56 protein-coding genes and 1 pseudogene (2 of these 57 cut by a window edge) are annotated in these 54,349 nt (G+C 73.5%); 27 read left to right on the forward strand and 30 right to left on the reverse strand.

Translation table 11 applies throughout. The annotated features are described in order from the left end of the window. Positions 1 to 966, reverse strand: the beginning of a protein-coding gene (locus ACFVZH_RS12650) for a hypothetical protein (RefSeq protein ID WP_384896107.1). It extends 1,452 nt beyond the left edge of the window; 966 of the gene's 2,418 nt are visible here — the first part of the coding sequence; the start codon lies at positions 964 to 966; the stop codon falls past the left edge of the window. Positions 967 to 1,100: 134 nt separating this feature from the next. Here ACFVZH_RS12650 and ACFVZH_RS12655 point away from each other — a divergent pair, with 134 nt between their 5' ends. From ACFVZH_RS12655 to ACFVZH_RS12665, 3 genes are all read left to right on the forward strand, one after another. Then, entirely contained in the window at positions 1,101 to 1,928 is an 828-nt protein-coding gene (locus ACFVZH_RS12655; RefSeq protein WP_384896109.1) for a DeoR/GlpR family DNA-binding transcription regulator, read from the forward strand. Then, positions 1,925 to 2,362: an SRPBCC family protein gene (locus ACFVZH_RS12660; RefSeq protein WP_384896111.1), complete on the forward strand. Its 438-nt coding sequence runs from the start codon at positions 1,925 to 1,927 to the stop codon at positions 2,360 to 2,362. Before ACFVZH_RS12655 ends, ACFVZH_RS12660 begins: the two co-directional genes overlap by 4 nt. A gap of 87 nt (positions 2,363 to 2,449) precedes the next feature. Continuing rightward, positions 2,450 to 2,950, forward strand: coding sequence for an SRPBCC family protein (locus tag ACFVZH_RS12665; protein WP_384896113.1), 501 nt, complete (start codon positions 2,450 to 2,452; stop codon positions 2,948 to 2,950). Here the strand turns inward: ACFVZH_RS12665 and ACFVZH_RS12670 are convergent. Next, entirely contained in the window at positions 2,910 to 4,046 is a 1,137-nt protein-coding gene (locus ACFVZH_RS12670; RefSeq protein ID WP_384896392.1) for a PLP-dependent cysteine synthase family protein, read from the reverse strand. The genes ACFVZH_RS12665 and ACFVZH_RS12670 overlap by 41 nt on opposite strands. Positions 4,047 to 4,263: 217 nt before the next feature. Here ACFVZH_RS12670 and ACFVZH_RS12675 point away from each other — a divergent pair, with 217 nt between their 5' ends. Continuing rightward, positions 4,264 to 4,578 (forward strand): hypothetical protein, encoded by a 315-nt coding sequence (locus ACFVZH_RS12675; protein ID WP_384896115.1) that lies wholly within the window; start codon positions 4,264 to 4,266, stop codon positions 4,576 to 4,578. Between the two features lie 186 nt (positions 4,579 to 4,764). Continuing rightward, positions 4,765 to 5,373, forward strand: coding sequence for an ATP-binding protein (locus ACFVZH_RS12680; protein WP_384896117.1), 609 nt, complete (start codon positions 4,765 to 4,767; stop codon positions 5,371 to 5,373). Positions 5,374 to 5,439: 66 nt separating this feature from the next. On the opposite strand, the gene ACFVZH_RS12685 is transcribed toward ACFVZH_RS12680, so the two are convergent. Further along, positions 5,440 to 5,727, reverse strand: a complete 288-nt coding sequence (locus tag ACFVZH_RS12685; protein WP_384896118.1) for an SHOCT domain-containing protein — start codon at positions 5,725 to 5,727, stop codon at positions 5,440 to 5,442. A gap of 271 nt (positions 5,728 to 5,998) precedes the next feature. Continuing rightward, a complete protein-coding gene (locus tag ACFVZH_RS12690) occupies positions 5,999 to 6,604 on the reverse strand; it encodes a bifunctional DNA primase/polymerase (RefSeq protein ID WP_384896120.1) in 606 nt (201 codons plus the stop codon). A 484-nt stretch (positions 6,605 to 7,088) separates the two neighbouring features. On the opposite strand from ACFVZH_RS12690, the gene ACFVZH_RS12695 reads away from it, so the two are divergent. After that, entirely contained in the window at positions 7,089 to 7,301 is a 213-nt protein-coding gene (locus tag ACFVZH_RS12695) for a hypothetical protein (RefSeq protein ID WP_384896122.1), read from the forward strand. Between the two features lie 54 nt (positions 7,302 to 7,355). Here ACFVZH_RS12695 and ACFVZH_RS12700 read toward each other — a convergent pair whose 3' ends face one another. Both ACFVZH_RS12700 and ACFVZH_RS12705 read right to left on the reverse strand, forming a co-directional pair. Continuing rightward, complete coding sequence (locus ACFVZH_RS12700) at positions 7,356 to 7,730, reverse strand: hypothetical protein (protein ID WP_384896124.1); 375 nt, start codon at positions 7,728 to 7,730, stop codon at positions 7,356 to 7,358. A 17-nt stretch (positions 7,731 to 7,747) separates the two neighbouring features. Then, entirely contained in the window at positions 7,748 to 8,500 is a 753-nt protein-coding gene (locus ACFVZH_RS12705; protein ID WP_384896126.1) for a hypothetical protein, read from the reverse strand. A gap of 431 nt (positions 8,501 to 8,931) precedes the next feature. On the opposite strand from ACFVZH_RS12705, the gene ACFVZH_RS12710 reads away from it, so the two are divergent. Then, the gene (locus tag ACFVZH_RS12710) at positions 8,932 to 9,543 is read left to right on the forward strand and encodes a DUF4865 family protein (RefSeq protein WP_384896127.1); all 612 of its coding nucleotides are present in this window, start codon (positions 8,932 to 8,934) and stop codon (positions 9,541 to 9,543) included. A gap of 181 nt (positions 9,544 to 9,724) precedes the next feature. Here the strand turns inward: ACFVZH_RS12710 and ACFVZH_RS12715 are convergent, their stop codons facing one another. Then, entirely contained in the window at positions 9,725 to 10,495 is a 771-nt protein-coding gene (locus tag ACFVZH_RS12715) for an SAM-dependent methyltransferase (protein ID WP_384896129.1), read from the reverse strand. Between the two features lie 339 nt (positions 10,496 to 10,834). Between ACFVZH_RS12715 and ACFVZH_RS12720 the strand changes: the two genes are divergently transcribed. Continuing rightward, positions 10,835 to 11,308: an SRPBCC domain-containing protein gene (locus ACFVZH_RS12720; RefSeq protein ID WP_384896131.1), complete on the forward strand. Its 474-nt coding sequence runs from the start codon at positions 10,835 to 10,837 to the stop codon at positions 11,306 to 11,308. 57 nt (positions 11,309 to 11,365) lie between these two features. Here the strand turns inward: ACFVZH_RS12720 and ACFVZH_RS12725 are convergent, their stop codons facing one another. Continuing rightward, positions 11,366 to 12,592: an ROK family protein gene (locus tag ACFVZH_RS12725; protein ID WP_384896133.1), complete on the reverse strand. Its 1,227-nt coding sequence runs from the start codon at positions 12,590 to 12,592 to the stop codon at positions 11,366 to 11,368. Positions 12,593 to 12,705: 113 nt separating this feature from the next. Between ACFVZH_RS12725 and ACFVZH_RS12730 the strand changes: the two are divergent. The 3 genes and pseudogenes from ACFVZH_RS12730 to ACFVZH_RS12740 all read left to right on the forward strand — a co-directional run bounded on the left by ACFVZH_RS12730 (position 12,706) and on the right by ACFVZH_RS12740 (position 15,802). Further along, positions 12,706 to 13,937: pseudogene (locus ACFVZH_RS12730) on the forward strand (MFS transporter). A gap of 97 nt (positions 13,938 to 14,034) precedes the next feature. After that, positions 14,035 to 14,922 (forward strand): maleylpyruvate isomerase family mycothiol-dependent enzyme, encoded by an 888-nt coding sequence (locus ACFVZH_RS12735; RefSeq protein ID WP_384896394.1) that lies wholly within the window; start codon positions 14,035 to 14,037, stop codon positions 14,920 to 14,922. A 124-nt stretch (positions 14,923 to 15,046) separates the two neighbouring features. Continuing rightward, positions 15,047 to 15,802: a hypothetical protein gene (locus ACFVZH_RS12740; RefSeq protein WP_384896135.1), complete on the forward strand. Its 756-nt coding sequence runs from the start codon at positions 15,047 to 15,049 to the stop codon at positions 15,800 to 15,802. A 47-nt stretch (positions 15,803 to 15,849) separates the two neighbouring features. Here the strand turns inward: ACFVZH_RS12740 and ACFVZH_RS12745 are convergent, their stop codons facing one another. From ACFVZH_RS12745 to ACFVZH_RS12755, 3 genes are all read right to left on the reverse strand, one after another. After that, a complete protein-coding gene (locus tag ACFVZH_RS12745) occupies positions 15,850 to 16,512 on the reverse strand; it encodes a response regulator (protein WP_384896396.1) in 663 nt (220 codons plus the stop codon). 185 nt (positions 16,513 to 16,697) lie between these two features. Next, positions 16,698 to 17,903, reverse strand: a complete 1,206-nt coding sequence (locus tag ACFVZH_RS12750) for a sensor histidine kinase (RefSeq protein WP_384896137.1) — start codon at positions 17,901 to 17,903, stop codon at positions 16,698 to 16,700. Positions 17,904 to 18,170: 267 nt separating this feature from the next. Next, positions 18,171 to 18,866: a TetR/AcrR family transcriptional regulator gene (locus ACFVZH_RS12755; RefSeq protein WP_384896139.1), complete on the reverse strand. Its 696-nt coding sequence runs from the start codon at positions 18,864 to 18,866 to the stop codon at positions 18,171 to 18,173. A gap of 130 nt (positions 18,867 to 18,996) precedes the next feature. On the opposite strand from ACFVZH_RS12755, the gene ACFVZH_RS12760 reads away from it, so the two are divergent. Further along, on the forward strand, positions 18,997 to 19,494 hold the full coding sequence (locus ACFVZH_RS12760; RefSeq protein ID WP_384896141.1) for a nitroreductase family deazaflavin-dependent oxidoreductase: 498 nt from the start codon (positions 18,997 to 18,999) through the stop codon (positions 19,492 to 19,494). Between the two features lie 158 nt (positions 19,495 to 19,652). On the opposite strand, the gene ACFVZH_RS12765 is transcribed toward ACFVZH_RS12760, so the two are convergent. Next, positions 19,653 to 21,275 (reverse strand): geranylgeranyl reductase family protein, encoded by a 1,623-nt coding sequence (locus ACFVZH_RS12765; protein ID WP_384896143.1) that lies wholly within the window; start codon positions 21,273 to 21,275, stop codon positions 19,653 to 19,655. 164 nt (positions 21,276 to 21,439) lie between these two features. Between ACFVZH_RS12765 and ACFVZH_RS12770 the strand changes: the two genes are divergently transcribed. From ACFVZH_RS12770 to ACFVZH_RS12780, 3 genes are all read left to right on the forward strand, one after another. Beyond that, positions 21,440 to 22,804, forward strand: a complete 1,365-nt coding sequence (locus tag ACFVZH_RS12770; protein WP_384896145.1) for a dipeptidase — start codon at positions 21,440 to 21,442, stop codon at positions 22,802 to 22,804. Positions 22,805 to 22,889: 85 nt separating this feature from the next. Continuing rightward, a complete protein-coding gene (locus tag ACFVZH_RS12775; RefSeq protein ID WP_384896146.1) occupies positions 22,890 to 23,579 on the forward strand; it encodes an MBL fold metallo-hydrolase in 690 nt (229 codons plus the stop codon). Continuing rightward, a complete protein-coding gene (locus ACFVZH_RS12780; protein WP_384896148.1) occupies positions 23,580 to 24,182 on the forward strand; it encodes a MarR family winged helix-turn-helix transcriptional regulator in 603 nt (200 codons plus the stop codon). It abuts the gene before it with no gap. Here the strand turns inward: ACFVZH_RS12780 and ACFVZH_RS12785 are convergent. Further along, positions 24,151 to 25,185: an NUDIX domain-containing protein gene (locus ACFVZH_RS12785; RefSeq protein WP_384896150.1), complete on the reverse strand. Its 1,035-nt coding sequence runs from the start codon at positions 25,183 to 25,185 to the stop codon at positions 24,151 to 24,153. The genes ACFVZH_RS12780 and ACFVZH_RS12785 overlap by 32 nt on opposite strands. A 138-nt stretch (positions 25,186 to 25,323) precedes the next feature. Here ACFVZH_RS12785 and ACFVZH_RS12790 point away from each other — a divergent pair, with 138 nt between their 5' ends. Beyond that, complete coding sequence (locus ACFVZH_RS12790) at positions 25,324 to 25,503, forward strand: hypothetical protein (RefSeq protein WP_384896151.1); 180 nt, start codon at positions 25,324 to 25,326, stop codon at positions 25,501 to 25,503. Positions 25,504 to 25,538: 35 nt separating this feature from the next. On the opposite strand, the gene ACFVZH_RS12795 is transcribed toward ACFVZH_RS12790, so the two are convergent. Continuing rightward, positions 25,539 to 26,654, reverse strand: a complete 1,116-nt coding sequence (locus ACFVZH_RS12795) for an ROK family protein (protein ID WP_384896153.1) — start codon at positions 26,652 to 26,654, stop codon at positions 25,539 to 25,541. Between the two features lie 148 nt (positions 26,655 to 26,802). On the opposite strand from ACFVZH_RS12795, the gene ACFVZH_RS12800 reads away from it, so the two are divergent. Beyond that, positions 26,803 to 27,837, forward strand: coding sequence for a LacI family DNA-binding transcriptional regulator (locus tag ACFVZH_RS12800; protein ID WP_384896155.1), 1,035 nt, complete (start codon positions 26,803 to 26,805; stop codon positions 27,835 to 27,837). 54 nt (positions 27,838 to 27,891) lie between these two features. On the opposite strand, the gene ACFVZH_RS12805 is transcribed toward ACFVZH_RS12800, so the two are convergent. The 6 genes from ACFVZH_RS12805 to ACFVZH_RS12830 form a co-directional block, all read right to left on the reverse strand. Further along, positions 27,892 to 29,910 (reverse strand): serine/threonine-protein kinase, encoded by a 2,019-nt coding sequence (locus tag ACFVZH_RS12805; protein ID WP_384896157.1) that lies wholly within the window; start codon positions 29,908 to 29,910, stop codon positions 27,892 to 27,894. Positions 29,911 to 30,012: 102 nt separating this feature from the next. Beyond that, positions 30,013 to 31,302, reverse strand: coding sequence for a DUF6986 family protein (locus ACFVZH_RS12810; protein ID WP_384896159.1), 1,290 nt, complete (start codon positions 31,300 to 31,302; stop codon positions 30,013 to 30,015). A 153-nt stretch (positions 31,303 to 31,455) separates the two neighbouring features. Then, entirely contained in the window at positions 31,456 to 32,418 is a 963-nt protein-coding gene (locus tag ACFVZH_RS12815) for an electron transfer flavoprotein subunit alpha/FixB family protein (protein WP_384896161.1), read from the reverse strand. A 54-nt stretch (positions 32,419 to 32,472) separates the two neighbouring features. Further along, positions 32,473 to 33,258, reverse strand: coding sequence for an electron transfer flavoprotein subunit beta/FixA family protein (locus ACFVZH_RS12820; protein ID WP_384896163.1), 786 nt, complete (start codon positions 33,256 to 33,258; stop codon positions 32,473 to 32,475). Between the two features lie 199 nt (positions 33,259 to 33,457). Further along, positions 33,458 to 33,982, reverse strand: coding sequence for a flavin reductase family protein (locus ACFVZH_RS12825; protein WP_384896165.1), 525 nt, complete (start codon positions 33,980 to 33,982; stop codon positions 33,458 to 33,460). A 282-nt stretch (positions 33,983 to 34,264) separates the two neighbouring features. Continuing rightward, positions 34,265 to 34,576: a TlpA family protein disulfide reductase gene (locus ACFVZH_RS12830; RefSeq protein ID WP_384896167.1), complete on the reverse strand. Its 312-nt coding sequence runs from the start codon at positions 34,574 to 34,576 to the stop codon at positions 34,265 to 34,267. A 221-nt stretch (positions 34,577 to 34,797) separates the two neighbouring features. Between ACFVZH_RS12830 and ACFVZH_RS12835 the strand changes: the two genes are divergently transcribed. Further along, positions 34,798 to 35,520 carry a lysophospholipid acyltransferase family protein gene (locus tag ACFVZH_RS12835; RefSeq protein WP_384896169.1) on the forward strand — a complete coding sequence of 241 codons (723 nt, stop codon included), beginning with the start codon at positions 34,798 to 34,800 and terminating at the stop codon, positions 35,518 to 35,520. A 43-nt stretch (positions 35,521 to 35,563) separates the two neighbouring features. On the opposite strand, the gene ACFVZH_RS12840 is transcribed toward ACFVZH_RS12835, so the two are convergent. The 5 genes from ACFVZH_RS12840 to ACFVZH_RS12860 form a co-directional block, all read right to left on the reverse strand. Continuing rightward, complete coding sequence (locus ACFVZH_RS12840) at positions 35,564 to 36,163, reverse strand: transglutaminase family protein (protein ID WP_384896171.1); 600 nt, start codon at positions 36,161 to 36,163, stop codon at positions 35,564 to 35,566. Between the two features lie 76 nt (positions 36,164 to 36,239). Continuing rightward, on the reverse strand, positions 36,240 to 37,319 hold the full coding sequence (locus ACFVZH_RS12845; protein WP_384896398.1) for a threonine aldolase family protein: 1,080 nt from the start codon (positions 37,317 to 37,319) through the stop codon (positions 36,240 to 36,242). Then, entirely contained in the window at positions 37,316 to 38,077 is a 762-nt protein-coding gene (locus tag ACFVZH_RS12850; protein ID WP_384896172.1) for an SDR family NAD(P)-dependent oxidoreductase, read from the reverse strand. Before ACFVZH_RS12850 ends, ACFVZH_RS12845 begins: the two co-directional genes overlap by 4 nt. 35 nt (positions 38,078 to 38,112) lie before the next feature. Further along, positions 38,113 to 39,519, reverse strand: a complete 1,407-nt coding sequence (locus tag ACFVZH_RS12855; protein WP_384896174.1) for a DUF6421 family protein — start codon at positions 39,517 to 39,519, stop codon at positions 38,113 to 38,115. 156 nt (positions 39,520 to 39,675) lie between these two features. Further along, positions 39,676 to 40,227, reverse strand: a complete 552-nt coding sequence (locus tag ACFVZH_RS12860; protein ID WP_384896176.1) for a GNAT family N-acetyltransferase — start codon at positions 40,225 to 40,227, stop codon at positions 39,676 to 39,678. Between the two features lie 188 nt (positions 40,228 to 40,415). Between ACFVZH_RS12860 and ACFVZH_RS12865 the strand changes: the two genes are divergently transcribed. The 4 genes from ACFVZH_RS12865 to ACFVZH_RS12880 all read left to right on the forward strand — a co-directional run bounded on the left by ACFVZH_RS12865 (position 40,416) and on the right by ACFVZH_RS12880 (position 43,650). Beyond that, a complete protein-coding gene (locus tag ACFVZH_RS12865) occupies positions 40,416 to 40,979 on the forward strand; it encodes a DUF5134 domain-containing protein (protein WP_384896178.1) in 564 nt (187 codons plus the stop codon). A gap of 100 nt (positions 40,980 to 41,079) precedes the next feature. Continuing rightward, positions 41,080 to 42,015: a M56 family metallopeptidase gene (locus tag ACFVZH_RS12870; protein ID WP_384896180.1), complete on the forward strand. Its 936-nt coding sequence runs from the start codon at positions 41,080 to 41,082 to the stop codon at positions 42,013 to 42,015. Between the two features lie 66 nt (positions 42,016 to 42,081). After that, positions 42,082 to 42,849, forward strand: a complete 768-nt coding sequence (locus tag ACFVZH_RS12875) for a phosphatase PAP2 family protein (protein ID WP_384896182.1) — start codon at positions 42,082 to 42,084, stop codon at positions 42,847 to 42,849. Between the two features lie 129 nt (positions 42,850 to 42,978). Next, positions 42,979 to 43,650: a TetR/AcrR family transcriptional regulator gene (locus ACFVZH_RS12880; RefSeq protein WP_384896184.1), complete on the forward strand. Its 672-nt coding sequence runs from the start codon at positions 42,979 to 42,981 to the stop codon at positions 43,648 to 43,650. Here the strand turns inward: ACFVZH_RS12880 and ACFVZH_RS12885 are convergent. Next, on the reverse strand, positions 43,629 to 45,068 hold the full coding sequence (locus tag ACFVZH_RS12885) for an LVIVD repeat-containing protein (RefSeq protein ID WP_384896400.1): 1,440 nt from the start codon (positions 45,066 to 45,068) through the stop codon (positions 43,629 to 43,631). The genes ACFVZH_RS12880 and ACFVZH_RS12885 overlap by 22 nt on opposite strands. Positions 45,069 to 45,340: 272 nt before the next feature. Between ACFVZH_RS12885 and ACFVZH_RS12890 the strand changes: the two genes are divergently transcribed. Beyond that, complete coding sequence (locus tag ACFVZH_RS12890) at positions 45,341 to 45,991, forward strand: DUF305 domain-containing protein (protein WP_384896186.1); 651 nt, start codon at positions 45,341 to 45,343, stop codon at positions 45,989 to 45,991. Positions 45,992 to 46,064: 73 nt separating this feature from the next. Here ACFVZH_RS12890 and ACFVZH_RS12895 read toward each other — a convergent pair whose 3' ends face one another. Then, positions 46,065 to 46,430 (reverse strand): ArsR/SmtB family transcription factor, encoded by a 366-nt coding sequence (locus tag ACFVZH_RS12895; RefSeq protein WP_384896188.1) that lies wholly within the window; start codon positions 46,428 to 46,430, stop codon positions 46,065 to 46,067. A gap of 123 nt (positions 46,431 to 46,553) precedes the next feature. Here ACFVZH_RS12895 and ACFVZH_RS12900 point away from each other — a divergent pair, with 123 nt between their 5' ends. Both ACFVZH_RS12900 and ACFVZH_RS12905 read left to right on the forward strand, forming a co-directional pair. Then, on the forward strand, positions 46,554 to 47,636 hold the full coding sequence (locus ACFVZH_RS12900; protein ID WP_384896190.1) for an NADH:flavin oxidoreductase/NADH oxidase: 1,083 nt from the start codon (positions 46,554 to 46,556) through the stop codon (positions 47,634 to 47,636). Between the two features lie 138 nt (positions 47,637 to 47,774). Continuing rightward, a complete protein-coding gene (locus ACFVZH_RS12905) occupies positions 47,775 to 48,857 on the forward strand; it encodes a WD40/YVTN/BNR-like repeat-containing protein (protein WP_384896192.1) in 1,083 nt (360 codons plus the stop codon). Positions 48,858 to 48,957: 100 nt separating this feature from the next. Here ACFVZH_RS12905 and ACFVZH_RS12910 read toward each other — a convergent pair whose 3' ends face one another. Then, entirely contained in the window at positions 48,958 to 49,635 is a 678-nt protein-coding gene (locus ACFVZH_RS12910; RefSeq protein WP_384896194.1) for a uracil-DNA glycosylase, read from the reverse strand. Between the two features lie 183 nt (positions 49,636 to 49,818). On the opposite strand from ACFVZH_RS12910, the gene ACFVZH_RS12915 reads away from it, so the two are divergent. Then, positions 49,819 to 50,814: an N-acetylglucosamine kinase gene (locus ACFVZH_RS12915; RefSeq protein ID WP_384896196.1), complete on the forward strand. Its 996-nt coding sequence runs from the start codon at positions 49,819 to 49,821 to the stop codon at positions 50,812 to 50,814. A gap of 179 nt (positions 50,815 to 50,993) precedes the next feature. After that, positions 50,994 to 51,911, forward strand: a complete 918-nt coding sequence (locus tag ACFVZH_RS12920) for a sirohydrochlorin chelatase (protein ID WP_384896198.1) — start codon at positions 50,994 to 50,996, stop codon at positions 51,909 to 51,911. 103 nt (positions 51,912 to 52,014) lie between these two features. On the opposite strand, the gene ACFVZH_RS12925 is transcribed toward ACFVZH_RS12920, so the two are convergent. After that, complete coding sequence (locus ACFVZH_RS12925) at positions 52,015 to 53,064, reverse strand: lactonase family protein (protein WP_384896200.1); 1,050 nt, start codon at positions 53,062 to 53,064, stop codon at positions 52,015 to 52,017. Between the two features lie 350 nt (positions 53,065 to 53,414). Beyond that, positions 53,415 to 54,349: the 3' portion of an FUSC family protein gene (locus ACFVZH_RS12930; protein WP_384896402.1), read on the reverse strand. 559 nt of this gene lie beyond the right edge of the window; 935 of the gene's 1,494 nt are visible here — the last part of the coding sequence; the start codon falls outside the window, past its right edge — the gene reads right to left on this strand; its stop codon occupies positions 53,415 to 53,417.

The raw sequence follows: 54,349 nt of genomic DNA on the forward strand, positions 1-54,349 counted from the left end.
GCGGCCGCGGCGGCAGACGACCCAGACGACCAGGACGCAGAGCACCGCGACGGCGGCCCGCAGGGCCCAGCCCAGGGCGGCGAGCGCTCCGGGCTCGCCGCTGTCGTGGCGGGCGGCGGCCGAGGCGAGGGCGGCGGTGACCGTGAGGAACCCGGCGGCGGTGTGGGCGGCCCTGAGCCGGGCGACGAGCCGGCGCCCGTACCAGAAGCCGGGGCGGCCGAGGGCGGGCCGCGGTTCGGCGGCGGACGGGCCGCCGGGCTCCCCCGCTCCGCCGCCGTCGCCGCTGTCGGCGGTCTCGGTGTCGGCCCGCGGCTCCGGGACGGGGGCGTCGTATCCGGTGGGGGGCCGCTGGGCCTCGTAGGCGCTCCAGGTCCGGTTGGAGAGGTACCAGAGGAGGCCGACCAGGACGACCGGCACCGCGGCGGCGAGGACGAGGCGGCGGCCCGGCAGGGACCACCAGCCGCCGCGCCCGGCGGAGAGGAAGCCGAGCCAGGAGTACGCGTCGGCGCAGCCGGCGGTGCCGGCGCACTGCCAGGCCGTCAGGTCGAGCGCGACCTCGCAGGCCGCGGCGGTGAGGAGCACGGTGAGGGTGAGGGCGACGAGCCGGACGAGGACGCCGTAGAGCCGGACGGCCCCGGGCCGGTTCCGGGCGGGCGGGCGCATCCAGTGGGCCAGGTTGGCGACCATGAAGGGCAGGAGCAGCAGCCAGAGGGCGCGGGCGCCGTCGCCGGAGGTGAGGTTGGACCAGCAGTACGCCTCCGGGACGGGGCGGGCCGCGTACCGCTCGGGGTGGTCCTCTGCGTCGACGTCCTCGCCGCGCCGGTACATGGCGGCGGTCCGGTCGCCGGTGATCCGTACGGTCCTGGGGTCGTCGAGCATGTCCTGGGGGGTGGCTCCGCCGACTCCGTGGACGAGGAGTTCGAGCGCCGCTCCCCCGCTCTCCGGGGCGGGTGTGGCAGGGGACACTGAGGCGACTTCCTCTCGGGGTGGGAAGATGCGACGTCGGCAACAGGATCGCGGACGGTCGTGCGCTCGCGCACCGTCCCTCACCGAATCCGACACCCATCCCCTTGTCTCCTGCGGAAGGACCGGCCCCGGCGGTGACTGACAACCAGAACCTCCTCGCGGAGCAGCGGCGCGCCCTGATCCTCGACGAGGTCCGGCGGCGCGGCGGTGTCCGTGTCAACGAACTGACCCGTCGCCTGAACGTCTCGGACATGACGATCCGTCGGGACCTGGACGCGCTGGCGCGTCAGGGCATGGTGGCGAAGGTGCACGGCGGGGCCGTTCCGGTGGTCGAGGCGAGCACCCACGAGCCGGGCTTCGAGGCCAAGTCGGTCCTCGAACCGAGTGCCAAGGACGAGATCGCGCGGACGGCGGCGGCCCTGGTCGCCCCGGGTACGGCGATCGCCCTGTCCGGGGGTACGACGACGTTCGCGCTGGCCCGGCACCTGCTGGACGTGCCGGATCTGACGGTGGTGACGAACTCGGTGCGGGTCGCCGACGTGTTCCACGAGGCGCAGGCGGCGGGTGGCGGTGGCGAGTCGCGGCGCGGGGCGGCGACGGTCGTCCTGACCGGCGGGGTGCGGACGCCGTCCGACGCGCTGGTGGGACCGGTGGCGGACCGGGCGGTCCGGTCGCTCCACTTCGACCTGCTGTTCCTGGGGGTGCACGGGGTGTCGGTGGAGGCCGGCCTGTCGACGCCGAACCTGGCGGAGGCGGAGACGAACCGCTGCCTGATGCGTTCGGCGCGCCGGGTGGTCGTCGTCGCCGACCACACCAAGTGGGGCACGGTGGGGCTGAGTTCGTTCGGCGATCTCAGCGAGGTGGACACCTGGGTGACGGACCGCGGTCTGCCCGAGGAGGTCCGGGCCGAGGTGGCGGAGCACCTGCCGGGCGTCGTGGTGGCGGGCGAGGAGCCGGCGTGACCCTCTTCCGGATCGAGCGGACGGTTCCCCTCGGACCGGAGGAGGCGTGGCGGCGGCTGACGGACTGGCCGGCGCACGGGCACCAGGTTCCGCTGACCCGGACGAGGGTGCTGACGCCGGGGCCGAACGGGGCGGGGACACGGTTCACCGCGCGGACGGGGATCGGCCGGCTGTCCTTCGACGACCCGATGGAGGTCGTGCGCTGGGAGCCACCCGCCCCGGGCTCGCCGGGAGCGTGCCGACTGGCGAAGTCCGGCCGGCTCGTCCTGGGCTGGGCGCTCGTCGAGGTGGTGGAGGCGCCCGCCGGCTGCCGGGTGGTCTGGACGGAGGAGCTGGCGGTACGGGGACTGCCCCGGCTCTTCGATCCGGTACTGGGCCGGGCCGGGCGGCTGCTGTTCGGCCGGGCCCTGGACGCCCTGCTGCGGACCGCCTGAGGTCGCGGCCGTCCGCACCCCCCTTTGCTGTTGACATTTCGTCAGCTAGGGTGCTCTTCCGTTGTCCGTCCTGGGGAGGTCCGGTCCATGGCACGCCGACTGAGGCCGGTGGAGCTCGACTTCACCGCGACCGCGCCCGTCCGTCTGGTCTTCACCGCGGCCCTGGCCGCACCGCCCCCGGCCGTCTACCGGTCGCTGGCGCTGGAGGTGGGGAGCATGCCGTCCTGGTTCACCGCCGTCACCTCCGCCGTCCCGACGGGCGACGGCGCGGGCCGGACGGTCCGCCTGCGGGGCGGTATCGCCTTCGAGGAGACGATCCTGGCCGCCGAGCCGGACGTCCGCTACGCCTACCGGGTGGACGAGACGAACGCCCCCGGCGTGACGGCCATGGCGGAGGAGTGGTTCCTCTCCCCCACCGGGAAGGGCACCCGGCTGCGGTGGATCATGGCCGTCGACGGCCCGGCCCCGCTGCGCCTCGCGCTGCGCGTCGCCGCGCCGGGCGTGGCCCTGTCCTTCCGGGACGCGGCGCGCCGGCTCGACCGGCGGCTCACTCCGGCCAGGCCCCCGTCGCCAGGAAGCGTTCGATAGCGCCGGTGTAGGGGGCGATGTCGAGGCCCTGGGCGGCCAGCCAGTCGTCGGAGTAGTACTTGTCGAGGTAGCGCTCGCCCCCGTCGCAGATCAGGGTGACGACGCTGCCGGTGCGCTCCTCGGCGACCATCTCGGCCACGATCTTCAGGGCGCTCCACAGGCCGGTGCCGGTGGAGCCGCCCGCCTTGCGGCCGATGGCGGCCTCCAGGGCGCGGACGGCGGCGACACTCGCCGCGTCGGGCACCTTCATCATCCGGTCGATGGCGCCGGGCACGAAGCTCGGCTCCATGCGGGGACGGCCGATGCCCTCGATGCGGGAGCCGCAGTCGGCGGTGGCCTGCGGGTCCTGGCGCGTCCAGCCGTCGAAGAAGCAGGAGTTCTCGGGGTCGGCGACGCAGATCCGCGTGTCGTGCTGCATGTAGTGCACGTAGCGGGCGATGGTCGCCGACGTGCCGCCGGTGCCGGCGGTGGCCACGATCCAGGTGGGCTCCGGGTAGCGTTCCAGCCTGAGCTGCTGGTACATCGACTCGGCGATGTTGTTGTTGCCGCGCCAGTCGGTGGCCCGCTCCGCGTAGGTGAACTGGTCCATGTAGTGGCCACCGGTGCGCTCGGCGAGCGCGGCGGACTCCTCGTACATCGTGCGCGAGTCGTCGACGAAGTGGCACTGGCCGCCGTGGAACTCGATGAGCCGGCACTTCTCGGGGCTGGTCGTGCGCGGCATGACGGCGACGAAGGGGACGCCGATCAGCTTCGCGAAGTACGCCTCGGAGACGGCGGTCGAGCCGCTGGACGCCTCGATGACCGGCTTGCCCGGCCGGATCCAGCCGTTGCAGAGGCCGTAGAGGAAGAGGGAGCGCGCGAGCCGGTGCTTGAGGCTGCCGGTGGGGTGCGTGGACTCGTCCTTCAGGTACAGGTCGATGCCCCACTTCTCGGGAAGCGGGAAGCGCAGCAGGTGCGTGTCGGCGGAGCGGTTGGCGTCGGCCTGGACCTTGCGGACGGCCTCCTTGAGCCAGGCCCGGTACGCCGGGTCGCTGTGGTCGACGTCGCGGGTCGCCATCGCGGCCCGCGTCCCGGTCGCCCCCGGCGTCTCCGTCATCGCTGGCGTCGCCGTCGCCGCGCCGTTCTCCGTGGTGCTCATCCGTGCCTCTCCTCGGTCGCTTCCACTGGCTTCCCCACTGCCGACGATACCCCTCCCACCTGGGCAAACGTTCGCTTTGGGGATCCATAGGGATGCCTTGCGGGAGGGCTACTGGTGCGGTCGCCGAGTGCCCGGCACACTGGTAGCGGCAACCGGGTGAAAGGGGCGGATCCACATGGCGGAACCGGAGTTCACGGCGCGGGGCGTACGGATCGCTCGCTGGCCCCGCTCGCTGACCCGCGCGGGCGAGGTACGGATCGAGGACGGCCGGCTCGCCCTGCTCACGAGTTACGGCAGCGAGATCGACAGCGCTCCGGTGGGAGCGGTCCGGGCGGGCCGGCCCTGGTTCGCCAAGTCGGACGAGGCGGTGGCGACCGTGAACGGCACCCGGTACCGGCTGACGCTGCACCGGGACGGTGACGGGGACGCGGAGTCGGCCGAGTCGGGGCGGTTCCTGGCGGCGCTGAAGCGGGCGGCCGGCCGGCGCTGATCGCCGCGCACCCCCTGACCTGGCCCGAGTCGCCGCGAGTTGCGGGCCGGTCACGACTGGTTCACGCTGGAATCATCTCACCAAGCGTCATCGGCGGTGACGTTGTGTTCCGGTCGCCGCCCTGCTGTACCGCATGAGAAATCGGAATCTTCGTCTTCTTCCGGACTACTTCGGGGAGTCGCAGCCGTGATCAGCGAGCCGAGCAGGTACTACGCGGTGGAGCTCCAGGCCCTGCCGTCGCGGATCGGACAGGTCCGCAGGATCGTCTCCGCGCATTTGCGCCATTGGCATCTCGACACCCTGGTCGACCATGCCGTGCTCGGGGTCACCGAGCTCCTCAGCAACGTCCACCGGCACGCGCAGCCGGACAAGCGGTGCACCGTCGAGATCGAGCTGTTGCTCGACCGCCTGACGGTCTCCGTCCGGGACCACGACCCCCGCATACCGCGGGCCGCCGCCCCGGAGCCGTTCGACCCCGTCGACGCCCTGGACGCCCTCGACGCCTACGAGCGCCTCGCGACCTCCGGCCGCGGCCTCGCCATCGTCGGGGCGCTCAGCGAGAGTTGGGGCGTCCGCCCGTGCGGCGCCGACGGGAAGGTCGTCTGGTTCACCCTTTCGGCGCCCCCGCCGGTCGTCCCGGTCGACGAGTGCGCGCACGCCGTGTACGGCGCCCTGACCGACGGGCCCCTCGCGAGCTACGGCCGCTTCCCCGTCGGAGCCCCCCTCAGCACCCCGATCGACCCGGTCCTGACCCCGCTCACGGCCCGCTCGGTCCCGGCGGGCCGAGCGGGCTGACCGCGGGGGCCCGGAGGGTGCCCCGCGGGAACCCGGTCACCGCCGGGCACCACCACGGACCCCCGGTCAGCTCCGGCGCCCCTTGGCGGTCGCGGAGCGGCCGAACTGCTCCTCCAGGACGGTCAGACGGCGCCAGTACTCGTCCTCGTCGATCTCTCCGGCGGCGAACCGGTGACCGAGCAGGGCGATCGGCGAGTGCTCGTCCGGACCGCCGTCGAGGCCGGGCCGGCCGCGGCGGCCGGGGCGCAGGCCCGCCCGGCGGGCCAGGGTGACGACCGTCGCGATGACGGCGGCCCACACGAGGGGGACGAAGAGGATCCACGGGCCGGGGCCCGCGTAGGCGAGTGTGTTCATGACGATCGGCTCCTCGGTGCGCTGTCGTGGTGTCCGTGCTTCGAGACTCGCGCGCAGAGGGGGTCCGGGTCGTCGTACGGGCGGCTGCTCCCCGCGTACGACGGGAGGAGTACGTCCCCGCCCGCGACACCCTCCCTCTCTGTACCTACTGGGGCGCTCTTCATGATCGTCAAGCGGGCGCCATCCCTGCTGCGCGAGGCTCGGAAGACCGTGCGCGCTTACTACGACCTCAGGGCCGAAGTCGAACGGGGGCGATGTCGGGCGTGTGAGACTAAGACGTCAACTGAGTGACGAGACCAGCCACATTCGCAAGACTCGACGGGGCGTCGCCATGTCGGCGTCCCGTCATTGCGATGTACCGGCCCGTGCCGTAGATCTCCACAGCCGTACCGTCGGGGCGTCGGATGCGGCGCCCCTGTCGGACGTCCGCGCGGCCCCAGATATGCAGCCCGTCGCCGGACGGGGACACCTCTGCATAGGTGGTGCCCGCGTCGCGCACGATGGCTGCGGCCCACGGCGCCAAACGGCCCGTGAGGGTGTTGATGCAGTGGTCCAGGTCGATGCAGACGATGTCGTCCACGTCAGAGAGGACGAAGCCCAGACCGGAGCCGACCGTCGAAGCGGCAGCGCTCTTGTGCGTGCTCCACGTCGCGGGGTCCGTCGAGGAAGCCGCCATGCCGGCGGTCGTCAGCGGACGCTTATCCGCGGCGCGTCGGACCCACCTGTCGCGGGTCGTCAGCTCAACGGGGAGCGTGTGCTTCTTGGCCCGGAACGCCTTCGAGCGACAGCGAGTGTCGCAGTACCGCGCATGCTGACGGGCCATCAGCGGGAGGGGTGAGGCGCAGTGCTCACACGTCCTGGCGGGTGTCGTTGGCATGGGTCCATCCTACCGGCCGCGAACGCTTTCTATCCGCTGACCTGCAATGATTCATTCATCGAGTTGACCGGAGCGCTGTACGCCCGCCTCCCGTTTCGGGGGTCGGATCAGCCCGGCCGGCACCCGCTCGGCGCTCCAGCGGGCCCCTGTGGGCGCCTCAGCCCGATCCCCCAGACCCGTACAGACAGAGAGGACCACCACCTCTTCGGTCTGAAGGGTGCCTCGAAGGGGGTTACCGGGTGGGGGCGGCTGAACTAGCCGCCCTTGCAGCGCCGTTACTCCTCCTGTATATTGAACGGCGCGTGTATCGGCTGGAAACCTTCACGCGCGCAACCCTTCCCGAAAGGACGAACTGACTGTATTTGGCCTCGCCGCAATAGCGCAGGCCCAGGAGCTGTCACGTCAGCTCCTAGCTGGAGACCTCACCCATAGGTCAGGTGTGTCTCCATGCAATACGCGTCAGTGATACTCGGGAGGAAACAGCGTGACGTCCAGCGGCACCACCACTACCTGCGCACACCCGGTTCGCGATCTCATCATCGTGGCCCTCGTTAGCGCTGTGGTCGGCCTTCTCTCTTTTATTGTCGTCACTCAACTTGGGGACGCCATCCTTGACGGTGTCACCAAGGCTGGAACCGCATCCATCGCCGTCGCTGGGGCGGGCCTTATCGTGCTCCAGTACCTCAAGCGCGGCTAATGCCTCGGGATGGGGCAGCCCGGCAGGGGCTGCCCCTCCGACGGATCTGACCGCTCAGTGCTCCAGGGTGTAGCCGTTCTCTACGAACGGGTTGCGGCTGCCGGCCGGCACCGACTTCTTCTCGGGACGTCGGCCGTCCTCGTCGAGGCCATTGCGCTCGCGATACAGCGCGGCACCATCGCTGACGCCTCGTCCGCCGCTTCCGACGTCAGGTCCGCGGTTACCGCCGGAGCGCGGCGCGGGCTGAGCCTGGTTGGCGGCGCTCAGTTCCGCGGCAAGCGTCTGAGCGTCTGCCGTCAGCTCCTCCACGGTGGAGCCCTGGAGTCGTGCGCTCTGCTCGAAGGTCAGGCCGGCCGCCATGCCGGCACGCACCTTCATGAGCTCCAGCTCTGCGGGATGCGGCGGCTGCGGGTTCTCTTCAGGTTCCATCTCGGTACCTCTCTTGGTCAGTAGCGCCAGACAGGCGGCACGGGGTCACCCGGGGTCGCTGTCAGTTCGGGGTTCTTGGGGGTGGGGCCGCTGTAGTCGAGCTGCGGCGTCCGGGAGTGCGCGTAGACGTCGGGCGCCTTCGGCGCGGGGATGGGCGTCTCGATCACCCGGAGAGTCACGGGGCCGTGGTCGTCGTAGACGATCGGCGCCGGCTGCGCGGCCTCCACCTCGTCGGTGAGCTCTTCGACGCTCCCGGGCACGTAGGCCGCGCCGCTTCGGGACAGCCAGAGGATGTAGTCCACGCTGTAGCGGCGGGACCGTGCGGCGTCGAGGAGGATCTCCGGAGCGTCGTCGACGCGGAAGCCGCGGGTCTCACCGTGTCCGGCGTTCCTCCAGGCGAGCATGGTGGGCCGGTTGGTGAGGCTCGACAACTGGCCTGTACGCAGGGGAGGGGAGAGTAGATCCCACTGGGCTTCCCGGATGTTCGCCAGGTCGACGACGAGCCCCTGAAGGTGGCTCCACGCCTCCACATCGGCGCCTCCGGCCCGAATGGCCTCGTCCGCCGCGCGCACGTCGCCGAGAACGTCACCGGCCTCCCTGGCGGCGCTGAGCGTCTCGCCCAGGCGCCCCGCCAGGTACGTGAGCGCGTCGCCGGCCAGAGCCTCGCGAACACCGATCGCGTAGTCCTTAGCGGCCTCTTCCGCGAGACGGAGCGCGATGCGTTCGCTCTCCCATTCCAGGGCGTCACGGTAGGCGGCAGCCGCCTTCACGCCGACGTCGCTGGTCCACTTGCCCGTTGGCGTCAGCGTGTGGACAGCGTCGTTGATGACACGGTCTCGCGCTGCGAGGGGCTCGTCCCCCCGCGAGGTGCTCCGTGCGCCGCTTCCTCGCCTCGCCGGCCGTCTTCTCCGCACGCGCGATCTCCGGGACAGTGGCGAGGGCTGCCGCCAACTCCGGCTTGCTTGCAGTCACTTCTTCTACCTCTCAGGCATGACAAAGCCGCTCACCGGTCGGTAAGCGGATGGAAGGGGGTCTAGGCGGCCTCGTAGCGGCCGATCGACTCGAACGCCGTGCGTTCCCGTCGGCGCTCACGCACGCGCTGAGCGAACTTCTCGGGGTCCTGCGCATAAGCGCTTCGGGCCGCTGTGTTTCGGCAGTCGGCACAGCGTCGGGTGTACCCGTCGGCGCGGAGGCTGTCCCTGTGGAAGTTGTCGGCCGTGACGAGGAGGCTACATACAAGGGTGTCCAAACAGCCCTGCCTGCCGACTACGACATGGAGATCATCTGCAAGCGGGTCGCGACGAAGGGACATCTCCTCGACGCCTTCCCCGGACTCGGCCTGAAGGCATATCTGGTCCGGGAGCGGGAGGCCGGCTCACCCGTCGACCAGTACGCGCCGTCCTACCTGTGGACCACCCCCAAGGGCATGAACTCCTTCCTCTGGGGCCCGGGTTTCCAGGGCATCGTGAACGACTTCGGCCGGCCCGTCGTGCAGCACTGGGCCGGGCTGTCGTACGAGGAGGGGCCGGCCGCCGCATCGGCGCCCCGGGCCGCCACGCGCCGCAGGACCCCGCTCGGGGATGCCGTCCCACCGGGCGAGGCGGTCGCGGACGCGGTGGCCCGGCACGCACGGGAAGCGCGGCGGGACGGGGTCGTGGCCTCCGCCCTCGCGGTCGATCCGCGCCACTGGGAACTGCTCTCCTTCACCCTGTGGGCGGACCCGGAAGCGCCCGCCGACGAGGGCGAGCGCTTCCGGGTCCTGCACCTCTCGGCCCCGGAGCGCACAGCGCTGGGGGCCGGGCGGCAGTGGTGAGGCGGGCCCGGGCGGGCGGCGGCCGGGGTACGGACTCGGCGCCACCGCGTGTTCAGACGCCGGGCGCCTGGCGTCAGACGCCGGGAGCATCAGGCACTGGGCGTCGGGCGCCGGGAGCATCAGCCGCCTAGCGCCGGACGTCGGTCAGGCGTCAGGCGCCGGACGGCGGTCAGGCGTCCGCTCAGGCCACGGCGACGAGGGTGAGGTAGGCGATGCCGAGGACACCCCGGTACCCGTTCAGCCAGCTCGACCGCTGGCGGTCCACGCGCTCGCGGGTCTCGTCGGCGAGCGGGTGGTCGGGGTGGGCGGCGAGCCAGACCTCGGTTTCGTGCCGGTAGCCCGACTCGAACTCCTCCCACTCCCCGGCGCTCGCCGTCTCGATCCACGCGGGCCGGAAGCCCGCCTCGATCGCGAGGTCGACGAGCGCGCCGAGGCTGAAGTGGTCGTCGGTCCGGGCGCCGGGCCACATCCCGGCGAGCTCCGCCTCGGTGGGGGTGCGCTCCCAGAAGCCCTCGCCGAGCACCACACGACCGCCCGGCCGCACGAGCCGGCGCAGTTCGCGGAGGGCGACGGCGGGGTCGTGCGGCTGGTCGGGGTCGCACAGCGCCTGACTCGACCCGAGACACAGGATCGCGTCGACCGGGCCGCGGTCGGTGCCGAGCGCCGACTCCTCGACGAAGGCCACGCGGTCGGCGAGACCGCGCTCCTCGGCCAGCACACGGCCGCGCGCCAGGTCCTCGGCGTTGATGTCGAGTCCGGCACCCTTGGCCGCCGGGGCGGCTTCCAGGACGCGCAGCAGCAACTCGCCCCAGCCGCAGCCGATGTCGAGCACGTCGGCGGGGGCGGCGGCGGCGAGCCGTTCGATCATGCGGGTGGCGCGTGCCTCGGAGAGCGGCCCGTGGAAGGTGAGGCTGCCGAGGCGCGGAGGAAGGTCGGATTCGGAAGTGATCATGAAGCGGAACGGTACGTCGTACGGCCGTCCTCGGCCACCGCTTTCCGGTCACGCCGGTGCACCCGCCGCCCGCCGGGGCCCGCCTGTCGCATCCCGGGCCCGCCCGCAGGGCCGTCCGCGTGCCCGCCCCCGCGCCCGCCCGTCGCGCAACTAGGGCCTGTCGTCACCTTCCCGTCGTCGCCCGCAGGGCGGCCCCGCGGCGTCTGGTGCGTGCTCTCGGCGTGCCGGGTGGAAGTCCGCGTACTGGACGTACTCGGGCTTTCGCCCGGTGCGGCGAGAGTGCGTGCCAGGCGTCGTGGGGCAGGCGGGAAGGTGACGACAGGCCCTAGCCTGGAAGGCGTGTACACCATGCGCGCGTCCCGCCACATCGACGCCCCGCCCGCGGCCGTCTACCGGTCGCTGCTCGACCGTGACTCCGTCGCACGGTGGCGGGTCCCCTACGGGATGACTTGCGAGGTGCACTCCTTCGACGTGCGCGAAGGGGGCACCTTCCGCATCTCGCTGCACTACGGCGGGGAGGGCGGCACGGGGAAGTCGGGGGCGCGCACGGACACGTACCACGGCCGCTTCGTGGAGCTGGTGCCCGACGAACGGGTCGTCGAGATCATCGAGTTCGAGTCCGCGGACCCCCGCCTGCACGGTGCGATGACCCTCACGACGACATTGATCCCCGTCGGGGGCGCCACCGAGGTCAGGCTCGTCCACGAGGGGATTCCCGACGCGGTCCCCGCGACCGACAACGAGACCGGAACCCGCATGGCCCTGGACCGTCTCGCCGCGCTGGCCGAGGGCCGCCCGGACCCGCGGGGGTGACACCCGGCCCTGACCCCCGGGGGTGATGCCCTGCGCCGAGGGGGCCGCGCTCGGCTCTCAGACCGTCTCGCGCCCCAGTGCGGCCAGCGGGTCGTCGAGCACCGGCTGCCAGGCGAGTTCGGCGGCTCCGACGAGGCTGTTGTGGTCGAGGGTGCAGGGCAGGATCGGCACACCACCGCTGCGGCCCCAGAGGCTGCGGTCGGCGACGACCGCGCGCAGGCGCTCGGGGTCGGCGTCGAGGAGCTCGCGGTGGAGGCCGCCGAGGATGATCCGGTCCGGGTTGAGGATGTTCACCAGACCGGCCAGCCCCAGGCCCAGGCGGTCGATCAGCTCCCCGACGGCGACCCGGACGCCCGGGTCGTCGCGGCTCGTCCGCAGCAGGTCGCGGGCCTGCTGGAGCAGTGAGACCTCGGGCCCCGGGGCGCGCCCGGCGACCGTGAGGAAGGCGAGCGGGTCGGTCTCGACGTCGAGGCAGCCCCGGCTGCCGCAGTGACAGGGCCGCCCCTCCGGGTTGACCGTCACATGGCCGACCTCCAGGGCGAGGCCGGCGCTGCCCGTGTGCAGGCGCCCGTCGAGGACGAGCGCGCCGCCGACGCCCCGGTGGCCGGTGGCCACGCAGAGCAGGTCGCGGGCGCCGCGCCCCGCGCCGTGGCGGTGCTCGGCGAGGGCGGCGAGGTTCACGTCGTTGCCGGTGAAGGCGGGGCCCTCGATACCGGCGGCCCGTACCCGCTCGGCGAAGATCTCGCGCACCGGCGCGCCGGCGGGCCAGGCCAGGTGGAGCGGGTTGAGTGCGGTGCCCTCGGGTTCGGCCACCGCGGAGGGGGCGGCGAGTCCGGCGCCGACGCACCGGCGACCGCTCTCGCGGAGCAGGGCGGCTCCGGCCTCGACGACGGCGCCGAGGACCTGGGCGGGGTCGGCGGAGACGGTGACGCAGCCGGGGGCGGTGGCGACGATGGTGCCGCCGAGGCCGACGAGGGCGGCCCGGAAGCCGTCCGCGTGCACCTGGGCGGCGAGGGCGACGGGGCCCTTCTCGTCGACGGCGAGCCGGTGCGAGGGCCGCCCCTGGGAGCCGGCGGCGGCGCCCGGGTTGGAGTCGACGCGGATGAGGCCGAGGGCCTCCAGCTCGGCGGCGACGGCGCCCGCGGTGGCCCGGGTGACCCCGAGCTCGGCGGTGAGGACGGCCCTGGTCGGAGCCCTGCCGGTGTGCACCAGCTCCAGTGCGGGGCCGAGCGCGTTGCGCCCCCTGTCCAGCCGTGTCCGGGTCGTCGTCGCCTTGCCGTTCATGGGGGCGAGTCTCCCATGATCGGGCGGTCGTGCGGCCCGTAGCCCACAGGACCTGTGCTCCGAAGCCGCCGGCGCGGTTGATTCCACGGGCGGGCGCCCCCTATCCTGAGTTTGTGCCGCTACTAAACAAAGTACGGACGGCCGTATCGGGGGGCCCCGGCGGAGACACCGCCACCCACTCCCTGACCCGCCTCCGCTCCGCCCTGACCCTCTTCTTCGCCCTCGACGGCTTCCTGTTCGCCGGCTGGGTGGTCCGCATACCCGCCGTCAAGCAGCAGACCGGCGCCTCGGCCGGCGACCTCGGCCTCGCCCTGCTCGGCGTGTCGGCGGGCGCCGTGATCACCATGACCCTGACCGGCCGGCTCTGCCGCCGCTACGGGTCCCACCCCGTCACCGTCGCCACCGCCGTCCTGCTCTCCCTCTCGGTCGCCCTGCCGGCGCTGACCGGGTCGCCGCTCGCCCTCGGCCTCGTCCTGCTGGTCTTCGGCACCGCGTACGGCGGCATCAACGTCGCCATGAACAGCGCGGCCGTGGACCTGGTGACCGCACTGCGCCGCCCGGTCATGCCGAGCTTCCACGCCGCCTTCAGCCTCGGCGGCATGCTCGCGCCGGCATCGGCGGCCTCCTCGCCGGCAGCCTCTCCCCCACCACCCACCTCCTCGGCCTCACGGTCGTCGGCCTGGCCCTGACGGCCGCCGCCGGGCCCGTACTCCTGCGCCATCCCGCGCCCACCCTGCCGGAGACCCTCACGGCGCCGTCCGGCTCCCGGACGGCCGGCACGCGCACGCGTGCGTCCCGCCGCGCGGTCGTCGTCTTCGGAGTGATCGCCCTCTGCACGGCGTACGGCGAGGGCGCGCTCGCCGACTGGGGAGCCCTCCACCTCGAACAGGACCTCCACGCGCACCCCGGCATGGCGGCCGCCGGGTACTCCGTCTTCGCGCTCACCATGACCGCCGGCCGACTCTCCGGCACCGCGCTGCTCGAACGCCTCGGCCAGACCCGCACCCTCGTCGCGGGCGGTGCGACCGCCGCCGCCGGGATGCTCCTCGGCGCGCTCGCGCCGACCGTCTGGGCCACGCTCCTCGGCTTCGCGATCACCGGCCTCGGCCTCGCCAACATCTTCCCCGTCGCCGTGGCCCGCGCGGGCGCGCTCGCCGGCCCCGGCGGCGTGGCGACGGCCTCCACCCTCGGCTACGGCGGCATGCTCCTCGGCCCGCCCTCCATCGGCTTCCTCGCCGACTGGTTCTCCCTGCCGGTGGCGCTCACCACCGTCGCCCTGCTCGCCGCCGGCGCCGCGGCGATGGGCTACTGGGCACGCAACGCCGGAACGCACCACGCGAGTTGAAGCACCAGGGCGGCACCCGCCCCCCGTCGGCGCCGGCGCGCCGACGGGGGGCCGGACCTGCCAGAATCCCCTCATGGACGCGAGCCCCGAGCACACCCTGAAGATCACGGAGCACATCGACGCGCTGGAAGCGGCGGGCCATGCCCTCGCCGACGCGGCCGCCGAGGCCGGACCCGACGCCGACGTGCCGACCTGCCCCGGATGGCGGATCCGGGACCTCCTCCGCCACACGACCATGGTGCACCGCTGGGCCACCGCCTTCGTCGTCGAAGGACACACCTCGTACCACCCCGACGGCGGCGAACCGGACCTCGACGGCGACGAGTTGATCACCCACTACCGCGAGGGCCACGCCCTCCTGGTCGCCGCCCTCCGCGCGGCGCCCGACACCCTGGAGTGCTGGACCTTCCTCCCCGCGCCCTCCCCGCTCGCCTTCTGGGCGCGGCGCCAGGCCCACGAGACGACCGTCCACCGCGCGGACGCCGAGTCCGCCCTCCCGGCCGGCCCCGGACCGGTCGACGCCGCCGTCGCCGCCGACGGCATCGACGAGCTCCTCCGCGGCTTCCACGCTCGCGACCGCAGCCGGGTCCACACCCCCGAACCCCGCACCCTGCGCGTCCATGCCACCGACACCGGTGACACCTGGACCGTGCACCTGTCGGCCACGGAACCGCCCCGGACGGAGCGGGGGTTCCTCGCACCGACGGCGTCCTCCGAGACGGAGGCCGCAGGCACGAGCACGGTGGACGAAGGGCTCGGCGTGGACGAAGGGCCCCGTGCGGACGGAGGGCCCGGTGTGGACGGAGGGCCCGGTGTGGACGGAGGGCCCGGTGTGGACGGAGTACTCGCCGTGGACGCCGAACTCAGCGGCTCCGCCGACCGTTTGTACCTGGCGCTGTGGAACCGCCTGCCGGCCGACGCCGTGACCGTGACGGGCGACACCGCTCTCGCCCGGCTGTGGCGCGAGACCTCGGCGATCATCTGATCCCGACCTCCGCGCCCCGGGGCCACCGCGCCCCGACGGCGTCGGCGAACCCCGCCTGACCCACCCTCAGGAGCGGACAGTAATCTGCCCCTCTGAAGATCAACTCAGCGGGGGGACAGACAGGATGAGCAGCAGAGAAGAGCCCCGGGGGCACTGGCCGACGGCCCCGGCGTACCCGCCGGCCGGCCCGGCGAACGGTGCTCCCGGAGGGCCGCCTCCGGGAGCACCGCCGCAGACCACCTCGCACCGGGGCGCGTGGATCGGCGCGGGCGCCACCCTGGTGGCAGCCGTGATCGGCGTCGTCGGTACGTACATGGTGGGAGCCGGCAACAGCAACCAGGCGGCGCCGCCTCCCGCGCGGACACCGACGACCACGGCCCCCGCGACCGGCGAGGAGACCCCCGGCGGCGACGGCGCGTCGTCGGATTCCCCGGGGTCCCCGGGGACCTCCGCGCCCGCGGACTCCCCCACTTCGCCGTCCCCGACGGCGGCTCCCACGCCGGGGGGCGCGGTCCGGTGGCAGGGCGCGCTGGCCATCACCTACACGGAGTCCAAGGACCTCGACTCCACGCCCCCGACAGAGTCCGAGATCAACTCCGACAACGACTTCTCCGTCTACCCGTTCGGCAGCCACATGCTCCGCCCCGAGCGCGGCGCCAAGGCGCTGGTCTGGGAGGAGTCCGGGACGGTGCCCTCGTACAAGGACTGCGCCGGCGTCGTCGAGACCCTGGCGACCACGAACGACATGAAGCTCAAGACCGGCCTGGTCGTCTGCGCCCTGACGAACGACGGCCGGGTCGCCCGGCTGACCGTCAAGGAACTGGCGGGACAGTCCTCCGACACCCGCGGGGTCTTCGACGTCGTGGTGTGGAGCCGCTGACCCGACCAAGAGCCTCGGGCCCTGCGTACGACGCGCTCCGGCTGCGGTCAGCCGAGCCAGCCGGGCCGCACCAGGCCCGACTCGTAAGCCAGAACGACGAGTTGGGCGCGGTCCCGGGCGCCCAGCTTGACCATGGCGCGGCTGACGTGGGTCTTGGCGGTGAGGGGACTGACGACGAGCCGGCGGGCGATCTCCTCGTTCGACAGGCCGATCCCCACCAGCGCCATCACCTCCCGCTCGCGCTCGGTCAGCGCGCCGAGGGCCGACGTGGCGGCCGGGGCCTTGGAACGGGCCGCGAACTCCTCGATCAGCCGGCGCGTCACGCCCGGGGAGAGCAGCGCGTCCCCGTGGACGACGGCGCGCACGGCCCGCAGCAGTTCCTCCGGCTCGGTGTCCTTGACGAGGAAGCCGGAGGCGCCCGCGCGGATCGCCTCGAAGACGTACTCGTCGAGCTCGAAGGTCGTCAGGATGACGACCCGGACGCCGTCGAGGTCGGGGTCGTCCGTGATCCGCCGAGTGGCCTCCAGGCCGTCGAGCCGCGGCATCCGGATGTCCATGAGCACGACGTCCGGTCTCAGCGCCCTGACCCCCTCCACGGCCTCGTCGCCGTCCGCCGCCTCCCCCGCCACGGTGATGTCCGGCTGGGCGTCGAGCAGGGCGCGGAACCCCGCCCTGACCAGCGACTGGTCGTCGGCGAGCAGCACCCGGATCGCGGGGGCGTCGCCAGGGGAGCCGCCGTTGGAGGGGTCGCCGGCCGTCGAGCGGTCGGCGGCGGCCGTGGAGCCGTCGGTCGTGGGGCCGGCGGCCGTGGAGTCGCCGGCCCTGGGGTCACCGGCTCCGGGGTCACCGGCCCTGGAGCCGTCGTTCACCGGGTCACCGGTCACGGGGTCGCCGGTCACGAGGTCTCCTCCGGGGGCAGTGGGAGTACGGCGTGGACGCGGAAGCCGCCGTCCGGCCGGACGCCCGCCTCGATGGTGCCACCGAGGGCGGCGGCGCGCTCCCGCATGCCGGCGAGGCCGTTGCCGCTGCCGCCCGCCTCGGTGCCGGTGGCGGGGCCGTCGTCGTCGACGCGGAGGTCGAGGCGTCCGGGGCCGTGCGCGATCTCGACCCGGGCGGTGCGGGAGCCGGAATGGCGCACCACGTTGGTGAGCGCCTCCTGCACGATCCGGAAGGCGGCGAGGTCGGCGCCGGGCGGCAGGTCCGTCCGCGGGCCGCTCCTCGTCACGGCGACGGTCAGGCCCGCGGCGGCGGCCTGGTCGACGAGTTCGGGGAGCCGGCCGAGTCCCGGGGCGGGCGTACGGGGTGCTTCGCCGGGGGCGCGAAGGGTGTCGAGGACCTGCCGCACCTCGCCGAGCGCTTCCTTGCTGGCCGCCTTGATCGTGGTCAGGGCCGTGCGGGCCTGCTCGGGGTCGGAGTCCAGGAGGGCGAGGCCGACCCCCGCCTGGACGTTGATCACGGAGATCGAGTGGGCCAGCACGTCGTGCAGTTCCCGGGCGATCCGCAGCCGCTCCTGGTCGGCGCGGCGTCGCTCGGCCGCGGCCCGGTCGGCCCGGTGCTGCGCCCACTGCTGGCGGCGGACCCGTACCAGCTCGGACGCGGCGAGTACGGCGACGGCGAAGGCCGCCGCCGGAAGTTCCTGCCCCCAGGGGGCGGGGCCGTCACCCGGGGGCGGGAGCCGGCTGTAGAGCCAGTGCGCGAGCAGCAGATGCCCGGCCCAGAGCAGGCCGAGGGCCCACCAGGCGGCGGTGCGGTGTCCCTGGACGACGGCGGCGAAACAGGCGACGGCGATCAGGACGAAGACCGGACCGTACGGGTAACCGGCCGCGAGATAGCCGAGGGTGACGGCCGCGACGGCGAACACCACCGGGACGGGCCTGCGGTGACGCAGCACCAGCGGCGCCGCCGCGAGCAGCAGGAGGACCCTCCCCCACGCGTCGAGTTCCTCCCGCCCTGCCTGGTTCCGCGCCGCGAACCCGGAACCCGCCATGACCAGGACGGCGATCAGCACCGTGGACCGCCAGGGCAGCCCCCGGCCGCCGCCCGCCCGCTCCCACCGCCCGAACGGCCCGCCGCCGCTGCCACCCGTCCACGCCTCGTCCATACCGGCCACGCTAACCGCGCGCCGCGCGCGAGGACGTCACCCCGGCGGGGTGGTCGCACGTACTCCCGCCGGAGTAGGCGGCACGGCCGAGTCCGGGCCGACTCCCGGCGGAGGGGGCGGCGTGGTCGGGGGCCCGGGCCGGCTCCCAGCGGAGGGGCGGGGTGGCCGGGGGCCAGCCCGCCCCGGCCGAGCAGGCGAGGTGGCCGGAGTCCGGGCCGGCTCCCAGCCGAGCAGGCGAGGCGGCCGGGGTCCAGGCCGGCGGCCGGTTCAGGCCCGGGGCAGGAGGCCGACCTCCTGGCCGAGGCGGCGGGCGGCGGCGGTGAAGAAGGCGTCGCGGTCCTCGACGACGCGGTGGAACTGGCCGAAGATCTCGAAGGAGACGAGGCCGAAGAGCTGGGACCAGGCGGCGACCAGCGCGACGGCCAGCGGCGGGGGGAGGTCCGGGACGAGGTCGGCCGCGATGCGCTCGGCTTCGGGGCGGAGGGCGTCCGGGAGGGGAGGCAGGGCGAGGCCCTCGGTCTCGTGGGCGCGGCGGGTGATGTCGATGAGGACGAGTCCGACGCGGGCGGCGGGGGCGATGGTGTCCTGGGGCGCGGTGTAGCCCGGGACCGGGGAGCCGTAGATGAGGGCGTACTCGTGCGGGTGGGCGACGGCCCAGGCGCGGACCGCCCGGCAGACGGCGGTCCACCGGTCCAGGGGGCGCCGGCCCGCGGTGTCGGCGGCCGCTTGTTCGGCGGCGGCGCCGACGGCGTCGTAGGCGTCGACGATGAGGGCGGTGAGCAGGTCGTCGCGGCTGGGGAAGTAGCGGTACAGCGCGGAGGACACCATGCCGAGCTCGCGGGCGACGGCGCGCAGGGACAGCTTGGCGGCGCCTTCGGCGGCGAGCTGGGTGCGGGCCTCGTCCTTGATGGCGGCGGTGATCTCGATACGGGCGCGGGCGCGGGCTCCTCGAACGGTACTCATGGAGAGCAGTGTGACATTTTCGGAGCACCGCCACGAAATGAGAGCACCGCTCTTGATTGCGAGCAGCAAACCGTGCACACTGATCTCAAGCGAGAGCAGTGCTCACACTTTGAATCTCCAGGAGGCCCCGATGTCCGCTCAGCCCACCACCCCCGGCAACCCCGCCGCCCACGTCATGAAGCCCGGCTGGTTCACCGTGAACGTCTTCAACCGCGCGGTCGCCTGGATGACCCGCCGCGGCATCAGCGTCTGGGGCTCCCGCGTGCTCGCCGTCCGCGGCCGCAAGAGCGGCGAATGGCGCCGCACCCCCGTCAACCTCCTGACGGTGGACGGCGCCCAGTACCTGGTGGCCCCCCGCGGCCACGTCCAGTGGACCCACAACATGCGGGCCGCCGGCGGCGGGCAGCTGCACCTCGGCAAGCACGTGCAGGAGTTCACCGCCGTCGAGGTGGCCGACGACGACAAGCCCGCGGTACTCCGCGCCTACCTCAAGCGCTGGAAGGCCGAGGTCGGCGTCTTCTTCGGCGGCGTCGGCCCCGACTCCTCCGCCGAGGAGCTGCGTGCCGCCGCGCCCAAGCACCCCGTCTTCCGCATCACGACGACGGGCCCCGCCACCCCGGCCGCGTGAACCGGCCGGAACGGCGGAGCCCGTCCTCACTTCCCACGGGTTCTCCCCGCACCCCCGCATCGGTCGCGCCCGGGGCGCAGGCACCCCCCACACGGCGGGCGCGCCCACCGCACGCATCACACGCCCCACGCACCACACGGGCCGCTCGGGTCGATCCGTCAGAGCTCCTCGGGAGCCCCCGTGTCGTCCTGCTCGGCGGCCGACCGCTCCCGCTGCGAGACACCCCGGCCCGCCGGGCCGACACCGGACGACGTGTCCATCCGCCGGTCCAGCACCTCCAGCGCCCGCCGGGCCAGGCCGTTCGACCTGACCATGCCGCCGAGCGTGGCCGCGCCGCGGGTGATGTCGGCGAAGGCGTTCCAGGCGGGCCGCACTCCCGTGATCGTCGCGTGCAGCAGCCCGGGGCGCCGCTCGAAGACGGCGAGCATCCGCCGGCCGACCGCCATCTCGACACCGAGGCCGGCCTTGATGGCGAAGGCGTAGTTGAGGGCCTGGCGCCGGGCGTCGACCGCGTCGTTCGCCTCGGCGACCCGTACGGCCCACTCGCCGGCGAGCCGGCCCGAGCGCAGCGCGTACGAGATGCCCTCGCGCGTCCAGGGCTCCAGGAGTCCGGCCGCGTCGCCGCAGACGAGGACCCGGCCCCGGGAGAGCGGCGAGTCGTCGGTGCGGCAGCGGGTCAGATGGCCGGAGGAGATCGTGGGCTCGAAGCCGGCGAGGCCGAGCCGCGCGACGAAGTCCTCCATGTACCGCTTGGTGGCGGCGCCCTCGCCACGCGCCGAGATGACGCCGACGGTGAGCGTGTCGCCCTTGGGGAAGACCCAGCCGTAACTGCCCGGCATCGGACCCCAGTCGATGAGGACCCGGCCCTTCCAGTCCTCCGCGACGGACGGCGGCACGGGAATCTCCGCCTCCAGGCCGAGGTCGACCTGACCGAGCTTCACCCCGACATGAGCGCCTATCCGGCTGGCGCTGCCGTCGGCACCGACGACCGCGCGCGCGAGGACGGTCTCGCCGTCGCCGAGCACGACGGCGACGGTCCGCCGGTCCGGCACGGACGGGCCGTGCTGCTCGACGCGGACGACCGTGGCCCCGGTCCGCAGTTCCGCACCGGCCTTCTGCGCGTGCTCGACGAGCTGCGCGTCGAACTCGGGACGGTTGATGAGCCCGAAGAGCATCCGGCGCGAACGGCGGGTGCGGGCGAAGCGGCCGTCCAGGGAGAAGGTGACGGCGTGCACCCGGTCCTGGAGGGGCAGTTCGAAGCCCGGCGGGAGGGAGTCCCGGGAGGGGCCGATGATGCCGCCGCCGCAGGTCTTGTAGCGGGGCAGCTCGGACTTCTCCAGGAGCAGCACCCGGCGACCGGCCACCGCCGCCGCATAGGCCGCGGACGCGCCGGCCGGTCCCGCACCGACGACGACCACGTCCCAGACGTCGGCCGCCTCGTCCGCCGTACCGCCCGCCGCCGGGGCCGTCACTTCCGCCCCGTGCGCCGGGTCCTCCGGGTGCGTGTCCGTCACGTCGCCCACCGCGTCGCCGGGGTGCGTGTCCGTCACGGCGTCCGGCACGCCGTCCGTGGCGTCGGCATCCGTACGACCGGCATCCGTACCACCGACGTCCGTGCTGTCGACGTCCGCGCCCTCGGCGTCCGGCGCGGCGGCCGTGACCTCGGACGTCGCGGTGTCCGGGTCCGTGTCCCGCGCCGCCTCCGCACCGGTGCTCCCGGGAGCCGCGCCCACGGGCTCGGTGTGCTCCGGACCGGCGTTCTCTCCGCGCTCGCTGCTCACGATGTGTTTCTGCTCCTGATCCGACCGGTGGTCTGCTCCTGACGCATCCTACGGCGCGGTAGCCAGGGCACAGCGCCGTAGGATCGACGGTGCGTTCGCCGTACCACGACCTACGCCGAACGCCGTCCCTACCTCGTAACGTCGCACCCATCAGGAGCGTGCCCATGTCCTCGAATCCGATCGCAGAGACCGTTCGGTCGCTGATGCCCACGGCCAAGGCCGAGCTGGCCGCGCTGGTGGCCTTCGAGTCGGTGGCGGACGAGGCCGTGGCGCCGCGCAGCGAATGCGAGGGCGCGGCCAACTGGGTCGCTGACGCCCTGCGCACCGAGGGCTTCCAGGACGTGGCCCTGCTCGACACGCCGGACGGCTCGCAGTCGGTGTACGGCATCCTGCCCGGCCCGGCCGGTGCGCCGACCGTCCTGCTCTACGCGCACTACGACGTGCAGCCGAAGCTGGACGAGTCCGCCTGGCTGACCCCGCCGTTCGAGCTGACCGAGCGCGACGGGCGCTGGTACGGGCGCGGCGCCGCCGACTGCAAGGGCGGTTTCATCCTGCACCTGCTCGCGCTGCGCGCCCTGAAGGCGAACGGCGGCGTCCCCGTCACCGTCAAGGTGATCGTGGAGGGCTCGGAGGAGCAGGGCACCGGGGGCCTTGAGCGGTACGCGGAGCAGCACCCCGAGCTGCTGGCCGCCGACGCGATCGTGATCGGCGACGCGGGCAACTTCCGGGTGGGTCTCCCGACCGTGACGGCGACGCTGCGCGGCATGACGATGATCCGGGTGCAGATCGACACCCTCGAGGGCAACCTGCACTCCGGTCAGTTCGGCGGCGCCGCGCCGGACGCGCTCGCCGCGATGATCCGCGTCCTGGACTCGCTGCGCGCCGCGGACGGTTCGACCGTCGTCGACGGTCTGCCGGCCGACCAGGTGTGGGAGGGGCTGCAGTACCCGGAGGAGGACTTCCGTCAGGACGCCAAGGTCCTCTCGGACGTGGCCCTGCCGGGTGCCGGCACGATCGCCGACCGCATCTGGGCGCGTCCCGCCGTCACCGTGATCGGCATCGACTGCCACCCGGTGGCCGGGGCGACCCCGTCGATCCCGAAGTCGGCCCGCGCCCAGCTGAGCCTGCGGGTGCCGCCGGGCCTGGACTCGGCCGAGGCGACGAAGCTGCTCTACGCCCACATCGAGAAGCACACCCCGTGGAACGCCCGCGTCTCCCTGGAGCAGGTCGGCCAGGGCCAGGCGTTCCAGGCGGACACGACGAGCCCCGCGTACGCCTCGATGGCCGACGCGATGAGGATCGCGTACCCCGGCCAGGAGATGCAGACGGCGGGCATGGGCGGCTCGATCCCGCTCTGCAACACGCTGGCCTCGCTCTACCCGGAGTCGGAGATCCTGCTGATCGGGCTGAGCGAGCCGGAGGCGCAGATCCACGCGCCCAACGAGTCGGTCTCCCCGGAGGAGCTGGAGCGCCTCTCGGTGGCCGAGGCGCACTTCCTGGTCAACTACGCGCGCTCGAAGCAGGTCTGACGCCCGATCGGGTTCAGCGCTCGGCGAAGCTCGCCGAGAGCGTAGAGGCATGCGGCGGACCTGCGGATCTCCGTAGGTTCGTCGTATGGCACCCATCGAGATCACCCGGATCACCCCCCGTCTGCACCTGCTCGACTTCTCCATCGGCCAGGCGTACCTGTGGCAGGACGAGGAGGAGCTGACCCTGATCGACGCCGGCTGGGTCGGCACGGCGCCCGCGATCGCGGAGGCGATTCGGACGGCCGGTCTCGACCCGGCCCGGCTGCGCCGGATCGTGCTGACGCACTGCCACCGCGACCACGTGGGCGCGGCGGGCGAGCTGGCGGACCGGTACGGCGCCGAGATCCTCGCGCACCGCCTCGACGCTCCGGTGGTCCGGGGCGAGGCCCCGGTCCCCGAGCCCGACCTCCTGGAGTGGGAGCTCCCGCTGTACGCGCACGGCCTGACCGTGCCCGAGGCCCCGCCGACCCGAGTGGACCGGGAGGTCGAGGACGGCGACGAGCTCGGTTTCGGTGACGGCGCCGTGGTCGTCCACACGCCGGGCCACACGCCCGGCTCGATCGCCGTCCATCTTCCGCACCACGGCGTGCTGTTCGCCGGAGACACGGTGGCCTCGGTGCGGGGCGTGACCTTCGGCGTCTTCCATGTCGACCGCGCCCTCGCGATGGACTCCCTGCGGGCGCTCGCCAAGCTGGCCCCGTCGGTGCTGTGCTGCGGCCACGGCGCACCGGTCACCGAGGACACGGCGGCCCAGCTGACGGTTGCGGTGGCCTAGATGACGACCGGCAGCGCGAAACAGTCCGGCCCCGACCCCCACCCCGGCACCGGCTCCGGCTCCGCGACCGGTCGGCTCACCGATCAGGCCCCGGCCGATCCGGGCGCCTCCGACGAGCAGCTGGCCACCCAGCCCATCGGGTACTGGAGCGGTCTGGCCCACCGGGCCGTCACCCGGCATCTGCGGGACGCCATGGCCCGGTTCGACGTCACGCAGCCGCAGTACTGGGTGCTCAACGGCGTCAGCGGCGGGGCCGGGGCGCCGAGCCGCGAGGAGCTCGTCGGGCGCCTGACCCCGCTCGCGGACGGGCCGCACGAGATCGCACGGGTCGTCGACCAGCTGCTGCACCGCGGCTGGCTCCGGGCCGACGGCGGGCAGCGGCTGCACCTCACCGAGGCCGGGGAGGCGGCCCGGGTGCGCGTCCGCCGGCTGGTGACCGAGCTGCGCGCGGAGGTCCACGAGGGCATCGGCGACCAGGAGTACGTCGCCGCGCTCAAGGTCCTGCGCAGGATGGTCGCCAACGTCGAGGGCGCCGGGCCGGACGCTCCGGACGGGTCACCGGCCACGGCGGTCAGCCGACCGGGACCCCGGCTTCCAGGTTGAGCACGGTGCCGCGTTCGCGGGCGCGCAGGGCCCACCGGAGGCGGCGGTAGCGGACGGGGGGCAGCAGGTCGGCGGCCTCCTCCTCGGTGACGAAGCGCCAGTCGCGGAGTTCGGCACCGGGCAGGTGGAGGCGCGCGGTGTCGTCGGTGCGGAGGGTGCCGCCGTCGAAGAGGAGGCGCAGACCGCCGTAACCGGGGGGCTGGGGGCGTTCCCAGTCGACGAGCAGCAGCCGGGGTACGGCGCCGAGTTCGAGGCCGATCTCCTCGGCGACCTCGCGCATCCCGGCGCGGGCCGGCGGTTCGCCGGGTTCGACGACACCGCCGGGGAACTCCCAGCCGGGCTTGTACGTGGGGTCGACGAGCAGGAAGCGGTCCTGTTCGTCGAAGAGCAGGACGCCGGCCGCGAGGGTCTCGCCGGTCGGCTCGGGGGTCTGGACGATGCCGCAGGGGGCGGCCCGGCCGGCCAGGACCGCGTCGGCGACGGTCCGGGCGGTCTCGGCCGCGGTGAGCGACGAGGTGTCGACGGTGTACGCGTCGGCGGCGAGCCAGTCGAGCGCGGACCGGTAGGGCACGAGGTGGTCGTGGCACCACTCGCGGACGCGGGCGTCGACCTCGGGGTCGCCGTACTCCGCCCGGGCGTCGATCCGTTGGCGCAGGATCGTTTCCTCCGGTGCGAGCAGGACATGTCGCACCTCGATCCGGCGGGCGGCGAGCCCGCCGAAGATCTCGTCCCGGTACTCCTGCCGGAGCAGGGTCATGGGGACGACCAGCACGCCGCCGACCTCGGCGAGCAGCGCGGCGGCGGTGTCGACGACCAGCCGGCGCCAGATCGGCAGGTCCTGGTAGTCCTCGACCTCGGCGAGCCGCTTGGCCGGCAGGAGCCGGCGCAGCCCCCCGCCGGTGAGCTCGGGGTCGTACAGGGTGCTGTGCGGGATCAGATCGACCAGCTCGCGCGCGGTGCTCGACTTGCCCGCGCCGAACGTCCCGTTGATCCAGACGATCACGATTTCCCCCTCATCGGTAGCCCCCTGTGGCTTGCCCTCAACACCCTGCCACGGAAACCCCCGAACACACGTCCGGGCGCGAGCGTGACGCTTCGGCGTCGCCGTCGTTGACAACGGCAAGCACGAGGGGGTGCGGAGATGAGTCGTGAAGTTCTCGAACGTTTCCCGGCAGGCGGCCCGCGGGGCAGCTGGCCGGCGGAGGAGTTCGCCGGGGCGCGACGGGACGAGGGGGTGCCCGCCCGGGTGGTGATGGACCTGGCGTCCGACACGTTCCTGGTGATCGTGGAACAGCGGACGGGGGAGCACGTACGGGAGTAGGGGCGGCCCTTCGCCGTACTCCCGGGCAGTCGCCCTCAGCCGCCGGACCCGGCTCCGGTGTCGGACGGGGCACCGATGCCGGTGCCCGTGCCCGCACCGGTGCCGGACGCATGGTCAGCGCCCGCACTGGCGCCGGGTCCTGCACCCGCGCCGGGGCCCGCGCCCTCTCCCGAACCCGCGCCCGTACCGAATGCCGTCCACGGTCCCCCGTCACGCGCGCGCGTGGCGGCGGCCGCGGCGCCGAGGAGGCCGGCGTCGGTGCCGGTGAGGGCGGGGACGACGGTGAGGTTCCGGGTGAAGGAGAGCGTGGCGTAGGTGGCGAGGCTGCGGCGGAGGGGGGCGAAGAGGACCTCGCCGGCGCCCGCGACGCCTCCGCCGACGACCGCGATGTCGATCTCGACGAGGGCGGCGGTGGCGGCGATGCCCGCCGCCAGCGCCTGGGCCGCCCGCTCGAAGGAGGCGAGGGCCACCGGGTCGCCGGCGTGCGCGGCGGTGGCCACCGCGGCGGCGGAGACGTCGCCGTCGGGCCCGGGGCGCCAGCCGTTCTCCAGGGCGCGGCGGGCGAGGTGGGGGCCGCTGGCGAGGCGTTCGACGCAGCCGCGCGCGCCGCAGGCGCAGGGGTCGCCGTCCAGATCCACCACGATGTGGCCGATGTGACCGGCGTTGCCGGTGGGGCCCGGGTGGACCCGGCCGCCGAGGACGAGGCCGCCGCCGACACCCGTGGAGACCACGAGGCAGAGGGCGTTGTCGTGGCCCCGGGCCGCGCCGACCCAGTGTTCGGCCGCCGTCATGGCGACGCCGTCGCCGACGAGGGTGACGGGGCGTCCGCCGGTGACCCGGCGGACGCGGTCGACGAGCGGGTAGCCGCGCCAGCCGGGCACGTTCACCGGGCTCACGGTGCCCTGGGAGGCGTCGACGGGGCCGGCGCTGCCGATGCCGACGGCCTCCGCCGCGTCCCACAGCGGCGAGGCCGCGAGGTCCGCGAGCACGTCCTCGACCGCGCGCATCACCGTCTCGCCGGCCTCGCGCGCGGGCGTGGGCCGCTGGGAGCGGTAGCGGACGCGTCCCCCGCCGTCGACGAGGGCGCCGGCGATCTTGGTGCCCCCGATGTCGAGCGCGACGGCGAGGCCCACGGCGAAGTCGGTGTGCATGAGCGCGGATTCTCCAGTCGGCGGCCGGGAAGGGTGAGGTGTCCCCTACAGTCTTCCGCGCGGTGACAACGTTGTCCAGGGCCTATGCTCGACCTGAGACCGCGAGTCGTCTCGCCAGGAACCCGACACGACGGAGGAACCGCACACCGTGGCCGACATCGCCCGCCGCCCCGAGCCCCGCTACGGCAATCGGCCCACGATGAAGGACGTCGCCGCCCGTGCGGGCGTCGGCCTGAAGACGGTGTCACGGGTCGTCAACGGCGAGCCGGGGGTCACCCCCGACACCGAGCGCCGGGTCCAGGAGGCCATCGAGGTCCTCGGGTTCCGCCGCAACGACAGTGCCCGGGTCCTGCGCAAGGGCCGGACCGCGACCGTCGGCCTCGTCCTGGAGGATCTCGCCGACCCCTTCTACGGGCCGCTCAGCCGCGCGGTCGAGGAGGTCGCGCGGGCCCACGGCGCCCTCCTCATCAACGGTTCGAGCGCCGAGGACCCGGAGCGGGAGCAGGAGCTGGCGCTGGCCCTGTGCGCACGCCGGGTCGACGGGCTCATCGTCATCCCCGCCGGCGACGACCACCGTTATCTGGAGCCGGAGATCAGGGCGGGTGTCGCGACGGTCTTCGTCGACCGGCCGGCCGGCCGCATCGAGGCCGACGCCGTCCTCTCCGACAGCTTCGGCGGGGCGCGCGACGGCGTGGCCCATCTGATCGCCCACGGTCACCGGCGGATCGGCTTCATCGGCGACCGGCCCCGCATCCACACCTCGGCCGAGCGACTGCGCGGCTATCGCGCGGCGATGGAGGACGCGGGGCTGCCGGTCCGGGACGCGTGGGTCTCGCTCGGCCCCACCGACCCCGCGCGGGTGAGCGCGGCGGTACGGGAGATGCTGGCCGCGCCGGAGCCCGTGACGGCGCTGTTCGCCGGCAACAACCGGGTCACCGTCACCGCGGTGCGCGCCCTCGCCGGACACGCGCGCCAGGTCGCCCTCGTCGGCTTCGACGACATCGAACTGGCCGACCTCCTCGGCGTCACCGTCATCGCCCAGGACGCCGCGGCGCTCGGACGAACGGCCGCGGAGCGGCTCTTCCGCCGCCTGGACGGGGCCGACGAGGCACCGGAGCGCGTCGTCCTCGGCACGACCCTCATCGCCCGCGGATCGGGCGAGACCGCACCGCCCGCCGCCTGAGGCGGTACTCCCGGTGCGGCGGCCCCGGGGCAGCGCCCGACGCCGCCGCGTCCGTCAGCAGACGCGCAGGCCCGCCACCGCGCCGCCGCCCGCTCCTCCGGAGAGGTGGAGGACGCTGAGGTAGACGTTGGTGTTGCCGCTGTCGTCGTCGGTGCGGGCGAACCAGCGGCTGGTGCGGCCGCCGTACGACTCGGTGCGGTCGAGGTCGACCTGGCAGGAGAAGGTGTGCGGACCGGCGCCGACGGTGCCCATCTCGCCGCCGTCGTAGCGGGTGGTGGTGGCGCCGCGTACGACCTGGCAGGTGGCGGAGGAGCCGGAGGCGGTGCAGCCCTCGGCGGGCGCCGGGGCCTGGGTGGTGGGCGCACTGGTGGCGCCGCCCCCGCCCGAGGGGCCGCCGGCCGTGTTCGTGTCGCCCGTCGGGACGGCGCCGCCGGGCTTGCCCGGGGCCGTCGTGCCGCCGCCTCCCGAGGGGGGCCGCGTACCGGAACCGCCGCCCGCCGCGTCGGCGGCCCCGCCGGCGTCCGCACCGCCGGCGCCGTCCCCTCCGGCCGCGTTCCCGCCGGGGACGGGGCCGGAGGCGGACGGCGCGCCGGGCTTCGTGCCCGCGGACGGCGAGGCGGTGCCGCTCGGCTGCCCCGAGGGCGGCGCGCTGCTCGTACCGGGGTCGAGCACGCGCCCGGGGTCCCCGCCCGCCGCGGCGCCCTGGCCGCCGTCCTGCGCGGTGTCACCGGCGGCCCGGTCACCGGCGCCGTGGTCCATGAGGGCGTACGTGATGCCGCCGCCGGCCAGCAGGACGGCGGCCACGGAGGCGGCCACCAGGGCGGTCCCCCTGCGCGGCCCGGCCCCCGCCCGCCGGGCGGCCCGGGTCTCGGCCCGCCCGCCCGTCCCCGGATCGCCGGTGGGCCCGGGGACGGGCGCGGACGCGGGTCCCGCCATCGGTACGGGCACGGCCGGCCCGAAGCCCCCGCCGAGCGGCGCCGCACCCCTCTCGGGGGGCTGTACGGCACCGCCACCCCGGTACGGCTCCGCAGGGGCCGCGTACGGGCCTCCGGGAGTGGCGTACGGCTCGGCGGAGGCCCCGTACGCGCCGCCGAATCCGGCGGCCGGCCCGGCCGCGTCCGCCGCACCGGGGCCGGCGTCCACGCCCGCCGCGACCGCACCACTCGCGGGGCCGTCGGAGGGGCCGTCTGGGCTCGCGCCCCCGTGGGTCCCGTACGCGGCCGCGCCCGAGGCGGGCTCGGTTCCGGCCACCGCGTCCAGGAGCAGGGCCGCCTCGCGGGCCGTCGGCCGGGAGGCCGGGTCCTTGTCGAGGAGGCGGAGCAGGACCGGGGTGAGGGGTCCGGCGCGGCGCGGATCCGGGAGGGGTTCGGTGACGATGGCAGCGAGGGTCGACCAGGTCGAGGTGCGGCGGAAGGGCGAGGCGCCCTCGACCGCCGCGTACAGGGTGGCGCCCAGCGCCCAGACGTCGGAGGCGGGGCCCGGGTCCTGTCCGCGGGCCCGCTCGGGGGCGAGGAAGTCGAGGGATCCGACGATCTCGCCGCTGCGCGTGAGGTGGGTGGCGGAGCCGTCGCCCGGGTCCTCCATCGTCGCGATGCCGAAGTCGGTGAGGACGATCCGCCCCGACCGGTCGAGCAGGATGTTGCCGGGCTTCACGTCCCGGTGCAGTACGCCCACGTCGTGGGCGGCGGCCAGCGCCTCCAGGACGCGGGCGCCGATCCGGGCGGCCTCGACGGCGTCGAGGGTGCCGCGCTCGCCGAGGACGTCGTCGAGGGAGGGCCCGTCGACGAGTTCCATGACGATGACGGGCCGGCCGTCGTGTTCGGTGACGTCGTGGACGGCCACGACTCCGGGGTGGCGGACCCGGGCGGCGGCCCGCGCCTCGCGGGTCATCCGCAGCCGCAGGTCGGCCAGTTCGGGCGCCGCCGCGTCCGAGTACGTGCGGAGTTCCTTGACGGCGACCTCACGTCCGAGGACGTCGTCGACGGCCCGCCAGACGACTCCCATGCCCCCGCGCCCGAGCTGACGCACGATTCTGTAGCGGCCCGCGAGCCGCCCGTTCTCCCCCGATGACACCGATGCCCCGTTCCCCTGTCGAGCACATGCGCGTTCCGCGCGTTAACTCGTACAGGGTACGGGGCAGTTGGCCGGATCGAGACCCTTAGTGGATCACGGTCGTCACTCGGCGGAGGCGGTGAGGTCGCCGCGGCGCGGGGCGGCGAACCGGTCGAGGGCCGCGCGGTTCATGCCGGTGAGGGCGTCGACCTCCGCGGTGCCGAGGGCGCCGCAGTCGATGCCGCGCAGCAGGTAGGAGCTGAGCGCCTTGGCCGTGGCGGGCTCGTCCATGACGTCGCCGCCGGCGTGGTTGGCGTACGCGGAGAGGCGCTTGGCGGCGGCCTCGAAGCCCTCGCGGTAGAAGGCGAAGACGGCGGCGTAGCGGGTGGGGATGTGGCCGGGGTGCATGTCCCAGCCCTGGTAGTAGGCGCGGGCGAGGGCGCGGCGGGTGAGGCCGTAGTGCAGGCGCCATGCCTCGTGGACGTGCGCGGTGGAGCCGACGGGGAGGACGTTGGTGGAGCCGTCGGAGACGCGGACGCCGGTGCCGGCGGCGGCGACCTGCATGATCGCCTTGGCGTGGTCGGCGGCCGGGTGGTCGCTGGCCTGGTAGGCGGCGGAGACGCCGAGGCAGGCGCTGTAGTCGAAGGTGCCGTAGTGCAGGCCGGTGGCGCGGCCCTCGGCGGCGCCGATCATGCGGGCGACGGCGGCGGTGCCGTCGGTGGCCAGAATGGACTGGCTGGTCTCGATCTGGATCTCGAAGCCCAGGCGGCCGGCTTCGAGGCCGTGCGCGTTCTCGAATGCCTCCAGGAGGCGGACGAAGGCGGAGACCTGCTCGGGGTAGGTCACCTTGGGGAGGGTGAGGACGAGGCCGTCGGGGAGGCCGCCGTTCTCCAGGAGACCGGTGAGGAAGACGTCGGTGGTGCGGATGCCGCGGTCGCGTACGGCGGACTCCATGCACTTCATCCGGATGCCCATGTACGGGGCGGCCGTGCCGTTCCGGTACGCCTCCGAGATCAGCCGGGCGGCGCGGGCGGCGTCCTGGTCCTCGTCGGCGCCCGCGTAGCCGTCCTCGAAGTCGACCCGGAGGTCCTCGACGGGCTCGCGCTCCAGCTTGGCGCGTACGCGGCCGTAGACGTCCTCGGCGAGGTCGTCGGAGAGTCCGAGGACGGCGGCGAAGGAGGCGGCGTCGGGGGCGTGCTCGTCGAGCGCGGCGAGCGCCTGGTCGCCCCAGGAGCGGATGGTTCCGGCGTCGAAGACGTTGCCGGGGACGTAGACGGTGTGGACGGGCTGACGGGTGCCGGGGTCGCCCGGGTAGCGCCGGTCGAGCTCGGCGTCCACCGCTGCGAGGGAGGCGCTGATGCCCTCGCTGACCGCTCCGGCGAGGCTCGTCGACACCTTCTCCTGCTGACCCATCCCACATCCTCCTGTTTTCCGCTTCACGGAATCAACAATCCGTATAGCGAAGTTAGTAGGCAGCCTGGACCTGAGTCAATGGTTGTCCGAAACGGCCGGGGGCCGCACGGTGAGAGATCACCGTACGGCCCCCGGGCCCGACAGAACCGCAGGTCAGCCCTTGCGGGTCTTGACCTCTTCGGTCAGCTGCGGGACGACGTCGAAGAGGTCGCCGACCACGCCGTAGTCGACGAGGTCGAAGATCGGCGCCTCGGCGTCCTTGTTGATCGCGACGATCGTCTTCGAGGTCTGCATGCCCGCGCGGTGCTGGATCGCGCCGGAGATGCCCGAGGCGATGTACAGCTGCGGCGAGACCGACTTGCCGGTCTGGCCGACCTGGTTGGAGTGCGGGTACCAGCCGGCGTCGACCGCCGCACGCGAGGCACCCACGGCCGCGCCGAGCGAGTCGGCGAGCGCCTCGATGATCGCGAAGTTCTCGGCACCGTTGACGCCACGGCCACCGGAGACGACGATCGCGGCCTCGGTCAGCTCCGGACGCCCGGTCGACTCGCGCGGGGTACGCGCGGTCACCTTGGTGCCGGTGGCCAGCGCGCCGAAGGTGACCGCGAGGGCCTCCACCGCACCGGCGGCCGGGGCGGCCTCCACGGGAGCCGAGTTCGGCTTGACCGTGATGACCGGAGTACCCCGGGAGACACGGGACTTGGTGGTGAAGGAGGCGGCGAACGCGGACTGCGTCGCGACCGGACCCTCCTCACCGGCCTCCAGGTCCACGGCGTCGGTGATGATGCCGGAACCGATACGGGCCGCCAGACGGGCCGCGATCTCCTTGTTCTCGGCGGAGGACGGGACGAGCACGGCGGCCGGGGACACGGCCTCGTAGGCGGCCTGCAGCGCGTCGACCTTCGGCACGACGAGGTACTCGGCGAACTCCGGCGCCTCGGCGGTCAGCACACGCGTGGCACCGTGCTCGGCCAGGGCGGCCGCGGTGTCGGCGGCACCGTTGCCCAGCGCGACGGCGACCGGCTCGCCCAGGCGGCGGGCGAGGGTCAGCAGCTCCAGGGTGGGCTTGCGGACGGCTCCGTCGACGTGGTCGACGTAGACGAGAATCTCAGCCATGGGACTTCAATCTCCTGCGAACGAAAGGGGCGGTCTGAGGGGCTCGCGCGAGCCTTAGATGAACTTCTGGCTCGCGAGGAACTCGGCGAGCTGCTTGCCGCCCTCGCCCTCGTCCTTGACGATCGTGCCGGCGGTACGGGCCGGACGCTCGGCCGCGGAGTCGACCGCCGTCCAGGCGCCGGCGAGGCCGACCTGGTCCGCGTCGATGTCCAGGTCGTCCAGCTCCAGGGACTCCACCGGCTTCTTCTTGGCGGCCATGATGCCCTTGAAGGACGGGTAGCGCGCCTCGCCCGACTGGTCCGTCACGGACACGACGGCCGGCAGCGAAGCCTCCAGCTGCTCGGAGGCGGTGTCGCCGTCGCGGCGGCCCTTCACGACGCCGTCCTCGATCTTGACCTCGGAGAGCAGCGTGACCTGCGGGACGCCCAGACGCTCGGCGAGGATGGCCGGGAGGACACCCATGGTGCCGTCGGTGGAGGCCATACCGGCGATGACGACGTCGTAGCCGGTCTTCTCGATCGCCCTGGCGAGCACCAGCGAGGTGCCCATGACGTCGCTGCCGTGCAGGTCGTCGTCCTCGACGTGGACGGCCTTGTCGGCGCCCATGGACAGCGCCTTGCGCAGCGCGTCCTTGGCGTCCTCGGGGCCGACCGTGAGCACGGTGACCTCGGCGTCGTCCGCCTCTTCGGCGATCTGCAGGGCCTGCTCGACCGCGTACTCGTCGAGCTCCGACAGCAGGCCGTCGACGTCGTCGCGGTCGACGGTCAGGTCATCGGCGAAGTGCCGGTCGCCGGTGGCGTCGGGCACGTACTTCACACAGACAACGATCCTCAAGCTCACGCCGGCTCTCCTACTGCATCGTGATAACTGGGCTGCCTTGTTGCTCGCAGCATAGGCGCCTGAAGGGCGGGTTTCCGGTCGGGGCGCCGGACGCCCCCACCGGAATATTACTCGTCAGTACACCCAGTTTGTTACCAGTAAGCAAGCGCTCAGCCGTGTGATCTGGCCAACGCGCGGAGAGCCGCGCGCACGGGAACCCTCAGTCGCGCAGCGCGTTGAAGCGGCCGTGGTGGTAGAGGAGGGGCCGGCCCGCCCCGTCCGGGTCACCGGCGACCGCCTGCGCGATCACGATCCGGTGGTCGCCGGCCGGCACCCGGGCCACCACACGGCAGACCAGCCAGGCCAGTACGCCGTCGAGCACCGGCACGCCCTCGGGACCCACGCTCCAGCGCGTCCCCTCGCCGAACCGGTCGGCGCCGCTCCGGGCGAAGGTGGAGGCCAGCTCCTGCTGGTGCTCGCCGAGTATGTGCACGCCGATGAACTCGGCCTCGGAGACCACGGGCCAGCTGGAGGAGGAGGTGCCCACCCCGAAGGAGACCAGCGGGGGTTCGGCGGCGACGGAGTTGAGCGAGGTCGCGGTGAAACCGACGGGACGCTCGCCGTGCGCGGTGATCACCGCCACACCGGCGGCGTGCCGGCGGAAGACGGAGCGGAGCAGATCGGGAGTGGCCTGCCGGGGTGCGCCGATCGTGGGAACGGTACGGAGCTCGGGCGAAACCGTCATGGAATTGTCCTTCTGCGAGGGCGGCATGAGGGAAGTCCTGGGGTGGTCAGACACCCGGACAGCGCGCGCTCGCGTTGCGGGCCAGGTCCACATGGACGCGGCCGTAGAGAAGGAGTTCTAGGGGCACCCCGTCAGGGTGACGATCGTTGCGGGGTGCAGTCAAGTGCGTACCGCAATATGGGAGAAGCGTCACCGCGCCGGATGAGGCATGTCGCGGGCGCCGGGACGACGCGCCGCGCGCCCCTGACACGCCGTCCGCCACTCCCCCGGAGTGGCGCCGTGTCAGACCGCCTGCCCCAGCGCGGCGATGACGTCCGCGCGGCGGGGCTGTCCGGCGGCCCGGCGGACGACGCGGCCCGCGCCGTCGAGGACGAGCACGGTGGGGGTCCTGACAATGCGCAGCTCACGGACGAGATCGAGCCGCTCCTCGGCGTCGATCTCCACGTGCCCCACGCCCGGCACCATCGCGGCGACCTCGGCGAGGGTCCGGCGGGTGGCCCGGCAGGGCTGGCAGAAGGCGGTCGAGAACTGGACGAGCGTGGCCCGCTCCCCCAGTTCGGCGCCGAGTGCCTCCGGCCCCAGGATCTCGCCCATCGGTCTCCCTTTCCGCGCCTGTCTCCGGGTCCAGCGTCCCATGGGAGCGTTCGATTCCCGCCACGGCCACCGCGAGTGACGAGAATCTCCCTGCACGAAGCCGCCTGGACTGGTCACCGGGCCCCACATGGGGCACGATCTGCCCAAAGCCGAAAACCTACGGCCGCGTAACTTCGCCGGGAGAACCCACTCCGGGCACACGAAGAAGAGGTTCCTCTCCGATGGCAGAACTCGTCTATCGACCGGTCGTCGGTGCCGCGCTCACCCTGTTCAAGGCGCTCGACCTGAAGATCGACACCCAGGGTTCGGAGCACATCCCGCGGACGGGAGGCGCCGTGCTGGTGAGCAACCACATCAGCTACCTGGACTTCATCTTCACCGGCCTCGCGGCCCTGCCGCAGAAGCGCCTGGTGCGCTTCATGGCGAAGGACTCGGTCTTCCGGCACAAGGTCTCCGGACCGCTGATGCGCGGCATGAAGCACATCCCCGTCGACCGCTCCCAGGGTGAGCACGCCTACCGGCACGCCCTGGAGTCGCTGCGGTCCGGCGAGATCATCGGCGTCTTCCCCGAGGCGACCATCTCCCAGTCGTTCACGCTCAAGGGCTTCAAGACGGGTGCGGCGCGTCTCGCGCAGGAGGCGGGCGTGCCGCTGATCCCCATGGCGCTGTGGGGCACCCAGCGGGTGTGGACGAAGGGCCACCCGCGGAACTTCAGGCGGAGCCACATCCCCGTGACGATCCGGGTGGGCGAGCCCGTCGAGGCCCCCGCCGACCAGTACGCCGGCGCCATCACGCGGCGGCTGCGCGAGCGGGTCCAGGAGCTCCTCGAGGCCGCTCAGCGCGCCTACCCGGTCCGCCCCAAGGGCGCGGACGACACCTGGTGGATCCCCGCCCACCTCGGCGGTACGGCGCCGACGCCGGCCCAGGTCAAGGAAGCGGGCTGACCGAACCGTTTCCCCCGACCCCCGGCGGCAGGGCCCCCGGGGGTCAGAGCTGCGCGGGGAGCGTCCGCCAGAGGTGCGCGCGGTCCGGTGCGGCCTTCAGGGCGTCCAGGACGGCCGGGTGGGGCTCGGCCCACAGCTCCGGGTAGTCCACCTCTCCCAGCTCCGGGCGTACGGCCCAGGCCAGCCGCTCCTCCCCCAGCGAGAACCGGGCGTCGACGCCCGGCTTGTTCCCCCGCGCGTCCTGGCGGGCCCATGCCTCCTCGCCCGGCAGCAGGACCGCGACGAGGCCGTGGACGGCCGGGTTCGCACCGTCGTCGTCGGCGAGCCGCTGGTAGCAGAGGGCGGCCGGGATGCCCCGGGCCCGCAGGAGCGCGGCGTACGCGATCGACTTGGCGTAGCAGATGCCGGTGCGCTGCTCCAGGACGTCGGAGGCGCGCCAGGTGACGCGGGGGTCACCCGCGTCCGCGGAGTGCGGGATGGTGTCGCGGACGAACGCGAAGGCCGCCTCGGCGTATGAGTATGCGTCGGGATGATCCCCGGAGAGCCGGTCGGCCACGTCCCGGACCTGTGGGTGTTCATGGTCGACGGCCTCGCTCGCTGCGAGGTACGCGGCAAGGTTGGGGTTCTGCTGGATGAGTTCCATACCGGACGACCCTATGGAGACGGCCGGACGGAGTCAATGACTTTCCGTCCGGCCGTATATTCATGCAGTGTTCCGGTTACCGGGCGAGCTCTTCCTTCAGCGCCTGGAGGAAGGCGTCGACGTCGTCCTCCGTGGTGTCGAAGGCGCACATCCAGCGGACGTCGCCGGCGACCTCGTCCCAGAAGTAGAAGCGGAAGCGTTCCTGCAGTCGCCTGGTCACGTCGTGCGGCAGACGGGCGAAGACCGCGTTGGCCTGCACCGGGTAGAGGATCTCCACCCCGTCGACCTCGCGCACCCCGGCCGCGAGCCGCCGCGCCATCGCGTTGGCGTGGCGGGCGTTGCGCAGCCAGAGGTCCTTCGCGAGGAGCGCCTCCAGCTGCACCGACACGAAGCGCATCTTCGAGGCGAGCTGCATGGACAGCTTGCGCAGGTGCTTCATGTGGCTGACCGCGTCCGGGTTGAGGACGACGACGGCCTCGCCGAAGAGCATGCCGTTCTTCGTGCCCCCGTACGAGATCACGTCCACGCCGACGGCGTTGGTGAACGCGCGCATGGGCACGTCGAGCGAGGCGGCCGCGTTGGCTATCCGGGCCCCGTCGAGATGCACCTTCATGCCCTTGGAGTGGGCGTGCTCGACGATCGCGCGGATCTCCTCGACCGTGTAGACCGTGCCCAGCTCGGTGTTCTGGGTGATCGAGACGACCTGCGGCATCGCCCGGTGCTCGTCCTCCCAGCCCCATGCCTGCCGGTCGACCAGCTCGGGGGTGAGCTTGCCGTCCGGGGTGGGCACGGTGAGCAGCTTGAGGCCGCCCATCCGCTCGGGCGCGCCGCCCTCGTCCACGTTGATGTGGGCGGACTCGGCGCAGATCACGGCGCCCCAGCGGTCGGTGAGCGCCTGGAGGGCGGTCACGTTCGCGCCGGTGCCGTTGAAGACCGGGAACGCCTCGGCGGTGGGGCCGAAGTGGCTGTGCATGATCCGTTGGAGGTGCTCGGTGTACTGGTCCTCGCCGTAGGCGACCTGGTGGCCGTCGTTGGCGAGGGCGAGGGCGGCGAGTACCTCCGGGTGGGCGCCGGCGTAGTTGTCGCTGGCGAAGCCCCGGACCGACGGGTCGTGGTGACGACGTGCGTCGGTCCTGGGGCCGAGGGCCGCTGTCACGGCTTGGGGGTCAGCCACAGACGCTGTCCATTCACTTCCTGGGCGGGCCTGTCCCACAGGCCGGCGATCTCGTCGGCCAGATCCTTGACGTCGGTGAAGCCCGCGAACTTCGCGCTGGGGCGCTCGGCCCGCATGGCGTCGTGCACCAGCGCCTTGATCACCAGGATCGCAGCCGCCGCCTGCGGACCGTCGTCGCCCCCCAGCTTGCGGAAGGAGTCCGCCATGGCGAGGGTCCACGCCTCGGCGGCCGCCTTGCCGGCGTTGTACGCGGCGTTGTTGGCGAGCGGCTTGTGCGCGCCGACCTGGCTGACCAGGGCGTACCGACCGCGTCCGCCGCTGCGCAGCAGCCCGTCGTGGAAGGCGAGCGAGGTGTGCTGGACGGTGCGGATCAGGAGCTTCTCCAGGAAGTCCCAGTCCGCGAGGTCGGACTCGGCGAAGGAGGGGGCTCCGCGCCAACCGCCGACGAGGTGCACCACGCCGTCGATCCGGCCGAATTCCTTCTCGGTCTTCGCCGCCCAGTCGCGCGTGGCGGCGAGGTCGAGGAGGTCGACGGTGTCGCCGATGACCTTGGCGCCGCCGTGGGCGTAGCGGGCGGCGTCGACGGCCTCGGCGAGACGCGCCGGGTCGGCGTCGGAGCCGACGACCGTGGCGCCCGCCTCGGCGAGGCGGATCAGCGTCGCGCGGCCCGCGGGGCCTGCCGCGCCGGCGACCGCGATGACGGCGCCGTCGAGCGGCCCGCCGTTTCCGTTGGCGTTCATGGGCGACGCCTCCTCCGTGTGCTCCGTGGATTCGCTCACGCGGCGGCCTGCTCGGTCCGAGAGACGTCGGCGGCGGTGATGCCCTTGGTGTCGGCGATCACGCCCTTCAGCTTCTTGGCGAGGGCCTCAAAGAACATGCTGAGCGGAAACTCGTCCGGAAGCACGTCGTCGACGAGCTTGCGGGGCGGGAGGGACAGGTCCAGGGCGTCGGGGCCCTTGGCCCACTTCGATCCCGGGTGCGGGGCGAGGTAGGTGGAGACGAGCTCGTACGCCTTGAACCAGTGGACGAGCTTGGGGCGGTCGATGCCCTCGCGGTAGAGGGTCTCGATCTCGGCGCAGAGCTGGTTGGTGACCTGCGGGGCGCGCTGCCAGTCGATCTTGAGGGTGTTGTCCGTCCAGCGCACCACGTCGTGCTTGTGGAGGTACGCGAAGAGGAGCTGGCCGCCGAGACCGTCGTAGTTGCGGTTGCGGTCGCCGGAGAGCGGGAAGCGGAACATCCGGTCGAAGAGGACCGCGTACTGCACGTCACGGCCGTGCGCGTTGCCCTCGGCCTCCAGCTTCACGGCCTCCTTGAAGGCGGTGAGGTCGCAGCGGAGCTCCTCCAGGCCGTACATCCAGAAGGGCTGGCGCTGCTTGATCATGAAGGGGTCGAAGGGCAGGTCGCCGTGGCTGTGGGTGCGGTCGTGGACCATGTCCCACAGCACGAACGCCTGCTCGCAGCGGGTCTGGTCCTCGATCATCGCGGCGATGTCCACGGGCAGCTGGATGCCCAGGGTGTCGACGGCGGCCTCGGTGACCTTGCGGAAGCGGGCGGCCTCGCGGTCGCAGAAGATGCCGCCCCAGCTGAAGCGCTCGGGGGCCTCGCGGACCGCGATCGTCTCGGGGAAGAGGACGGCCGAGTTGGTGTCGTACCCGGCGGTGAAGTCCTCGAAGGTGATGCCGCAGAAGAGCGGGTTGTCGTAGCGGGTGCGCTCCAGCTCGGAGAGCCACTCCGGCCAGACCATGCGCAGCACGACGGCCTCGAGGTTGCGGTCCGGGTTGCCGTTCTGCGTGTACATCGGGAAGAGCACGAGGTGCTGGAGCCCGTCCACGCGGTCGGCGGCCGGCTGGAAGGCCAGCAGGGAGTCCAGGAAGTCCGGGACGACGAAGCCGCTCTCGGCCCACTTGCGCAGGTCGGAGACGAGTGCGCGGTGGTAGGCGGCGTCGTGCGGGACCAGGGGGGAGAGCTGCTCGACGGCGGCGGTGACGCGGTCGACGGTCAGCTCGACGAGGGAGCGGGCGGGCGCGGCCTCGGCGTCGAAGTCGATGGAGCCGTCCGCGCGCTGCCAGGCACGGATCTCCTCCACGGCATTCTTGAGCTCGGGCCAGGCCGGGTGGTCGATCACCCGGGCGTCGGTGGCTATGCCCCCACCAGTCATGTCCTGCACAAGAATTTCCGTCATTCCTCTTCCTCCACAGGAGAACCTCGCGTCAAGACACCGTAACCATTTACGGTTCTTCACCACAAGGGGAGCAAGAGAAATTATCCTGCCGAACCCCCCTGGTGACAGAAGTTTTTCCTGTCAGCCAGGGGGGAGGCCACTCTTCCGCCGTACGGGTCAGCTCAGCGGCTTGATCAGCAGCTCGAACTCCAGATCGTCGCGCTGGGGCACCCCGAAGCGCTCGTCGCCGTACGGGAACGGGGTCATCCGGCCCGTGCGCCGGTAGCCGCGCCGCTCGTACCAGGCGATCAGCTCCTCCCGCACGGAGATCACCGTCATGTGCATCTCGCGCGCGTCCCAGAGCTCGCGCACCCGGCGCTCGGCCTCCGCGATGATCTGCCTGCCCAGACCGCCGCCCTGGAGCTCGGGGCGGACGGCGAACATGCCGAAGTACGCGGCCTCGCCGCGGTGCTCCAGCTGGCAGCAGGCGACGATGCCCCCGTCGCGCTCCACGACCAGCAGCCGGCTGCCGGGGGTGGTGATGACGGCGGCGACGCCGTCGGGGTCGGTGCGCTGCCCCTGGAGGATGTCCGCCTCCGTGGTCCAGCCGCCCCGGCTGGAGTCGCCGCGGTAGGCCGACTCGACGAGCGGGACGAGCGCGGGCACGTCGTCCAGGACCGCCTCTCGATAGCTGATCCGGCCGGTCTCCTGGGACGTGACGGTGTCCATGTGAGCAGGGCTCCCCTCGGGCGCTGACGATGCGGGCGCTGACGATCGCCGTGCGCGATCGTCCCGAGCCTAACGTGAGCGCCTTTCACTCCCCCTCGTACATCCGTGCGCGCCCGTGCGCCCGCGTGGGCGTCCCGGGCCGCGGGCATTCCTCCCTGGACGGAACGGCGTCGTGGGGGAGGTGTTCCGTGCACGGACCGGCTCTGTCCGGGTGGCTGCTGGTCGCCGTCTGCGCGGCGACGGGCCTGTCCTGCCTGCTGCGGATGCGGGCGTCCACCGGGGAGGAGCGCCGCGCCGCGGGCGGCGAGGCGGTGATGGGGTTCGGGATGGCGGCCATGGCCCTGCCCGCCGCCGTCCTCACGCCGCCGGGCTGGAGTTGGACGGTGTACGCGGCGGTGTTCGGCGGAGCGACGCTGCACGGTCTCCTGGCGCTCCGGCGCGGCGGCCACCACCTGCACCATCTGGTCGGCTCGCTGGCCATGCTCTACATGGCGGTGACGATGGCGGCGCCCGGCGCGCCGGGGGCGCACACGGAGCACGCGGCGGCGGGGCCGGCCGGCGGCATACCCGTGCTGACCGGCGCGCTGCTCCTCTACTACGTCGCGTACGTGCTGCGCGCGGGGACGCGACTCGTCCCGGTGGCGGCGGGCGGCGCCGGGCCGGGGCCGGCCTGGGCGGCACGGCCGGAACTGGCGCGCGCGTGCCGGCTCGCGATGGCCCTCGCCACCCTGGCCATGCTCGTCGCGCTGTGAGGCCCCGCGCCCGGGCCGCCGCCCAACGAAACCGTGGCGTACGTCACTTGCCCTCCGCACCCATACCCCCGACCCGTACCGCGCTCATAGGCTGACACCCATGTGGGTCTCCCTCGCACTGCTCCTGCTCGGCGTCCTGACCGCCCTGGCGGCCCCGCGGCTGCTCTCACGGGCCGACTGGGCGGAGCGAGAACCCGTGGTGGCCCTGTGGGTGTGGCAGTGCGTGGTGGCCGCCGTGCTCCTGAGCTTCGCCCTCTCCATGACGCTCAGCGCCTCGACCGCCTGGCAGGCCGTACGGGGGCAGCTCTTCGCCCCCGCGCCGCGCGCGGTGGTCGACGCGTACGAACTCGGCACCAGCGGGCCCTGGTCCGCCGTCCTCGCCGTCGCCCTGGCGGCCGGCGGGGCGTGGTCGGGGGCGATGCTCGGCCGGGAGATCGGCCAGGCCCGCGCGCGCCGCAGGCAGCGCCGCTGCGATCTCCTCGTCCGCTCCCCCCTGTTGCCCGGGGAGCGGCCGGGCAGTGAGCGGCTGGTCGTCCTGGAGGGCGAACGGGCCGACGTCTGGTGGCTGTCGGGCACCACGCCCCAGCTGGTGATCACCACGGCGGCGCTGCGGCGGCTGAAGGGGCGGCAGCTCGACGCGGTCCTCGCCCACGAGCAGGGCCACGCCCGGGCCCGGCACGACTGGCTCCTGAACTGCTCGGCGGCGCTGGCCGCCGGGTTCCCGGGGATCCCCGTCTTCGCCGCCTTCCGCGAGGAGATGCACCGGCTGGTGGAGCTGGCCGCCGACGACGTCGCCTCGCGCCGCTTCGGCCGTCTGACCATCGCGCTCGCCCTCGTCGAACTGAACGAGGACCGCGGGGTGTTCGGACCCGGCTCCGCCCCCGAGACGGACCTGCCCCAGCGGGTCAACCGACTCCTCACCGCGGCGCCCCGGCTCACCACGGGCCGCCGCCTCCGGCTCACCGCGGCCGCCTCCCTGGTGCCGGTGGTCCCGGTGCTCGTCGCCTTCGCCCCGGCGCTGAGCGCACTGGGTTAGGACACCCCGGCGCGCGGGCGGTGCACGGACGGTCCGGTGGGGCGGTTCGTCGGGCAGGATCGGCGCATGCGCACCTCCGCCGTGGCCTCCGGCGTCCTGGCCGTCCTGCTCCTCGTCCTCGTCGCCGTGGGGTGGCCGCCGTTGCTCGACTTCGACCGGTCGGTCGCCGAGGCGCTGCACCGCAGCGCCCTCGCCCACCCGGGCTTCAGGCACCTCAACCGCGTGCTCACGGACTGGGTGTGGGACCCGTGGACGATGCGTGCCCTGGCCGCGGCCACCGTGGCCCTCCTCTGTGCGCGCCGGGAGTTGCGGACGGCCCTGTGGGTGGCGGGGACGAGCCTGCTGGCCGTCGGTCTCCAGCAGGGGCTGAAGGCCCTGGTGGGGCGGGAGCGGCCCCAGTGGACCGACCCGGTCGACTCGGCCCGTTACTCCGCCTTCCCGTCCGGGCACGCGATGACGGCGACGGTGACCTGCGGGCTGCTGCTCTGGGTGCTCGCGCTGCACTGGCGGGCCGAGTGGCGCGGCTGGGGCGCTCTCGCGGGTACCGCGGTCGTCTCGGTGCTCGGGGCGGGGTGGACGCGGGTCTACCTGGGTGTGCACTGGCCCTCGGACGTCCTCGGGGGATGGCTCCTCGGCTGGTTCTGCGTGGCCGTGGCCGTCCTCACGTACCGGTGGAGCGAGCGCCGGTCGGCGCGGACCACGAACGGGAGTGGGGCCGGGAACGGAACGCCCGGCGGTGCCATGCCCGGAGGCCCCGGGACCGGCGACGGAAGGTCCGGCGGAGGCCCGCCCGGAAGCCCGGCGACCGGGCTCAAAATAGGAGGAAGGCAATGAAGCCGCCTGTTCTGGACGATCCCCCGTGTCGCCCAGAACAGACGGCATGCCCGACGGCCCGCCACACAGGCAGGCCGACCGGTTGCGCCGAGTATATTGGCTGGCAGCCAGTCAACGCAGGAGCCCAGCATGTCCCCGCGTAGCCCATCGGTCAATGAAGAGCTCCGACGCCGGTCCCGGGAGCGGCTTCTGCAGGCCACAGTGGACCTCGTCGACACAAAAGGTTACGAGGCGACCACACTCGGCGACATCGCCGAGCAGGCCGGCACGGCCCGCGGCCTCATCTCGTACTACTTCCCGGGCAAGCGCGAACTCCTGCAGGCGGCGGTGCACCGGCTGATGCACCTGACGCTGGAGGCGGGGCTGGAGCGGGAGCCGCGGACGGAGGACGGGCGCGAGCGGCTGGCCCGCGCGATCGACGCGATCCTCGGCCTCGCGGCGACGCGGCCGACGCTGATGCGGACCCACATGGCGGGCATCCTGCAGGCCGACGGATTCGTGCAGTGCCAGGAGCAGCAGCGTCTCGCCTTCCTGCTGCGGGACACCGTCACCCGGTACGGCTCGCAGGACGTGGACACGGACTATCCGGTGCTGCGCGCCCTGCTGATGGGCGCGGTGGTGGCGGTGCTGCTGCCGGGGGCCCCGATGCCCCTGGCACGGCTGCGGTCGGAGCTGTTCCTCCGCTACGGGCTGGACTGGGACATGGGTGTGCCGCCGGACGAGGGTCCGCCCGGCGGCACACCGGCGCTCGGGCCGTCAGCCGGCCCTCACGATCCCGGTCAGTCGTCGAAGTCGAAGTAGTCCGGCTGGGTCTGGACGTTGAGCTCGTCCATCCGGATGCGCTTCGCGGGGTCGGTACGACGGTCGGAGAGCTTCAGGACGTCGAAGCCCTTGGCGATGTCGTTCGAGTAGATGTAGCCGTTGTAGTAGTACGCGGACCACGAGCCACCGGTCAGCGCGGTGGTGGCGGAGAGCGGGCCGCGCTCGAAGAAGGCGATCTCCTTCGGGTTGGCCGAGTCGGTGAAGTCCCAGACGGAGACACCGCCCTGGTACCACGCCTGGACCATGAGGTCCTTGCCCTTGACCGGGATCAGCGAGCCGTTGTGGGCGACGCAGTTCTCGGTGTCGGCCTGGTGGCGCGGGATCTTGAAGTAGCTCCGGAAGACGAGCTTGCGGTGCTTGCCCTTGCCGACGATGTCGTAGATGCCGTCGGCACCCCGGTTCGGCCCGACCACGGCGTTGCAGGTGGCGCTGCCGCCACCGCCGAGCTCGTCGGTGAAGACGACCTTGTTGGCCTTCTGGTTGAAGGTCGCGGAGTGCCAGAACGCGAAGTTCACGTTGTCCTGCACCTGGTCGATCACGCGCGGGTGCTCGGGGTCCTCGATGTCGAAGAGGATGCCGTCACCCATGCACGCGCCGGCCGCGAGGTCCTTCTCCGGGAGCACGGTGATGTCGTGGCAGCCGGTGGTCTTGGAGACGCCCGGGTTGGTGGGCGCGCCCGGGTTTCCGCCGCCGTCGGGGCCCTCGCCCGGGAAGAGGACGGGGAAGCTGACGATCGCGGCCTTCTCGGGCGCCTTGCGGGGCACCTTGATGACCGAGATGCCGTCGTGCGGCGGCTGACAGTCCGGGAAGGCCGCGTTGGGCGAGTACGAGGAGACGTAGACGTACACGTCCTTGCGCTTCGGCACCAGCGTGTGGGTGTGCGAACCACAGGAGGTCTCGACGGCGGCGACGTACCTCGGGTTGGCGATGTCGCTGATGTCGAAGATCTTCATGCCCTCCCAGGATTCCTTGACCGAGGCGGGCTGCGTCGTGCTGGCGCACGAGTTGTCGCTCCGGGAGGAGTCCGTGGACAGGAAGAGGAGGTTCCCGGAGACGGAGATGTCGTTCTGGGAACCCGGGCAGAGGACCTGAGTGACCGTCTTCGGGTCCTTCGGGTTGCTGATGTCGTAGATCCGGAAGCCGTCGTAGTTGCCGGCGAAGGCGTACTTGCCCTGGAAGGCGAGGTCCGAGTTGAGACCCTTGAGGACGTCCTTGGGGCTGTTCGCGAGGTGCTCGATGTTCGGGCTGTGGACGATCTCGTCCACGCCGGGTATCTCACCGCTCTGGATGGCTGCGCGCGCGTCGGCGGCCTGCTCCGCGGAGACCTTGCCCTGTGCGGGCGCGTCGCCGGGATCGGGGGTGGCGGCCGCGGGGCCGGCCACGAGCAGGGTGGCCATCAGTCCGGCGGCGGCGGATGCCACGCCCAGACGTCTGAGCCGGGCGCGCGGGTCGCGCGTGTCTTGCGTCGTACGCGGGGTACGCAACGAAGTCACTCCGTCCTCCCTGGTATCCGTTCAGCATTGAACGGGTGTTGGACCCCGGCAGTATCTTCCTTGCCGTGCACATCTCAACAGATGGCAACACAGACGTAATGAAGGTTTTTGATCGGTCGCCCGGAGAAAAGTGCTAGGAACGGTCCTTGTCCCCGTAAGAACACCTGGAGGTCGCGTTGTTGATCCGCCGTCAGCGTGCAGCCGTCGCCGTGGCCCTGTCCTTCGCCGCCGTACTCGCCCTGGCCGCCTGCGAGTCGGGGCCGGACGGGACGGCTCCGCGGGCCGAGGGCACAGCGGGAAACACGGTGGTCGCGCCGGGGAAGCCCGGCGAGCCCGCCCGGCGGATATCCCCCGAGGAGGCCGCCCGGCTGCTCCCCGACGAGAGCCCGAACAGCGCGGACTTCCGCTACGTGCAGATGATGATCGCCCACCACCGGCAGGCGCTGACGATGACGGCCCTGGCGCCCGGGCGGGCCGGTTCGACTCAGGTCAGGAAGGTGGCCGAGCGGATCGCGGCGGCTCAGCAGCCGGAGATCGGCGCGATGGAAGGTTGGCTGAAAAACAACGGCGGACCGCGTGAACAGAGCGGCCACGACCATCACTCGATGCCGGGCATGGCCACCGAGGCCCAGCTGAAGCAGCTGGCGGACGCGAAGGGCAGGACCTTCGACGAGCTGTTCCTGAAGCTCATGATCACGCACCACGAGGGAGCCGTGACGATGGCGGCCGAGGCCCTGGGCGAGGGCAACAACGGCCTCGTGGAGGAGATGGCGAACGACGTCATCGCGCAACAGACGTCGGAGATCAACCGGATGCGGTCGCTGTAGGGCACGGCCCGCCCGACCCGGCGGTGGCAGGTGCAGGGCGGGGCGGGCGGTGGCGGTGGCGGGCGTCCGGGCGTCAGGACGTGCCGCCCTCGCCCTCGCCCTCACGCGTGGCCTGGGCGCCCGCCGCCGCCAGCACGGCGTCCAGGAGGCCGGGGAAGAGTGCGTCGAGGTCCTCCCCGCGCAGCGCGTTGAGCTTGGCGGTGCCGCGGTACATCTGCTGGATCACGCCGCTCTCCCGCAGTACCCGGAAGTGGTGCGTCGTCGTCGACTTGGTGACCGGGAGGTCGAAGTACGAGCAGCTCAGTTCGGCGCCCTCGCGCGCCATGTCGCGCACGATCCGCAGACGCACCGGGTCCGCGAGCGCGTGCAGCACCGCTTCCAGGCGGATCTGGTCGCGGGTGGGGTGTTCGAGGGCGCGGGGGCTGGTCGCGGTGGTCATGGCGGCGGCTCCACTTCATCCGGGTGGCGCCCATTGTACGAGACCTCTCGTAGTTTGACAGGTGCCGTACTACGATGCGTATCGTACGAGCGTCATCGAGGCACCCCCGAAACGGAGTCCGTCATGAGCGTCGCCCTGTTCCAGCCCTACACCCTGCGTTCGCTGACCGTGCCCAACCGGGTCTGGATGGCGCCCATGTGCCAGTACTCCGCGGAGATGACCGGGCCGAACGCGGGCGTCGCCGGCGACTGGCACTTCGCCCACTACGCCGCCCGCGCCACCGGCGGCGCCGGGCTCGTCCTCGTCGAGGCGACCGCCGTCGCCCCCGAGGGCCGGATCAGCCCCGCGGACCTCGGCCTCTGGAACGACGCCCAGACCGAGGGCCTGCGGCGGATCGCCGGCTTCCTCAAGGAACACGGCACCGTCCCCGGCATCCAGATCGGCCACGCCGGACGGAAGGCATCGACCGACCGCCCCTGGGAGGGCCGCGGCCCCGTGGCGCCGGGCGGGCCCGGCTGGCAGCCCGTCGGACCCAGCCCCGTCGAGTTCGCCGAGGGCTACCCGGTGCCCACCGAGCTGACGGTGGAGCGGATCCGGGAGATCACCGGCCGGTTCGCCGACGCGGCCCGCCGGGCCCTCGACGCGGGCTTCGAGGTCGTCGAGGTGCACGGCGCCCACGGCTACCTCATCGGCGAGTTCCTCTCCCCGCACAGCAACCACCGCACGGACGAGTACGGCGGCTCCTTCGAGAACCGGACCCGGCTGGCCCTGGAGGTCGTCGACGCCGTGCGGGCCGTCTGGCCCGAGGAGCTGCCCGTCTTCTTCCGCATCTCCGCCACCGACTGGCTGGAGGAGCAGGGCTGGACGGTCGACGAGACCGTACGGTTCGCCAAGCTGCTGCGCGAGCACGGCGTGGACCTCCTCGACGTCTCCAGCGGCGGCAACGGCGGCCCCGCCCGGATCCCGGTGGGCCCCGGATACCAGGTGCCCTTCGCCGCCCGCGTCAAGGCGGAGACCGGGCTGCCGGTGGCCGCCGTCGGCCTGATCACCGAGAGCGAGCAGGCGGAGAAGATCCTCGCCAACGGGGAGGCCGACGCGATCCTCCTCGGCCGCGAGCTGCTGCGCGACGCCTCCTGGCCCCGCCGCGCCGCCCGCGAACTGGGGGCCGAGACCCACGCCCCCTCCCAGTACGCCTGGGCGATCTGACCCCGTCCGGGGCGGTCGCATGCGGGCGAGGGTGTCCGGGGGCCCTCGCCGACGGGCGGGTGTGTCCCGGGGCCGTTGTCGGTGGGCGGGTGCAGACTGGCCCGTATCCGCGACAACGGCGTCCTGGAGGCGGCAGCCATGCCCGACGTACTCCTCACCGTAGGCACCCGCAAGGGCCTCTTCATCGGCCGCAGGCACGACGGCCGATGGGAGTTCGACGATCCCGGCTTCCCCGCCCAGGCGGTCTACTCGGTCGCCATCGACACCCGGCGGCGGACCCCGCGCCTGCTCGTCGGCGGGGACAGCGCCCACTGGGGACCCTCCGTCTTCCACTCCGACGACCTCGGCAAGAGCTGGACCGAGCCGGCCCGGCCCGCGGTGAAGTTCCCCGAGGACACCGGCGCCTCCCTGGAGCGCGTCTGGCAGCTGCACCCGGCCCCCGACCACTCCCCCGACGTCGTGTACGCGGGGACCGAGCCCGCCGCGCTCTTCCGGTCGGCCGACGGTGGGGAGTCCTTCGACCTCGTCCGCCCGCTGTGGGAGCACCCGACCCGCTCCCGGTGGGTGCCCGGAGGGGGCGGCGAGGCCGTCCACACCGTCGTCACCGACCCGCGCGACCCGGACGCGCTGACGGTCGCCGTCTCGACGGCGGGGGTGTTCCGCTCCCGGGACGGCGGGGCCGCCTGGGCGCCCTCCAACCACGGGGTGTCCGCCGTCTTCCTGCCCGACCCGGACCCCGAGTTCGGGCAGTGCGTCCACAAGATCGCCCAGGACGCGGGCGACAAGGACCGGCTCTACCTCCAGAACCACTGGGGCGTGTTCCGCAGCGACGACGCGGGCGGCAGCTGGACCGACATCGGCTCCGGCCTGCCCTCCGACTTCGGCTTCGCGATCGCCGCGCACCCGCACCGCCCCGACACCGCCTACGTCTTCCCGATCACCGCGGACTCCGACCGGGTGCCGGCGGGCCACCGCTGCCGGGTCTACCGCACGACGGACGCGGGCGGGACCTGGGAGCCGTTGTCCCGGGGGCTGCCCGAGGGCGACCACTACGGCACGGTGCTGCGGGACGCGCTGTGCACGGACGACGCGGATCCGGCGGGTGTCTACTTCGGCAACCGGAATGGCGAGGTGTACGCGAGCGCCGACGACGGGGACAGCTGGCAGCTCCTGGCCGAACACCTGCCGGACGTACTGTGCGTGCGGGCAGCCGTGATCTGACGGCCTGGGGCGCGGCCGCGACGGAGGAGGTGCGCCGGGCCGTGGCCCGGCGCCCTTTCGCGCTCCACCGGGCTGCCGGCGCGCTCCACCGGGCCGGCGGTCAGGGCAGGCGCCAGTCCACCGGCTGCGCCCCCTGCTTCAGGAGCAGTTCGTTCGCGCGGCTGAAGGGCCGGGAGCCGAAGAAGCCGCGGTCCGCCGACATCGGGGACGGATGCACGGACTCCACCGCCGGCAGGTCGCCGAGGAGCGGGCGGGCCCTGCGGGCGTCGCTGCCCCAGAGGATGGAGACCAGGGGCTTGCCGCGCGCCGCGAGCGCGCGGATGGCCTGCTCGGTGACCTCTTCCCAGCCCTTGCCGCGATGCGCGGCCGGCTTGCGCGGGGCCGTGGTCAGCGCCCTGTTGAGGAGAAGCACTCCCTGTCGGGTCCAGGGCGTCAGATCGCCGTTCGACGGCCGCGGCAGGCCGAGGTCGGTGTGGAGCTCCCGGAAGATGTTCTCCAGGCTGCCGGGCAGCGAACGGACCTCGGGCGCGACCGAGAAGCTCAGCCCCATCGCCATCCCCGGTGTCGGATAGGGGTCCTGACCCACGATCAGGACCCGCACCTCGTCGAAGGGCTGCTGAAAGGCCCGCAGGACGTTCTGCCCGGACGGCAGGTAGGTGCGGCCCGCGGCGATCTCCGCCCGCAGGAAGTCGCCCATCGCCCCCACCCGTCCCGCGACGGGACGCAGGGCCTCCGCCCAGCCGGGCTCCACCAGTTCGTTCAACGGTCGCGCTGTCACGGTCCGTCACTCTACCGGCCTACGGTGACAACGGGTCCGGCCCGCAGGGCGGACGACCGCCGGGAACGCGGCGAGGCGCGGTGCCGGGCGTCGCGAGCCCGGCCTGATCGGCAGGACACCCCCTAGACTCCGTGGCCTCCTGATCCTTCTCCCCCGCTCCACCCGCAGCGAGGACGGTGCACCGTGGATTCCGTGAACGAGCACACCGAGGGCCTGGTCGTCGGCGTCGACTCCGGTGGTTCGGGGCTCAGGATCGCCCTGGCCGACGCGGCGGGCGGCGCGGTGCTCGGCACCGCCGCCTCGCGCGAACCCGTGCGGACCGGCCCCGGCGGGATCTCCGCCGCCCATTTCCTGGACCAGGTCCTGCCGGCCGTCCGCTCCCTCGCGGAACCGCACCGCTCGCGACGGGTGCTCGCCGTCGCCGTGGGCGCCGCGGGGATGGCGACCCTCGGCGAGGAGCTGCGGACCGAGCTGCCGGGTGCGTTCGCCGGAGCGTGGGGGGTACGGCGGCTCGCACTGGCCGCGGACGCCGTCACCGCGTACGCCGGCGCGCTCGGCCAACGCCCCGGCGCGGTCGTCGCGGGCGGGACCGGGATGATCGCGCTCGGTACGGACCTGACGTCCTGGCGACGGGCCGACGGCTGGGGGCACCTCCTCGGCGACTGCGGCAGCGGCGCCTGGATCGGCCGCGCCGGACTCGAGGCGGCGATGCGCGCGTACGACGGGCGGCGGGGCGGCTCCGGGCCCCTGCTGGCCCGGGCCGAGAAGCTGTTCGGCCCCGCGGCGGGACTGCCGGGCGCGCTCTACCCCCGTCCGGACCGGCCCGCGGTGCTCGCCTCCTTCGCCCCCGAGGTGGGGCGGTGCGCCGCGGAGGACCCGGTGGCCGCCGACATCCTCACGCGGGCCGCGCGGCACATCGCCGAGGCCGCCGAGGCCGTGTGTCCGGCCGGGCCCGAAGCCCGGGTGGCACTGACCGGCGGGCTCTTCAGGCTGGGCGACCCCCTGCTCGTACCCCTGCGGGCCGCGCTCGCGGAGCTGGTGCCGCACGCCCGTCCGGTGACCGCCGCCGGGGATCCGCTCGCCGGGGCCGTCGCCCTCGCGACGGGGCTCGCCGACGGCACGCTGCGCCTGCCGGAGGACCCGTCGCTGCTGCGCCTGTTCGGCGGCGAAGCGACCTAGGAAAGGGCGTCGCCCGATCGGGCGACACCCTCGGACCGGGGCATCCGCCCAGGTGGGGGCCGGTGTGCGGGGCCAAGAGGGCCGGGAACGGGCAACGGGACCGGACATAGGGGGGCAGAAGGCGCGCGACCGCACCTCAGCCGACGGCGCCGCGGACGAAACCAGTAGCATGCGGCGCCATGAGCTCCCCCACTGGGCCTGCTTCCGGCCTGCCTGTACGAATGCCTCGACCCCGCCAGTCCGGGCGGCACCGTCGCCCCGAACCCGCGGCGGCGCCCGAGGGCGCTCCCGCACTGGTTCTCGCCGTTCCCGGCGCGCCGTCCGCCGCCATACGCTCGCTGGCCGAAGAGGTCGTGAGCATCGCCCGCTCCGAGCTGCCCGGCCTGGAGGCCGTGATCGGCTACCTGGACGGCGACGACGCCGAGTTCCCCTCGCTGACCGCCACCCTGACGTCGGCCGCCGCGCTGCGCACCCAGCGGTACGAGCTGGCCCTGGCCGCCGGCCGTGAGGTCACCGCCCCGACGGGTCCGGCCGCGGTCGTGGTCCCGCTCCTCGCGGGTCCGGACAGCGCCCACATGCGCCTGGTGCGCCAGGCCGTCATGGACAGCGGCAACACCGCCGAGCTGACCGACGTCCTCGGCCCGCACCCGCTGCTCGCCGAGGCGCTCCACGTGCGTCTCTCCGAGGCGGGTCTGGCCCGTGCCGACCGTGCCCGGCTGTTCACGGTCGCGACGGCCGCCGACGGCATCATCCTGGCCACGGTCGGCGGCGAGGAGGCCGTGCAGGCCGCCGGGATCACCGGCATGCTGCTCGCCGCGCGCCTCGCGGTGCCGGTGATGGCCGCCGCGCTCGACCAGGAGGGCTCGATCGCCTCCATCGCCGAGCAGCTGCGCGTCGCCGGCGCGGAGCAGCTGGCCCTGGCCCCGTACCTGATCGGCCCGGAGCTGGCCGACGGCCTGCTCGACGTGGCGTCGAAGGAGGCCGGCTGCGCCGCCGCCGAGCCGCTGGGCGCCTACCCGGCCATCGGCAAGCTGGTGCTCTCGCAGTACACGGCCGCGCTGGGCATCCCGTCGCAGCAGCAGGGCCCGTCGCTGTAGCCGCCCGACGCGCTCCGTCGCGTCGCGCCCGGAAAGGGCCCGCACCGGATTCCCGGTGCGGGCCCTTCCGTGTGTCCGGCCGCGGCCGGTGCGCGCGGGCGCGTCAGCCGAAGACGACGCAGGAGGCGGCGGGCGCCTCGATCGCACCCGCGCGGGCCGGGACTCCGGTCTCGGGGTCGAGGGTGAACCAGGTGACGTCGCCGGAGCGCTCGTTGGCCGCGTACAGGCGCCGGCCGGACGGGTCGAGGGTCAGGTCGCGCGGCCAGCTGCCGCCGCAGGGCACGGTGGCGACCAGGGTGGCGGCGCCGCCGTCCGGGTCGAGGGCGAGCACGGCGAGGGTGTCGTCACCGCGCACCGCGGCCCACAGGAATCGGCCGTCGGGGGCGACGACGACCTCGGAGGGGTAGCTGGGGCCGGTGGCGCCCTCGGGGACGACGCGGGTCTCGCCGAGGGGTTCGAGCACCCCCTCCGCCGCGTCCCACCGGCAGACGGTGAGGGTCGGCTGCAGCTCGTTCAGGACGTACGCGTGCGTGCCGGCCGGGTGGAACGCGAGGTGGCGCGGGCCGCTGCCAGGACGCAGCGGGGTCTCGCCGTGGAGGGTGAGCGAGCCCGTCGCGGGGTCGAGGGCGCAGATCCGTACGGAGTCGGTGCCGAGGTCCACGCTGACGACCCAGCCGCCGCTGGGGTCGGGAAGCACCTGGTGGGCGTGCGGGCCACGCTGGCGTTCGGCGACGGGGCCGCTGCCCCGGTGCGACAGGACCGCCGTGGCCGGGCGTGCGGTGCCGTCCTCGGCCAGGGGCAGGGCGGTGACACTGCCGGAGGTGTAGTTGGCGGTGAGCAGATGGCCGGCGGCGAGCGCGAGGTGCGTGGGTGCCGCGCCGCCGACCGGGACGGGCGGGCCGAGCGGCCGGGGTGCGGGGCCGGTGACGTCGAAGGCGGCGACGGCCCCGTTCTCGGTCTCGGACACGGCGTGCAACACGGGTCCGGCGAGGGCGAGGAACGAGGGGTCGGGGACGGCGTCACTCGCTCCGGTCACGGTCAGCGCGCCCGTCTCCTCGTCCACCTCCGCGGCGAGCACCCCGCGCCCGCCGCCGGACGTGAACGATCCGATGTACGCGCGCGCGCCGCCTCGTACCGCCTCTGTGCCGCCCATGGCGCCTCCCCTGTACCGGAGCCGGTCGTGGTCGACCGGCCGTCGTCGTCCGTCGGGCCGACGGTAGCAGGCGGTCTAGACCAACTCGGGTGCGGTGGCGCCGGGCGCCCGGGGCCGGTCGAGGGCGGCCGGGGCCGGGCGCCGGGCAGGGACGGTTCACACCGCCGAGGGCCGGGCAGGGGCGGCTCAGGCCACCGAGGCCGGGCAGCCCGGCTGCCCAGCCACCGGGCGCGGGGCGCCGGCCACCGGGCGCCGGGCGCCGGGCAGAAGCGGACCCGCGCCGCCGATCGCCGGGCCGCCTGCCAGGAGCGGCCCTGGCCAACGGGTACGGGCCGGCGGGCAGGGGTGGCTCAGGCCGCCGGGACGAGCGGGGCGCGCGGGGACGTGCGGAGCGGGGCCGCGAGGTCGACGAGCGCCTGCTCCAGGCCGTGCAGGTGGCCGAGGGCCGTCTCGGCGCCGGGGTGGTGGTGCGGAACGCCGTCGGCGGCGACCTCGGCCCGGACGGGACGGGTCGGGGGGACGAGTGCGTGGACGGCGGCCTCGACACGCCAGGCGGCGGCCGCGAGCCGGGCGTCGTGCGAGGCGTCCGGGTCGGCGGCGACCGCGGCGAGCCCCCTGATCTCCCGCGCGCAGTCGTCGAGCAGCACGAGGACCCGGCGGGCCCGGGCCTTCCGGGCCCGCAGCGGGCTGAGGGGGTGCACCAGCGGTGCCAGCGAGAGCCGGACCTTCCCCAGCAGGACCTCCAGCTCGCCGGCGTGCGGCGCCGGATCCGCGGCGGGGTCGCCCGCGAGCCGCCGCGCGGCGGCCGTGGTGCAGGTGTGCACACAGGTCACGGCCCGCTCGATCCACGCGTTCGTGGCGGCGTGCGTGGTCACCGGCAGCAGGGCCACCCCGATCGCCGCGCCGATCGCGCCGACGGCGGTCTCCTGGAACCGGAGGAACAGCAGCCCGGGGTGCAGGACGCCGAGCAGTCCGTAGAGGAGGCCGGCCATGACGGTGACGAACAGCATCATCCAGCTGTACGACAGCGGGGCGGTGTAGAAGATCCCGAAGACGCACACCGCGACGAGGAGGGCGGTCGGGGCGGGCGCGCCGCCGAGCGGAACGGCGATCAGGAAGCCCGCGGCGATGCCGGTGACGGTGCCGAGGACGCGGCGGAAGCCCCGTACGAGCGTCTCGCCGCGCGAGGCGGTGTTGACGAAGATCCACCAGGCGGTGCCGACGGCCCAGTACCAGCGGTCGTGGGAGATCAGCTGTCCGGCGGCGAGGGCGATGGCGCAGGCCG

Origin of the sequence: Streptomyces sp. NPDC059534, assembly GCF_042743475.1 — a bacterium.
In the GTDB taxonomy this organism is placed as follows: Bacteria; Actinomycetota; Actinomycetes; order Streptomycetales; family Streptomycetaceae; genus Streptomyces.

Excerpts from the sequence above, each read along its gene's own strand:
- ACFVZH_RS12715 (WP_384896129.1), bottom strand. The coding sequence starts at position 10,495 with ATGATCACTTCCGAATCCGACCTTCCTCCGCGCCTCGGCAGCCTCACC.
- ACFVZH_RS12670 (WP_384896392.1), bottom strand. The coding sequence starts at position 4,046 with ATGACGGAGACGCCGGGGGCGACCGGGACGCGGGCCGCGATGGCGACC.
- ACFVZH_RS12840 (WP_384896171.1), bottom strand. The coding sequence starts at position 36,163 with ATGGAACTCATCCAGCAGAACCCCAACCTTGCCGCGTACCTCGCAGCG.
- ACFVZH_RS12790 (WP_384896151.1), top strand. The coding sequence starts at position 25,324 with ATGAGTCGTGAAGTTCTCGAACGTTTCCCGGCAGGCGGCCCGCGGGGC.
- ACFVZH_RS12905 (WP_384896192.1), top strand. The coding sequence starts at position 47,775 with ATGCCCGACGTACTCCTCACCGTAGGCACCCGCAAGGGCCTCTTCATC.
- ACFVZH_RS12880 (WP_384896184.1), top strand. The coding sequence starts at position 42,979 with ATGTCCCCGCGTAGCCCATCGGTCAATGAAGAGCTCCGACGCCGGTCC.
- ACFVZH_RS12825 (WP_384896165.1), bottom strand. The coding sequence starts at position 33,982 with ATGACGGTTTCGCCCGAGCTCCGTACCGTTCCCACGATCGGCGCACCC.
- ACFVZH_RS12855 (WP_384896174.1), bottom strand. The coding sequence starts at position 39,519 with ATGACGGAAATTCTTGTGCAGGACATGACTGGTGGGGGCATAGCCACC.
- ACFVZH_RS12675 (WP_384896115.1), top strand. The coding sequence starts at position 4,264 with ATGGCGGAACCGGAGTTCACGGCGCGGGGCGTACGGATCGCTCGCTGG.
- ACFVZH_RS12900 (WP_384896190.1), top strand. The coding sequence starts at position 46,554 with ATGAGCGTCGCCCTGTTCCAGCCCTACACCCTGCGTTCGCTGACCGTG.
- ACFVZH_RS12770 (WP_384896145.1), top strand. The coding sequence starts at position 21,440 with ATGTCCTCGAATCCGATCGCAGAGACCGTTCGGTCGCTGATGCCCACG.
- ACFVZH_RS12685 (WP_384896118.1), bottom strand. The coding sequence starts at position 5,727 with ATGAACACACTCGCCTACGCGGGCCCCGGCCCGTGGATCCTCTTCGTC.
- ACFVZH_RS12775 (WP_384896146.1), top strand. The coding sequence starts at position 22,890 with ATGGCACCCATCGAGATCACCCGGATCACCCCCCGTCTGCACCTGCTC.
- ACFVZH_RS12895 (WP_384896188.1), bottom strand. The coding sequence starts at position 46,430 with ATGACCACCGCGACCAGCCCCCGCGCCCTCGAACACCCCACCCGCGAC.
- ACFVZH_RS12665 (WP_384896113.1), top strand. The coding sequence starts at position 2,450 with ATGGCACGCCGACTGAGGCCGGTGGAGCTCGACTTCACCGCGACCGCG.
- ACFVZH_RS12795 (WP_384896153.1), bottom strand. The coding sequence starts at position 26,654 with ATGCACACCGACTTCGCCGTGGGCCTCGCCGTCGCGCTCGACATCGGG.
- ACFVZH_RS12810 (WP_384896159.1), bottom strand. The coding sequence starts at position 31,302 with ATGGGTCAGCAGGAGAAGGTGTCGACGAGCCTCGCCGGAGCGGTCAGC.
- ACFVZH_RS12925 (WP_384896200.1), bottom strand. The coding sequence starts at position 53,064 with ATGGGCGGCACAGAGGCGGTACGAGGCGGCGCGCGCGCGTACATCGGA.
- ACFVZH_RS12870 (WP_384896180.1), top strand. The coding sequence starts at position 41,080 with ATGTGGGTCTCCCTCGCACTGCTCCTGCTCGGCGTCCTGACCGCCCTG.
- ACFVZH_RS12700 (WP_384896124.1), bottom strand. The coding sequence starts at position 7,730 with ATGGAACCTGAAGAGAACCCGCAGCCGCCGCATCCCGCAGAGCTGGAG.
- ACFVZH_RS12780 (WP_384896148.1), top strand. The coding sequence starts at position 23,580 with ATGACGACCGGCAGCGCGAAACAGTCCGGCCCCGACCCCCACCCCGGC.
- ACFVZH_RS12885 (WP_384896400.1), bottom strand. The coding sequence starts at position 45,068 with ATGGCCACCCTGCTCGTGGCCGGCCCCGCGGCCGCCACCCCCGATCCC.
- ACFVZH_RS12760 (WP_384896141.1), top strand. The coding sequence starts at position 18,997 with ATGTCCGCTCAGCCCACCACCCCCGGCAACCCCGCCGCCCACGTCATG.
- ACFVZH_RS12850 (WP_384896172.1), bottom strand. The coding sequence starts at position 38,077 with ATGAACGCCAACGGAAACGGCGGGCCGCTCGACGGCGCCGTCATCGCG.
- ACFVZH_RS12755 (WP_384896139.1), bottom strand. The coding sequence starts at position 18,866 with ATGAGTACCGTTCGAGGAGCCCGCGCCCGCGCCCGTATCGAGATCACC.
- ACFVZH_RS12875 (WP_384896182.1), top strand. The coding sequence starts at position 42,082 with ATGCGCACCTCCGCCGTGGCCTCCGGCGTCCTGGCCGTCCTGCTCCTC.
- ACFVZH_RS12920 (WP_384896198.1), top strand. The coding sequence starts at position 50,994 with ATGAGCTCCCCCACTGGGCCTGCTTCCGGCCTGCCTGTACGAATGCCT.
- ACFVZH_RS12740 (WP_384896135.1), top strand. The coding sequence starts at position 15,047 with ATGAGCAGCAGAGAAGAGCCCCGGGGGCACTGGCCGACGGCCCCGGCG.
- ACFVZH_RS12725 (WP_384896133.1), bottom strand. The coding sequence starts at position 12,592 with ATGAACGGCAAGGCGACGACGACCCGGACACGGCTGGACAGGGGGCGC.
- ACFVZH_RS12690 (WP_384896120.1), bottom strand. The coding sequence starts at position 6,604 with ATGCCAACGACACCCGCCAGGACGTGTGAGCACTGCGCCTCACCCCTC.
- ACFVZH_RS12750 (WP_384896137.1), bottom strand. The coding sequence starts at position 17,903 with ATGGACGAGGCGTGGACGGGTGGCAGCGGCGGCGGGCCGTTCGGGCGG.
- ACFVZH_RS12835 (WP_384896169.1), top strand. The coding sequence starts at position 34,798 with ATGGCAGAACTCGTCTATCGACCGGTCGTCGGTGCCGCGCTCACCCTG.
- ACFVZH_RS12830 (WP_384896167.1), bottom strand. The coding sequence starts at position 34,576 with ATGGGCGAGATCCTGGGGCCGGAGGCACTCGGCGCCGAACTGGGGGAG.
- ACFVZH_RS12815 (WP_384896161.1), bottom strand. The coding sequence starts at position 32,418 with ATGGCTGAGATTCTCGTCTACGTCGACCACGTCGACGGAGCCGTCCGC.
- ACFVZH_RS12860 (WP_384896176.1), bottom strand. The coding sequence starts at position 40,227 with ATGGACACCGTCACGTCCCAGGAGACCGGCCGGATCAGCTATCGAGAG.